This window comes from Bradyrhizobium sp. USDA 4501 (assembly GCF_054062115.1).
In genome coordinates, this window is record NZ_JBSSEX010000001.1 from 7,902,370 (window position 1) to 7,956,449 (window position 54,080).

56 protein-coding genes, 2 tRNA genes and 2 pseudogenes (1 of these 60 running past the window's edge) are annotated in these 54,080 nt (G+C 64.3%); 39 read left to right on the plus strand and 21 right to left on the minus strand.

The genetic code is table 11. The features are described from left to right. Positions 1 to 280: 280 nt before the first annotated feature. Positions 281 to 1,177, minus strand: coding sequence for a DUF2189 domain-containing protein (locus ACVWZM_RS36565; RefSeq protein ID WP_026192934.1), 897 nt, complete (start codon positions 1,175 to 1,177; stop codon positions 281 to 283). A gap of 546 nt (positions 1,178 to 1,723) precedes the next feature. Between ACVWZM_RS36565 and ACVWZM_RS36570 the strand changes: the two genes are divergently transcribed. The 7 genes from ACVWZM_RS36570 to ACVWZM_RS36600 all read left to right on the plus strand — a co-directional run bounded on the left by ACVWZM_RS36570 (position 1,724) and on the right by ACVWZM_RS36600 (position 8,520). Beyond that, the gene (locus ACVWZM_RS36570) at positions 1,724 to 2,557 is read left to right on the plus strand and encodes a cytochrome c oxidase subunit II (protein ID WP_076831602.1); all 834 of its coding nucleotides are present in this window, start codon (positions 1,724 to 1,726) and stop codon (positions 2,555 to 2,557) included. An 83-nt stretch (positions 2,558 to 2,640) separates the two neighbouring features. Next, positions 2,641 to 4,416, plus strand: coding sequence for a cytochrome c oxidase subunit I (gene ctaD, locus ACVWZM_RS36575; protein ID WP_456855805.1), 1,776 nt, complete (start codon positions 2,641 to 2,643; stop codon positions 4,414 to 4,416). Then, positions 4,413 to 5,117, plus strand: coding sequence for a cytochrome c oxidase subunit 3 (locus ACVWZM_RS36580; protein ID WP_229189347.1), 705 nt, complete (start codon positions 4,413 to 4,415; stop codon positions 5,115 to 5,117). The genes ctaD and ACVWZM_RS36580 overlap by 4 nt, the downstream gene beginning before the upstream one ends. A 14-nt stretch (positions 5,118 to 5,131) precedes the next feature. After that, on the plus strand, positions 5,132 to 5,854 hold the full coding sequence (locus tag ACVWZM_RS36585) for a heme-copper oxidase subunit III family protein (RefSeq protein WP_057019651.1): 723 nt from the start codon (positions 5,132 to 5,134) through the stop codon (positions 5,852 to 5,854). Positions 5,855 to 5,862: 8 nt separating this feature from the next. Next, the gene (locus tag ACVWZM_RS36590; protein WP_050384760.1) at positions 5,863 to 6,270 is read left to right on the plus strand and encodes a cytochrome C oxidase subunit IV family protein; all 408 of its coding nucleotides are present in this window, start codon (positions 5,863 to 5,865) and stop codon (positions 6,268 to 6,270) included. A 140-nt stretch (positions 6,271 to 6,410) separates the two neighbouring features. Further along, the gene (locus ACVWZM_RS36595) at positions 6,411 to 7,319 is read left to right on the plus strand and encodes a heme o synthase (RefSeq protein ID WP_456855806.1); all 909 of its coding nucleotides are present in this window, start codon (positions 6,411 to 6,413) and stop codon (positions 7,317 to 7,319) included. Positions 7,320 to 8,082: 763 nt separating this feature from the next. Next, on the plus strand, positions 8,083 to 8,520 hold the full coding sequence (locus ACVWZM_RS36600) for a DUF5658 family protein (RefSeq protein WP_057019648.1): 438 nt from the start codon (positions 8,083 to 8,085) through the stop codon (positions 8,518 to 8,520). Between the two features lie 78 nt (positions 8,521 to 8,598). Here ACVWZM_RS36600 and ACVWZM_RS36605 read toward each other — a convergent pair whose 3' ends face one another. After that, a complete protein-coding gene (locus ACVWZM_RS36605) occupies positions 8,599 to 9,105 on the minus strand; it encodes a hypothetical protein (protein WP_456855807.1) in 507 nt (168 codons plus the stop codon). Between the two features lie 367 nt (positions 9,106 to 9,472). Next, positions 9,473 to 10,354 carry a LysR substrate-binding domain-containing protein gene (locus ACVWZM_RS36610; protein WP_057019646.1) on the minus strand — a complete coding sequence of 294 codons (882 nt, stop codon included), beginning with the start codon at positions 10,352 to 10,354 and terminating at the stop codon, positions 9,473 to 9,475. 181 nt (positions 10,355 to 10,535) lie between these two features. On the opposite strand from ACVWZM_RS36610, the gene ACVWZM_RS36615 reads away from it, so the two are divergent. From ACVWZM_RS36615 to ACVWZM_RS36680, 14 genes and pseudogenes are all read left to right on the plus strand, one after another. Beyond that, on the plus strand, positions 10,536 to 10,997 hold the full coding sequence (locus tag ACVWZM_RS36615) for a (2Fe-2S)-binding protein (protein WP_456855808.1): 462 nt from the start codon (positions 10,536 to 10,538) through the stop codon (positions 10,995 to 10,997). 3 nt (positions 10,998 to 11,000) lie between these two features. Then, positions 11,001 to 13,178 carry a molybdopterin cofactor-binding domain-containing protein gene (locus ACVWZM_RS36620; protein WP_456855809.1) on the plus strand — a complete coding sequence of 726 codons (2,178 nt, stop codon included), beginning with the start codon at positions 11,001 to 11,003 and terminating at the stop codon, positions 13,176 to 13,178. Between the two features lie 87 nt (positions 13,179 to 13,265). Continuing rightward, the gene (locus ACVWZM_RS36625; RefSeq protein WP_456855810.1) at positions 13,266 to 13,667 is read left to right on the plus strand and encodes a hypothetical protein; all 402 of its coding nucleotides are present in this window, start codon (positions 13,266 to 13,268) and stop codon (positions 13,665 to 13,667) included. 99 nt (positions 13,668 to 13,766) lie between these two features. Further along, positions 13,767 to 14,168, plus strand: a complete 402-nt coding sequence (locus tag ACVWZM_RS36630; protein ID WP_168856722.1) for a FixH family protein — start codon at positions 13,767 to 13,769, stop codon at positions 14,166 to 14,168. Between the two features lie 11 nt (positions 14,169 to 14,179). Next, a complete protein-coding gene (locus ACVWZM_RS36635; protein WP_456855811.1) occupies positions 14,180 to 15,622 on the plus strand; it encodes an efflux RND transporter periplasmic adaptor subunit in 1,443 nt (480 codons plus the stop codon). Then, a complete protein-coding gene (locus ACVWZM_RS36640) occupies positions 15,619 to 18,786 on the plus strand; it encodes an efflux RND transporter permease subunit (RefSeq protein WP_456855812.1) in 3,168 nt (1,055 codons plus the stop codon). The genes ACVWZM_RS36635 and ACVWZM_RS36640 overlap by 4 nt, the downstream gene beginning before the upstream one ends. 127 nt (positions 18,787 to 18,913) lie before the next feature. Then, entirely contained in the window at positions 18,914 to 19,366 is a 453-nt protein-coding gene (locus ACVWZM_RS36645) for a hypothetical protein (RefSeq protein ID WP_076831574.1), read from the plus strand. A 77-nt stretch (positions 19,367 to 19,443) separates the two neighbouring features. Beyond that, the gene (locus ACVWZM_RS36650) at positions 19,444 to 19,743 is read left to right on the plus strand and encodes a hypothetical protein (protein ID WP_456855813.1); all 300 of its coding nucleotides are present in this window, start codon (positions 19,444 to 19,446) and stop codon (positions 19,741 to 19,743) included. A 9-nt stretch (positions 19,744 to 19,752) separates the two neighbouring features. Further along, positions 19,753 to 21,180, plus strand: a complete 1,428-nt coding sequence (locus tag ACVWZM_RS36655) for a TolC family protein (RefSeq protein WP_456785235.1) — start codon at positions 19,753 to 19,755, stop codon at positions 21,178 to 21,180. Between the two features lie 12 nt (positions 21,181 to 21,192). Continuing rightward, on the plus strand, positions 21,193 to 22,548 hold the full coding sequence (locus ACVWZM_RS36660; protein WP_057019686.1) for a multicopper oxidase family protein: 1,356 nt from the start codon (positions 21,193 to 21,195) through the stop codon (positions 22,546 to 22,548). A 41-nt stretch (positions 22,549 to 22,589) separates the two neighbouring features. Then, positions 22,590 to 23,063: a cupredoxin domain-containing protein gene (locus tag ACVWZM_RS36665; protein WP_057019639.1), complete on the plus strand. Its 474-nt coding sequence runs from the start codon at positions 22,590 to 22,592 to the stop codon at positions 23,061 to 23,063. A gap of 29 nt (positions 23,064 to 23,092) precedes the next feature. Further along, entirely contained in the window at positions 23,093 to 23,395 is a 303-nt protein-coding gene (locus ACVWZM_RS36670; RefSeq protein ID WP_456856831.1) for a copper-binding protein, read from the plus strand. Positions 23,396 to 23,593: 198 nt separating this feature from the next. Then, positions 23,594 to 24,292, plus strand: a pseudogene (locus ACVWZM_RS36675) (cation transporter). A 146-nt stretch (positions 24,293 to 24,438) separates the two neighbouring features. Continuing rightward, the gene (locus tag ACVWZM_RS36680; RefSeq protein ID WP_038381721.1) at positions 24,439 to 24,717 is read left to right on the plus strand and encodes a hypothetical protein; all 279 of its coding nucleotides are present in this window, start codon (positions 24,439 to 24,441) and stop codon (positions 24,715 to 24,717) included. A 178-nt stretch (positions 24,718 to 24,895) separates the two neighbouring features. Here the strand turns inward: ACVWZM_RS36680 and ACVWZM_RS36685 are convergent, their stop codons facing one another. Continuing rightward, complete coding sequence (locus ACVWZM_RS36685; protein WP_028335359.1) at positions 24,896 to 25,444, minus strand: tetratricopeptide repeat protein; 549 nt, start codon at positions 25,442 to 25,444, stop codon at positions 24,896 to 24,898. A 285-nt stretch (positions 25,445 to 25,729) separates the two neighbouring features. On the opposite strand from ACVWZM_RS36685, the gene ACVWZM_RS36690 reads away from it, so the two are divergent. The 4 genes from ACVWZM_RS36690 to ACVWZM_RS36705 all read left to right on the plus strand — a co-directional run bounded on the left by ACVWZM_RS36690 (position 25,730) and on the right by ACVWZM_RS36705 (position 28,973). After that, complete coding sequence (locus tag ACVWZM_RS36690) at positions 25,730 to 26,050, plus strand: His-rich protein BRANT (protein WP_456855814.1); 321 nt, start codon at positions 25,730 to 25,732, stop codon at positions 26,048 to 26,050. Positions 26,051 to 26,280: 230 nt separating this feature from the next. After that, positions 26,281 to 26,706, plus strand: a complete 426-nt coding sequence (locus tag ACVWZM_RS36695; protein ID WP_057019634.1) for a hypothetical protein — start codon at positions 26,281 to 26,283, stop codon at positions 26,704 to 26,706. 361 nt (positions 26,707 to 27,067) lie between these two features. Then, the gene (locus tag ACVWZM_RS36700; protein ID WP_057019633.1) at positions 27,068 to 27,784 is read left to right on the plus strand and encodes an outer membrane protein; all 717 of its coding nucleotides are present in this window, start codon (positions 27,068 to 27,070) and stop codon (positions 27,782 to 27,784) included. Positions 27,785 to 28,733: 949 nt separating this feature from the next. Continuing rightward, complete coding sequence (locus ACVWZM_RS36705) at positions 28,734 to 28,973, plus strand: DUF6719 family protein (RefSeq protein WP_026192929.1); 240 nt, start codon at positions 28,734 to 28,736, stop codon at positions 28,971 to 28,973. 65 nt (positions 28,974 to 29,038) lie between these two features. Here the strand turns inward: ACVWZM_RS36705 and ACVWZM_RS36710 are convergent, their stop codons facing one another. After that, positions 29,039 to 29,290, minus strand: a complete 252-nt coding sequence (locus tag ACVWZM_RS36710; RefSeq protein ID WP_028335364.1) for a hypothetical protein — start codon at positions 29,288 to 29,290, stop codon at positions 29,039 to 29,041. A 509-nt stretch (positions 29,291 to 29,799) separates the two neighbouring features. Here ACVWZM_RS36710 and ACVWZM_RS36715 point away from each other — a divergent pair. From ACVWZM_RS36715 to ACVWZM_RS36725, 3 genes are all read left to right on the plus strand, one after another. Then, complete coding sequence (locus ACVWZM_RS36715) at positions 29,800 to 30,168, plus strand: hypothetical protein (protein ID WP_229191918.1); 369 nt, start codon at positions 29,800 to 29,802, stop codon at positions 30,166 to 30,168. Continuing rightward, a complete protein-coding gene (locus ACVWZM_RS36720; RefSeq protein WP_456855815.1) occupies positions 30,165 to 31,013 on the plus strand; it encodes an alpha/beta fold hydrolase in 849 nt (282 codons plus the stop codon). The genes ACVWZM_RS36715 and ACVWZM_RS36720 overlap by 4 nt, the downstream gene beginning before the upstream one ends. Positions 31,014 to 31,114: 101 nt before the next feature. Then, the gene (locus ACVWZM_RS36725) at positions 31,115 to 32,275 is read left to right on the plus strand and encodes a DUF2652 domain-containing protein (RefSeq protein WP_456855816.1); all 1,161 of its coding nucleotides are present in this window, start codon (positions 31,115 to 31,117) and stop codon (positions 32,273 to 32,275) included. A 36-nt stretch (positions 32,276 to 32,311) separates the two neighbouring features. On the opposite strand, the gene ACVWZM_RS36730 is transcribed toward ACVWZM_RS36725, so the two are convergent. From ACVWZM_RS36730 to ACVWZM_RS36760, 7 genes are all read right to left on the minus strand, one after another. Next, positions 32,312 to 32,848 (minus strand): hypothetical protein, encoded by a 537-nt coding sequence (locus ACVWZM_RS36730; RefSeq protein ID WP_456855817.1) that lies wholly within the window; start codon positions 32,846 to 32,848, stop codon positions 32,312 to 32,314. Between the two features lie 504 nt (positions 32,849 to 33,352). Next, positions 33,353 to 33,532, minus strand: a complete 180-nt coding sequence (locus ACVWZM_RS36735) for a hypothetical protein (RefSeq protein WP_229193508.1) — start codon at positions 33,530 to 33,532, stop codon at positions 33,353 to 33,355. Between the two features lie 55 nt (positions 33,533 to 33,587). Next, complete coding sequence (locus ACVWZM_RS36740) at positions 33,588 to 33,776, minus strand: hypothetical protein (RefSeq protein WP_057019624.1); 189 nt, start codon at positions 33,774 to 33,776, stop codon at positions 33,588 to 33,590. A 175-nt stretch (positions 33,777 to 33,951) separates the two neighbouring features. Beyond that, positions 33,952 to 34,185 carry a hypothetical protein gene (locus ACVWZM_RS36745; protein ID WP_456855818.1) on the minus strand — a complete coding sequence of 78 codons (234 nt, stop codon included), beginning with the start codon at positions 34,183 to 34,185 and terminating at the stop codon, positions 33,952 to 33,954. A 14-nt stretch (positions 34,186 to 34,199) separates the two neighbouring features. After that, positions 34,200 to 34,457 (minus strand): hypothetical protein, encoded by a 258-nt coding sequence (locus tag ACVWZM_RS36750; protein WP_057019622.1) that lies wholly within the window; start codon positions 34,455 to 34,457, stop codon positions 34,200 to 34,202. Between the two features lie 588 nt (positions 34,458 to 35,045). Next, positions 35,046 to 35,120, minus strand: a tRNA-Thr gene (locus ACVWZM_RS36755). 162 nt (positions 35,121 to 35,282) lie between these two features. After that, positions 35,283 to 35,723, minus strand: a complete 441-nt coding sequence (locus ACVWZM_RS36760; protein WP_168856707.1) for a hypothetical protein — start codon at positions 35,721 to 35,723, stop codon at positions 35,283 to 35,285. A 194-nt stretch (positions 35,724 to 35,917) separates the two neighbouring features. Here ACVWZM_RS36760 and ACVWZM_RS36765 point away from each other — a divergent pair, with 194 nt between their 5' ends. The 3 genes from ACVWZM_RS36765 (at position 35,918) to ACVWZM_RS36775 (ending at position 38,025) form a co-directional block, all read left to right on the plus strand. Beyond that, the gene (locus tag ACVWZM_RS36765; RefSeq protein WP_456855819.1) at positions 35,918 to 36,658 is read left to right on the plus strand and encodes an urease accessory protein; all 741 of its coding nucleotides are present in this window, start codon (positions 35,918 to 35,920) and stop codon (positions 36,656 to 36,658) included. 375 nt (positions 36,659 to 37,033) lie between these two features. Further along, the gene (locus ACVWZM_RS36770) at positions 37,034 to 37,507 is read left to right on the plus strand and encodes a hypothetical protein (protein ID WP_057019618.1); all 474 of its coding nucleotides are present in this window, start codon (positions 37,034 to 37,036) and stop codon (positions 37,505 to 37,507) included. 95 nt (positions 37,508 to 37,602) lie between these two features. Beyond that, positions 37,603 to 38,025 (plus strand): hypothetical protein, encoded by a 423-nt coding sequence (locus tag ACVWZM_RS36775; RefSeq protein WP_194295396.1) that lies wholly within the window; start codon positions 37,603 to 37,605, stop codon positions 38,023 to 38,025. A 698-nt stretch (positions 38,026 to 38,723) separates the two neighbouring features. On the opposite strand, the pseudogene rlmB reads toward ACVWZM_RS36775, so the two are convergent. Beyond that, positions 38,724 to 39,549 (minus strand): annotated as a pseudogene (gene rlmB / locus ACVWZM_RS36780) (23S rRNA (guanosine(2251)-2'-O)-methyltransferase RlmB). A 309-nt stretch (positions 39,550 to 39,858) separates the two neighbouring features. On the opposite strand from rlmB, the gene ACVWZM_RS36785 reads away from it, so the two are divergent. Then, positions 39,859 to 39,944: transfer RNA gene (locus tag ACVWZM_RS36785), tRNA-Tyr, on the plus strand. Positions 39,945 to 40,669: 725 nt separating this feature from the next. Beyond that, positions 40,670 to 41,740 carry a glycosyltransferase family 87 protein gene (locus ACVWZM_RS36790; protein ID WP_229189346.1) on the plus strand — a complete coding sequence of 357 codons (1,071 nt, stop codon included), beginning with the start codon at positions 40,670 to 40,672 and terminating at the stop codon, positions 41,738 to 41,740. A 40-nt stretch (positions 41,741 to 41,780) separates the two neighbouring features. Here the strand turns inward: ACVWZM_RS36790 and ACVWZM_RS36795 are convergent, their stop codons facing one another. Next, a complete protein-coding gene (locus tag ACVWZM_RS36795; RefSeq protein ID WP_456855820.1) occupies positions 41,781 to 42,641 on the minus strand; it encodes a sterol desaturase family protein in 861 nt (286 codons plus the stop codon). Positions 42,642 to 42,806: 165 nt separating this feature from the next. Then, a complete protein-coding gene (locus tag ACVWZM_RS36800; protein ID WP_057019614.1) occupies positions 42,807 to 43,733 on the minus strand; it encodes a LysR family transcriptional regulator in 927 nt (308 codons plus the stop codon). Between the two features lie 117 nt (positions 43,734 to 43,850). On the opposite strand from ACVWZM_RS36800, the gene ACVWZM_RS36805 reads away from it, so the two are divergent. From ACVWZM_RS36805 to ACVWZM_RS36815, 3 genes are all read left to right on the plus strand, one after another. Further along, on the plus strand, positions 43,851 to 45,206 hold the full coding sequence (locus ACVWZM_RS36805) for an MFS transporter (protein ID WP_253639555.1): 1,356 nt from the start codon (positions 43,851 to 43,853) through the stop codon (positions 45,204 to 45,206). A gap of 22 nt (positions 45,207 to 45,228) precedes the next feature. Further along, entirely contained in the window at positions 45,229 to 46,473 is a 1,245-nt protein-coding gene (locus ACVWZM_RS36810; RefSeq protein ID WP_253639556.1) for a metal-dependent hydrolase family protein, read from the plus strand. A gap of 209 nt (positions 46,474 to 46,682) precedes the next feature. Then, positions 46,683 to 47,999 carry an ISNCY family transposase gene (locus tag ACVWZM_RS36815; RefSeq protein WP_310885236.1) on the plus strand — a complete coding sequence of 439 codons (1,317 nt, stop codon included), beginning with the start codon at positions 46,683 to 46,685 and terminating at the stop codon, positions 47,997 to 47,999. A 188-nt stretch (positions 48,000 to 48,187) separates the two neighbouring features. Here ACVWZM_RS36815 and ACVWZM_RS36820 read toward each other — a convergent pair whose 3' ends face one another. Beyond that, complete coding sequence (locus ACVWZM_RS36820; RefSeq protein WP_253639557.1) at positions 48,188 to 48,334, minus strand: hypothetical protein; 147 nt, start codon at positions 48,332 to 48,334, stop codon at positions 48,188 to 48,190. On the opposite strand from ACVWZM_RS36820, the gene ACVWZM_RS36825 reads away from it, so the two are divergent. After that, positions 48,333 to 49,523, plus strand: a complete 1,191-nt coding sequence (locus tag ACVWZM_RS36825; protein ID WP_253639558.1) for an adenylate/guanylate cyclase domain-containing protein — start codon at positions 48,333 to 48,335, stop codon at positions 49,521 to 49,523. The genes ACVWZM_RS36820 and ACVWZM_RS36825 overlap by 2 nt on opposite strands. Positions 49,524 to 49,596: 73 nt before the next feature. Here the strand turns inward: ACVWZM_RS36825 and ACVWZM_RS36830 are convergent, their stop codons facing one another. The 4 genes from ACVWZM_RS36830 to ACVWZM_RS36845 form a co-directional block, all read right to left on the minus strand. Beyond that, complete coding sequence (locus ACVWZM_RS36830; protein WP_456855821.1) at positions 49,597 to 49,797, minus strand: hypothetical protein; 201 nt, start codon at positions 49,795 to 49,797, stop codon at positions 49,597 to 49,599. Between the two features lie 340 nt (positions 49,798 to 50,137). Further along, positions 50,138 to 51,451, minus strand: coding sequence for a chloride channel protein (locus ACVWZM_RS36835; protein WP_456855822.1), 1,314 nt, complete (start codon positions 51,449 to 51,451; stop codon positions 50,138 to 50,140). Between the two features lie 861 nt (positions 51,452 to 52,312). Further along, a complete protein-coding gene (locus ACVWZM_RS36840; RefSeq protein WP_158074226.1) occupies positions 52,313 to 52,462 on the minus strand; it encodes a hypothetical protein in 150 nt (49 codons plus the stop codon). 141 nt (positions 52,463 to 52,603) lie between these two features. Continuing rightward, positions 52,604 to 52,999, minus strand: a complete 396-nt coding sequence (locus ACVWZM_RS36845; RefSeq protein WP_026192922.1) for an NUDIX hydrolase — start codon at positions 52,997 to 52,999, stop codon at positions 52,604 to 52,606. 340 nt (positions 53,000 to 53,339) lie between these two features. Between ACVWZM_RS36845 and ACVWZM_RS36850 the strand changes: the two genes are divergently transcribed. Both ACVWZM_RS36850 and ACVWZM_RS36855 read left to right on the plus strand, forming a co-directional pair. Further along, entirely contained in the window at positions 53,340 to 53,636 is a 297-nt protein-coding gene (locus ACVWZM_RS36850) for a hypothetical protein (protein ID WP_456855823.1), read from the plus strand. A 63-nt stretch (positions 53,637 to 53,699) separates the two neighbouring features. Next, the gene (locus ACVWZM_RS36855) at positions 53,700 to 53,927 is read left to right on the plus strand and encodes a hypothetical protein (protein WP_016843397.1); all 228 of its coding nucleotides are present in this window, start codon (positions 53,700 to 53,702) and stop codon (positions 53,925 to 53,927) included. Positions 53,928 to 54,016: 89 nt separating this feature from the next. On the opposite strand, the gene ACVWZM_RS36860 is transcribed toward ACVWZM_RS36855, so the two are convergent. Then, positions 54,017 to 54,080: the 3' end of a hypothetical protein gene (locus ACVWZM_RS36860; protein ID WP_253639562.1), read on the minus strand. The gene runs 167 nt beyond the window's last position; 64 of the gene's 231 nt are visible here — the last part of the coding sequence; the start codon falls outside the window, past its right edge — the gene reads right to left on this strand; its stop codon occupies positions 54,017 to 54,019.

The following is a 54,080-nucleotide window of genomic DNA, read 5'->3' on the forward strand; positions in this document are numbered from 1 at the left end:
GCTCGTCGCTTCGCTACGGCAAGCGATCATTCCACAGCCCGCAATCGCTCTACTCTGCAGAGCCAGTCACGCTCTCCGGCGACATCTACGCGAGCCACCCAGACATAAGCGCCACTATCAGACTATGATCAAACTATCTTAGCGCCTATGGGCTTTCGCCAGGACGACATCGATAGTGTGACACGGCCGACATCCACCTTCGTCGTCCCGGCCCCCGTGCGCAATTGCGCACTAGGCCGGGACGACACTGAATTGCGCGACATGCTTCGCGCGAAAACGCTTAGCGCTCACGGCTCCACGGGAAGAGGGAGGCCGGGAAATCGGCCGCGTAGCGGTGACCGATCGGCGGGCGGGGCTCTTCTTGCGGAGGATTCCGGTCAGGCTCGACCACCTTCCTGTAAAGATGCCAGGTCGCATGACCAAGCACCGGCAGAACGACGCAGAGACCGACGAAGAATGGCAGTGAGCCCACCGCCAGCAATACCGCAACGATCAATCCCCACGCGGCCATCTCAATTGGATTCATCATCACGGCCCGTATCGAGGTGCGGATCGCATCGATCGCGGTCGCATGACGGTCGAGCATCAGTGGAAAGGAGACGACGCTGACGCATAGGGCAACCAAGGCGAAAAGGAAGCCGACGCCGCATCCGACGATGATGAGCGACCAGCCTTCGGGCGTCGTCAACACGCGCTTTGCGAAATCAGGGATGCTCGCAGCCGGCGCATAGCCGAACGTCATGATGTAGATCGCGTCCGCGGTGGCGATCCAGACCCCGAACAGAACGAACAGAAGAACGCCAAGTTCGAACATGGCGCCGAACGACGGCGCGCGCAGCACCTGCATTGCATCCCAGGCTCCTGGCTCCTCTCCGCGTTCGCGCCGTCGGCTCAGTTCGTAGAGGCCGAGGCCGGCGAAAGGACCGATCAGGGCGAAGCCGGCGGCGAGCGGAAACAGCAGCGGCAGCACCGAATAGCCAAGCACAAGTCTGAACAGGACAAGTCCGAGCACGGGATACATCACGCACAGGACGATTGCGTGGGTCGGGATGGCCTTGAAGTCTTCCCAGCCGAGGCGCAACGCGTCACCCAGGTCGGAAAGGCTGATCTTGCGAACGACGAAGGCGGTAGAGACGCCAAACAATTGCAGCTTGGGTCGTGCGAACACCGTGGTCATGGTTCCGGTCTCCTTGCTTGTGGTCGCAGGGGAACGGAGCGCCATCAACACACGCACATCCGCCTCATGCGCGAAAATCGCGACTGAGTCCGGCAAATCAGATTCAACCAGAAGGAGCTTGCCGGACGACGTCTGTCGCAACCGGTCAAGTAAAACTAGTCCGATGCGCGGCAGAAGCAAGGTGGCGAATGCGGTCGGGAGAATTGTGCAGATGCACAAACGAGGTCTTGCGATGCACCATGCGATTGGGGAGGGCCGATCAGTGTTCGCGGCATCCAATGCATTCCCGCCAACACGCGCCGGACAGCGGCGGGCATTACTCCTCTATTGACGTCTGGCTCGATGGGTACCATGTTGATGCTTGACGCCCCCAGCTCCGATGAGGTTGCGGCCGTGACGTTGAGTTTTTGTCATGTCCCAGCATCGCGACCGGCAGAATGGGCGAGGCAAAAGCCACGGTGATGGTGAACGTGAGACCATCCCTCTGACGTGAGCTCCGCCCTTTCGTTCGTCTCCGCAGCCTTCAATGGCAAGGAGGAATGAGGGATGGCTGTAGCGATTTTACTGCTCCTGGTTGCCGTCGCCTCGGTGCTGTTCCACCTCTACAGCCCCTGGTGGTGGACCCCGATTGCCTCGAACTGGAGCTATATCGACCACACGATCAACCTGACATTCTGGATCACCGGAGCGGTGTTCTGCGCGGTGATCGTGTTCATGGCCTATTGCGTCCTGCGCTTTCACCACACCGAGGGACGGCGCGCCCACTACAATCCCGAGAACAAGAAGCTCGAATGGTGGCTCAGCATCGGCACCGCGATCGGCGTCGTCGCCATGCTGGCGCCGGGCCTCATCGTCTGGCACCAGTTCGTCACCGTTCCCGCCGACGCGACCGACGTCGAGGTCGTCGGACAACAGTGGATGTGGAGTTATCGGCTTCCGGGAAAGGACGGCCGGCTCGGCACGTCAGATGCGCGCCTGATCAGCTCCGACAATCCACTCGGGTTGAATCCCAATGATCCGAACGGGCAGGACGACATCGTCGTGCAAAACGAGGATCTGCATCTGCCGGTCGGGAAGCCGGTGAAGGTGCTGCTCCGCTCGATCGACGTCCTGCATGATTTCTACGTGCCCGAGTTCCGGGCGAAGATGGATATGATCCCTGGCTCGGTGACCTACTACTGGCTCACGCCGACCCGGACCGGAACCTTCGACGTCCTCTGCGCGGAGCTTTGCGGTGCCGCGCACGCACAGATGCGCAGCAAGGTCGTCGTGGAAGAAGAGAAGGAATATCACGCGTGGCTGGACAAGCAGCACACGTTCGCCGCCTTGTCCGGCCAGCGGAACGTCGCGAAGGCCGCGTACAAGACTGGCAGCGAATGAACATGCCGACGAGGATCGGCCGGATGTTCGGCCGGATATGAAGTGAAGTCGTCGCTGAGCGGAAGACCAAGGAGGGTATTCCGATGGTCGATATCCCGTTTGATGAGGTCGCAGGCATCCCGCCCGCCGAAGTAGGTGAGGTCGAGCTCTATCATCCGCACAGCTGGTGGACGAGGTACGTCTTTTCGCAAGACGCCAAGGTGATCGCCGTCCAGTACTCGATCACGGCGATGTCGATCGGAATGGTTGCGCTGGTGCTGTCGTGGATGATGCGGCTGCAACTGGGGTTTCCCGGCACGTTCTCCTTTATCGATGCCAACCAGTACCTTCAGTTCATCACCATGCACGGCATGATCATGGTGATCTACCTGCTCACGGCGTTGTTCCTTGGCGGCTTCGGCAACTACCTCATCCCGCTGATGGTTGGCGCGCGGGACATGGTCTTCCCCTACGTGAACATGCTGAGCTATTGGGTCTACCTGCTCGCGGTGCTGGTGCTGGCCGCGACGTTCTTCGTGCCGGGCGGGCCGACCGGCGCCGGTTGGACGCTTTATCCACCCCAGGCGATTCTCTCCGGTACCCCCGGGCAGGACTGGGGCATCGTTCTCATGCTGGCCTCGCTGATCCTGTTCATCATCGGCTTCACGATGGGCGGGCTCAATTACGTGGTAACAGTATTGCAGGCCCGCACACGCGGCATGACCTTGATGCGCATGCCCTTGACGGTGTGGGGCATCTTCACCGCGACCGTGATGGCGCTGCTGGCGTTCCCGGCGCTGTTCGTGGCCTCGGTGATGCTGCTGCTGGACCGCCTCCTTGGAACCAGCTTCTTCATGCCGACACTGGTCGAGATGGGCCAGCTGACCAAGTATGGCGGCGGCAGCCCGATCCTGTTCCAGCATTTGTTCTGGTTCTTCGGCCATCCCGAGGTCTACATCGTCGCGCTGCCGGCGTTCGGCATCATCTCGGATCTGATCAGTACTCACGCACGCAAGAACATCTTCGGCTATCGCATGATGGTCTGGGCGATCGTGGCGATCGGAGCGCTGAGCTTCGTCGTGTGGGCGCACCACATGTATGTCAGCGGCATGCACCCGTATTTCGGGTTCTTCTTCGCCACCACGACGCTCATCATCGCGATCCCGACCGCGATCAAGGTCTACAACTGGGTGCTGACGCTTTGGCGCGGCGACATCCATCTAACTGTGCCGATGCTGTTTGCGCTCGGCTTCATCGTCACCTTCGTCAATGGCGGCCTGACCGGGCTGTTCCTCGGCAACGTTGTCGTCGACGTTCCACTGTCGGATACGATGTTCGTCGTCGCGCACTTCCACATGGTAATGGGGATTGCGCCGATCATGGCCGTGTTCGGCGGGATCTATCATTGGTATCCAAAGGTCACCGGGCGGATGCTCAATGACGCGCTCGGACGCTTCCACTTCTGGGTGACGTTCATCGGGGCCTATGCGGTGTTCTTCCCGATGCACTATCTCGGCCTGCTCGGGATGCCGCGCCGCTATCACGACATCGGCGAGACCTCGTTCGTCCCGGCATCCGCCCATGACCTCAACGCGTTCATGAGCGTGGCGGCGCTGATTGTCGGCTTCGCTCAGCTCGTCTTCCTGTTCAATCTGGTCTGGAGCCTGTTCAAGGGAAAAGAGGCGGGCGGCAATCCCTGGGGTGCCACCTCGCTGGAATGGCAGACGCCGGAGACCCCGCCGGGGCACGGCAACTGGGGCAAGGAGCTCCCCGTCGTCTATCGCTGGGCCTACGATTACAGCGTGCCCGGTTCCGCGAGGGACTTCATCCCGCAGAATGAACCGCCGGCCAAGGTGCTGGCCCAGGGAGCCCATCCGTGAGTGCCATCGTCCTGTTCATTGCTACGATTGCAGCGATCGCGGGATGGTGGCTCTCGCAGCAACGGCTGGCCGCCAAGCCGTGGCTGGAGCAGGGCATTGCGGTGGATCTTCGCGGCGATCTCGGCTCTTCGGTGCCGGCGGCGAAAATCGGCCTCGGTGTTTTTCTCGCGGTGGTCGGTTCGCTGTTCGCGCTCCTGATCAGCGCCTACTCGATGCGCACCACCATGGTGGACTGGCGCGAGTTGCCGCTGCCGAGGCTGGTGTGGTTCAACACCGGCGTCCTCGTCATCAGCAGCATGGCGCTGCAATGGGCGCTGATGGCCGCGCGCCGCGACGACCATGAGGGCCTGATCGCGGGCCTGTTGGTCGGCGGTGCATCGGCCGTGATGTTCCTGATCGGGCAGCTCGTGGTGTGGCAGCAGCTCAACATCGCCGGCTATGCCATGGCGTCGAATCCGGCCAATTCCTTCTTCTATCTGATCACCGCGCTCCACGGGCTGCACCTGACCGGCGGCCTGGTGGCGCTCGGCAGGGCGACCGTAAAACTGTGGCGTGGCGCGCCGATGACGCAGATGCGCCTGAGCGTCGAGCTTTGTACCATCTACTGGCATTTCCTGTTGTTGGTCTGGCTGGTCCTGCTCGGTCTGCTGACGGGCTGGACAGACAATTTCGTCGACATCTGTCGCCAGTTGCTCACCTAGCGAGGCAGGAAGCGATGACCGAAACCACACTCGCAACCCCCAAGGCGCTGCCCGGAACGATACCCGGATTGCGCGGCATCGCCGCCGACTGGGCCTCGGACCAGCGCGCGTTCAAGAACGTGTCCTGGGGGAAGGCCATGATGTGGATCTTCCTTCTGAGCGACACCTTCATCTTCAGCTGCTTCCTGCTGTCGTACATGACGGCGCGAATGTCGACGACCGTGCCGTGGCCCAACCCCAGCGAAGTATTCGCGCTCAATATCGGCGGTCAGCACATCCCGCTCATCCTGATCGCGATCATGACCTTCATCCTGATCAGCAGCAGCGGGACGATGGCGATGGCCGTCAACTTCGGTTACCGCCGGGATCGCGTCAAAACGGCAGCCTTGATGCTGGCCACCGCGGCATTTGGCGCGACGTTCGTCGGAATGCAGGCTTTCGAATGGACCAAGCTGATCATGGAGGGCGTGCGGCCCTGGGGCAACCCGTGGGGCGCACCGCAATTTGGCGCTTCCTTCTTCATGATCACCGGCTTCCACGGCACCCACGTGACCATCGGCGTGATCTTCCTGATCGCCATCGCGCGAAAGGTTTGGCGGGGAGACTTCGACGTCGAGCGGCGCGGCTTTTTCACGAGCCGCAAGGGCTATTACGAGATCGTCGAAATCATGGGCCTGTACTGGCATTTCGTCGATCTGGTCTGGGTGTTCATCTTTGCCTTCTTTTATCTCTGGTGAGGTCGCGCATGACAGAAGCAGCGGTACATGTGGAAGGGCAGGCAGCACAGCATGCGCTACACAGCTATGTGCATGGTGCGGTGGCATCGGGCGCCGCGCATGCAGAGGGCCAGCAGCACCCGATCAAGCTCTATCTCGTGGTCTGGGGATGGCTGTTCGTGCTCAGCACCTGCTCCTATCTCGTCGACTATTTTGGTATCCACGGCCACCTGCGATGGTCGCTGATCCTGCTGTTCATGGTGCTGAAGGCCGGCCTGATCGTCGCTGTGTTCATGCACATGGCCTGGGAGCGGTTGGCGTTGGCCTACGCCATCCTGTTGCCGCCGGTGCTGGTGCTGGTTTTTGTCGGGATCATGATGTTCGAATCCGACTATACGCATCTGCTTCGGGTGATGTTCTTCGCGTCAGCAAGCTAAGAAATGAACGGCCACGACCGCGAGGGTCATGCTGGACAAGGCAAAGCGTCCTGAAGGCGGAGGACTCGCCACATCGTCCGGAACCCTGCGAAGCAGGCCTTTGGCCGATGGCTTTTTCGAACCGACGAGGAATTAGTCTCGTGCAAATCAATCGTTCAATTCTTCGCCGGAGCTATGCCAACATCGGAGATTACGTCGCACTGACGAAACCGCGCGTGATGTCGCTGGTCGTCTTTACCGCACTGGTCGGTCTCATGGTCGCACCAGGCGGCATCGATCCCTTCACCGGTTTCGCTGCTCTTCTCTGCATAGCCGCGGGAGCTGGCGCCGCAGCTGCGCTCAATATGTGGTACGACGCCGACATCGATGCGGTGATGGCGCGTACCGCCATCCGTCCAATTCCCAGCGGCCGCGTATCGCGCCCGGAAGCATTGGCCTTCGGATTGATGCTCGGCACGTGCGCCGTCCTGGCTCTCGGCACCTTGCTGAACATGGCCGCTGCTGCGCTGCTTGCTTTCACGATCTTCTTCTACGTCGTCGTTTACACGATGTGGCTCAAACGCCGAACGCCGCAGAATATCGTTATTGGCGGTGCCGCCGGCGCGCTCCCTCCGGTGATTGGCTGGGCTGCGGTCACGGGACATGTTGGGCTCGAGCCGCTCATCCTGTTTCTGATCATCTTCCTCTGGACGCCACCCCACTTCTGGGCACTGTCGCTCAATCTTGCTGGAGAATATGCCCGTGCCGGTGTGCCGATGTTGCCGGTCGTGGCTGGCAAGACCGAAACAAAGCGCCAGATTCTTCTCTATTGCATGCTCTTGGTTCCGATCTCACTGCTGCCTTGTGCGCTGGGGTTCGCGGGCGCCGGCTACGGCGCCGCCGCGGCGACTCTGGGAGCGATCATGATTTTTCTCGCATGGCAGTTGCGCCGGAGCGACGACAAGGAAAGGCGGCCTGCTCGTCGCTTGTTCGTGTTTTCGATGCTCTATCTGGTCCTGCTTTTTGGGGGGCTGCTGATGAATGCTGCACCCTACGCTCAGTCCCACTGACTGGACGCATTCGAATCGACAGCCGCTGGACGTTATTCGGAAAAATCGAATATTGTTGCCGAGCGGGCTTGCGCCGCCGGGCAGCTCAGTGATTGAAGTTCGCAGGCACCCGCCAGGGACGCCCTAGCGCTCGTCCCGCATATATGGACTTCGCTGGGAGACGAGTCTCAAGTCTTGGTCTGCCGACATCGTCTGGAGCCCGTGCATATGTGGCCCGCTCGCCGGGTTGCCCAACAGGATCCAGGCGATGGCGCCCGTGGCCAGCATTCCGCCGCAAATAACCAAAAGGTCCCGCCTCATCGCGCGTCCTCCGTATGCGGCCATTTCCAAGCATAAATCAGGCCAATCCATTTGGGCCCGGGCAGGTGCGGCGCACGGGATAGCGTTGGACAAGTAGGACAGGCTCGCCCTAAGCTTCGGCCGTTGCAGCAACCAGGCGCGGTTCAAGAATGGACTGGTCCTACTATCTCGGGGCACTGCCATTGTCCTGTTCCTTCTTGCCTATCGGCTGCATGGCGGGCTGTTTAGGAAGAATTCACGGCGGGACGAGAAACTAAATCGACTGATTGATGAACGCATCGGACGCTTGGACCTGAAGCGCCGCAACGATTGAACCGCCCTGAAGCGGCACCTCGAGGCCAACGCAACGCCACTCTCCGGAATTATCCTCACGGCGACGGCAGAGCTACCTTGGTCTCCCGAGATGACCATCTCGGCAGATGATGCTTTTTTGTGATTTGAAAAGAGATATTTGAGCAATCGAATGAAAGTCTGGGTCTATACCGACACAAGCAAGCCCGTTGGCGAGCCGGAGCATCTGAAGATTTTCGCGACCAATGATGCCGCGCAGTCGTGGTTCAAGCGAAACGTCCCGGGGGGCGCCGCATTTGCTTACGAGATTATTCTGGGGCCACGTTACCTCGCCAAGACGCTCCTCGTGCTGTCCGTCCTGCTTCTTGGCATCGCCGATCTCTACACCACCAACACGATCCTGAATCTCGGCCTCGGCGAGTTGAACCCGTTCATGCATGTCGCTCAGACATGGCTCGGCCCCTGGTGGCTTATTCCGAAGCTCGGTCTGACCTATTTCATGATGTGGCTGCTTTGGCGCAGCAACAACCCCTACAATATCGCGATCGTGGCGGCGTTTTGCTCCACGCCCGTACTCAATAATCTTCTGATCATCGCAAGCACGAAGTAGCGAGGAACACCAGTGGTGCCTCCGCCAGGGCAGGCGCGAGACATCGCTGGCTTCATATCGGTTCGCTCGCTACGGCGATTACTGGCAGTAGTCCCAGAATCCTTGCGTGCGGGACGGATCGGTATAGTACCAGCACATGCCGGGCGCCGGCGCGGCACCGGCCCATGCCGCGGCCGTTGCCGCCGTCACGACCCCGATGGCAGCGCCGGCTGCGATTGCGCCGCCCCTTGGCCAGTAATACCGGCCCGGACGCGCCCATCCGCCGCCTCCCACCACCGTCCGGCCGCGAACCGCGACGTTGCCGCGGGGCCCGACGACGGCGGTGCGGCCGCGATAGGCGCCACCGCGCGGCCCAACGGCTGCGCCACCACGGTGAACGACGGCGCCGCCGCGGGGACCGACCGCTGCGCCGCCACGGCGGCCGGCCGCGCGGACTGCAACGACGTCGGATGATTGCGCGACGTGATTATCGATCGGCATCGCGCCGAGCAGCGCTGCGGACGCCGATTCAAGCGGTATTGCCGCAATGATCGAGGCGGTGAGGATGGACGCTGCAAGCATCGTAGTACGCTTCAAGTCAAGCATCAGTGTATCTCCTGCTAAATTCGGCTACGTCCACCGGTCGATCCGGTGGGCGCGGCGCTGTCCTCCGTCGATCAGCCCGCTGTACTCGATGCCGTCCGAGTTCGAAAAGACGAGACTGCCTGAGAGATGACCGCTGGACATCTGGGGCGAGTCAAGGCCCGCGCTGCGAACGGCGTCGCTCAGATATTCAATTCTCGAGATGGGAAGGCGCGTCCAAACTCGGCAGGCAGCATGTCGCGCCTCACTTGAACGGAAGCCGCCCGGCATCAGCACGACGGCCTCATTGCACGTTCTCATCCTACGCGCTCCGTCGCGACGTTACAACCTTGGCCAGTCGCGTTGAGCGGTTTGGCCGCGGCGATCTGTCTCAGCCATACGTCTCCACGATGAAGTCGATCAGCGCGCGCAGCTTCGGCGTCATCTTGCGATGCTTCGGCCACAGGATCTGGCGCGCGCGGCTCTGCGTCGTGTAGTTCGGCAGCAGGACCTGCAGCCGTCCCGCGGCGATATCGTCGGCCAGCAGCTCGTCGCGCATCAGCACGATGCCGGCGCCCGCCAGCGCCGCATAGCGGATGCCGAACGCGCTGTTGATGAAGAGGCGGCTCGCGACATCGACATGCACTTCGCCCTCCGGCCCCGAGAATGTCCATCGCTGCCCGTCCGACCAGCCGGGGTAGCGCAGGCATTCATGGCGGGCGAGATCGGCCGGATGGGTTGGCGTGCCGCGTTCGGCGAGATAGCTCGGCGCGGCGCACACCACGCCTGTATAGGGCGACAGCGAGCGCGACATCATGGTGGAGTCGGTCAGCGTGCCGACCCGGATCGCCGCATCCAGCCCTTCCTCGAGCAGATCGACCATCCTGTCGCTGAGGATGAGGTCGACCGAGACTTCCGGATATTTCTTCATGAAGCGCACCAGCGCGGGCGCCAGGCTGTACGACCCGAAGGCGACCGAGGTCGCCACGCGGAGCTTGCCGCGCGGCGCGCTGAGCGCCTCCTCGACCAGCGCATCGCCGGCCTCGGCCTGTTCAAGCAATTGCTTGCAGTGATCGAGATAGCTGCGGCCGAGCTCGGTGAGGCCCTGCCGCCGGGTCGACCGGTTGATCAATTGCGATCCGAGCCGGTCCTCGAGAAATCGGATATGCTTGCCGATCATGGTCGGCGACATCCGCAACTCCTTGGCCGCCGCGGTGAAGGAGCCGAGATCGGCGACGCGGGCGAACACGGACATGCTGGTCAGTCGATCCATGATTATAAACCAATGGTTATTTCACTGCGCATCAAGGCGCTACTTATTGGGTGCTGGAACTATATTTATTACCATAAGTGAGCAATCGGCGCGATGATGCGTCCGATTGCTTCGAAATGCTGCCGATTTCGCCCGGAGGGACGCAATCCCGCCGGAGCCTGAACCAGACAGGAGTGTCACGATGCCCTTCCAGATCACGATCAATGAGACCAGTCATTCGGTCGATGCCGATGGCGACACGCCGCTGCTCTGGGTGCTGCGCGACGTGCTCGGCATGACCGGCACCAAGTTCGGCTGCGGCATGGCGCTGTGCGGCGCCTGCACGGTGCATCTCGACGACACGGCGGTGCGCTCCTGCATCACGACCATCGACAGCATCGGCGACTCCAGGATCACGACCATCGAGGCGGTCGGCATGACGCCGGCGGGCAAGAAGATCCAGGACGCCTGGCTCGCGCATGAGGTGCCGCAATGCGGTTACTGCCAGTCGGGGCAGATCATGTCGGCCTCCGCGCTGCTCGCGGGCAAGCCGAAGCCGACCGATGCCGATATCGATGAAGCGATGTCGGGCAATATCTGCCGCTGCGGCACCTATGTGCGCATTCGCGAAGCCATCAAGCAAGCCGCGCAGTCGGGAGGTTGAGCCATGACGCTGATCGACAATCTGTCTGAGCGCGCTGCCGACCTGTCGCGGCGCAATTTCCTCCGCGCCGGCGCGATCGCGGGCGGCGGTCTGCTGCTCAGCGTGAGCCTGCCGTTCGCGGGCCGCGAGAGCGAGGCGGCGGCCTCCGACGGCTTCGCGCCGAACGCCTTCGTCCGGATTGGCGGCGACGGCAAGGTCGTGTTGACCATGCCCTATGTCGAGATGGGGCAGGGCACCTACACCTCGATCCCGATGTTGATCGCCGAGGAGCTCGAGACCGGCCTGACGCAGGTCCGGCTCGAACACGCGCCGCCGAGCGACAAGCTCTACGCCAACCCGCTGCTCGGCGTGCAGGCCACCGGCAATTCGAACGCAATGCGCGGCGCCTGGCAGCCGATGCGGAAAGCCGGCGCCACCGCGAAGGCGATGCTGGTCGCGGCCGCGGCGAAACGCTGGAACGTCGAGCCGGGGACATGCCGCGCCGAGAACGGCGAGGTGCATCACGCGGCCTCCGGACGCAAGCTGGGTTACGGTGAACTCGCGACTGACGCGGCGCAGATGCCGGTGCCGGAGAATGTCACGCTGAAGAGCCCGTCCGAGTTCAAGCTGATCGGCACGCCGGCCAAGCGGCTCGATACACCCTCCAAGATCAACGGCACGGCGGTCTACGGCATCGACGCACGGCCGCCCGGGGTGAAGGTCGCGACGCTCGCGCAGTCGCCGGTGTTCGGCGGGCGGGTGAAGCGCGTCGATGATGCGGCGGCAAAAGCCGTCAAGGGCGTGCGCCAGATCGTGACGCTCGACGACGCCGTCGCGGTGGTGGCCGACCACATGGGGGCGGCGAAGAAGGGTCTGGCGGCGCTCACGATCGAGTGGGACGAGGGCCCTCACGCCAAGCTCGCCACATCGGACATCGCGCGCGAGCTCGAAGCAGCCACCACCAAGCCGGGCACGGTCGCGCAAAATATCGGCGACGCCGACAAGGCGATGGCGGGCGCGGCGACGAAAGTCGAGGCGACCTATCAACTGCCGTTCCTCGCCCATGCCACGATGGAGCCGATGAACTGCACCGTGCATGTGCGTTCCGACGGTTGCGAGATCTGGGTCGGCAGCCAGGCGCTCTCGCGTGCGCAGGCGGTGGCCGCGAAGGTGCTGAACATGCCACCGGAGAAGGTGGTGGTGCACAATCATCTGCTCGGCGGCGGCTTCGGCCGCAGGCTCGAGGTCGACGGTGTCATTCGCGCCGTGCAGATCGCCAAGCAGGTCGATACGCCGGTCAAGGTGGTGTGGACCCGCGAGGAGGACATCCAGCACGACATGTACCGGCCCTACTGGTGCGACCGGATTGCGGTCGGCCTCGATGCATCTGGCAAGCCGGTTGCCTGGAACAACCGCTTCGCCGGCTCGTCGGTGCTGGCGCGATGGGCGCCGCCGGCGTTCCGCAACGGGCTCGATCCCGACACGACCGAGGGCGCGATCGATCTCGTCTACGACATTCCGAACTTCCATGTCGAATATGTCCGGGTCGAACCACCGGGCATTCCGACCGCGTTCTGGCGCAGCGTCGGGCCCTCGCACAACGTGTTCGTCACCGAAAGCGTGATCGACGAGCTGGCGGCGGCGGCGAAGCAGGATCCGGTCGATTATCGCCGCGCGCTGCTCGGCAAATCGCCGCGCGCCAAGGCGGCGCTCGAGCTCGCGGCGGCCAAGGCCGGCTGGGGCGGCAAGCTGCCGGCCGGGCGCGGACGCGGCGTGTCGCTGCAATTCGTGTTCGGCAGCTACCTCGCGCAGGTCGCCGAGGTCGAGGTCGCCAAGGACGGCTCGGTCCGTGTCCACCGCGTCGTCTGTGCGATGGATTGCGGCACCGTGGTCAATCCCGACACGGTGCAGGCGCAGCTCCAGAGTGGCATCAATTTCGGCGTCACGGCGGCGCTCTACGGCGAGATCACGCTCAAGGACGGTCGCGTCGAGCAGAGCAATTTCGACAGCTACCAGATGCTGCGCATCGATCAGGCGCCGGCGATCGAGGTCCATATCGTGCCGAGCACTGAGCCGCCGGGTGGCATGGGCGAGACCGGAACCTCGGGCATCGTGCCGGCGATCAGCAACGCGATCTTCGCGGCGACCGGCAAGCGGCTGCGCAAGATGCCGGTCGATCCGGCGGTATTGAAGCAGACCTAGGGGCGAGTGAGAGCCTCCCCCGGGTGCTGGCGCGATCGTGAAGCCGGAGGGATTTGCGCCGTGCACTGATCCGTGCGAGAAGCGGGCATGCATCTGAGGCGGCTCGCCAATCTCTGGATTCTGCTGCTCGTCGCGGCCGGGCTGTTGCTCGCGCCCGTGGCGCCGGCATTTGCCCGGATGATGCCGGATGCCTCGGCCGCTGCGATGCAGGTGATGCCGGACGATCACGCCATGTCTGGACAGGCGATGTCCGAGCAGGCGCTGGCCGACGACATGCCGTGCTGTCCGGACCAGGGCAAGAGCAAGGGCTGCGACGACTGTCCGTTCCTCGCGCTCTGCATGTTGAGCGTTTCGCTGCCGGTCCCCGCCGGCGCCATGTCGCTGATCGAGCGCGATCCGCTGCGCAGCCGGATCGCCGCCCATGACGACCGTCTGCTCGACGGCCTTGGCGCCAAACCTCCCGACCATCCGCCTCGAACCACCGTCTGACGGGCGCGCCAGCGCCTGATCGCTGACGCGTGCGCCAATGGCGCGCGTGCCTTTGCATGCCGCTCACGCGGCTCATCAGACGTATCGAGGATCATCACCATGAAGTCTTTCCACCTGGCGCGCGCGACCGCCGCCGCGCTGATCGGCGTTGCCGTGACGGGCATGTCTGCCCACGCCGAGATCAAGAACTACGAATTCCAGCTGGTGCAGCCGACGGTCAAGGCGGGTGCCGATCGCATCGTCACGGTGCGGCTGGTCGACAAGACGAGCGGGAAAGCCGTGCCCGACGCGGTCATCTTCTCGACCCGGCTCGACATGGCACCCGACGGCATGCAGGAGATGGCCACCAAGGTGACGCCGATGCCGGGCACCGAGCCCGGCACCTACCGGTTCAAGGCGACCTTCGGCATGGCCGGGCGCTGGCAATTGTCGCTCGGCGCCAAAGTGCAGGGCGAGACCGGCGCGGTCGAGAACAAGCTCGTCGTCACGGCCGAGCAATGAGCCGCCGAGCAATGGGCGCCTTAACATGGGCCGGCGCTGCCGCTGCGATCGCGGCAGCGGCAGGCGCCGCATGGATCGGCCGCAACCTGCCGCCGCGGCCGGTGACCGCTGCGATCGTCGCCGTCGCGCGGGCGGCGGAGACTGCTGCGCCGATCTACTACCGCGATCCCGACGGCAAGTCGCTCTATTCGGCGACACCGAAGAAGACGCCTGACGGGCGCGACTATCTGCCGGTGTTTGCCGATGACGAGGGCGGTGCCGGCGGGCCCGGGCAATCGGCACACGTGAGCGCGCCTGCCGCGAAAGGCGAGAGCAAGGTCAAATATTATCGCAATCCCATGGGACTTCCCGACACCTCGCCGGTGCCGAAGAAGGATTCCATGGGAATGGATTACATCGCCGTCTATGACGGCGATGACAGCGACGACGTTTCGATCACGCTGTCGCCCGGCAGGATCCAGCGCAGCGGCGTCAAGTCCGAGCCCGCGCAGATGCGCCGCATCCGTACGCTGGTCCGCGCACCCGGCACGATCCAGCTCGACGAACGTCGCGTCTCCGTCATCGCGATGCGCGCCGAGAGCTATGTGCAGAAAGTCGCCGACGTCACGACCGGCAGCCGCGTGACGAAGGGCCAGCCGTTGATGGAGATCTACAGCCCTGCAATATCGTCCGCTGCGGCCGAATATGTCGCGACCATCACGTCGAAGGCGACGGCGAACATCGAGCCCTACGGGCGCGGCTCCAAGCAGCGGCTGACCAATCTCGACGTTCCCGAACCGGTTATCGTCGAGATGGAGAAGAGCCGGACGGTTCCGATCGCGATCCAGTGGCTGTCGCCGCGCGACGGCATCGTGCTGCAGCGCGCCGCCATCGAGGGCATGCGCGCGCAGCAAGGCGACGTGCTGTTTCGGATTGCCGACGTCTCTGTCGTGTGGGCATTGGTCGACGTTGCCGAGCGCGATCTCGGCAATATCGTGGTCGGGCAGAACGTGACCGTACGCGCGCGCAGCTATCCCGGCCGCAGTTTCGTCGGCCGGATCAGCGTGGTCTATCCGCAGGTCAACAAGGAGACGCGCACCGCGCGGGTGCGGATCGAATTGCAGAATGCCGACCTCGCGCTGCTGCCGGACATGTATGTCGACGCGGAGATCGACACCGGCAGCCCGGCGCCGGTACTTGCGGTAGCCGATAATTCCATCCTCGACACTGGCAGCCGCCAGAGCGTGCTGATCGACCGCGGCAACGGGCGGTTCGAGCCGCGCGAGGTCAAGCTCGGGCGGCGCGGCGAGGGCTATGTCGAAATCCGCGACGGCATCGCCGAAGGCGATGCGGTCGTGACATCAGCGACGTTTCTGATCGATGCCGAAAGCAACCTGAAGGCGGCGATCAAGGGCTTTGCCGAGGCCGGTGCTGCCCAGGCGGGCGAGGGCGACAAGACGGGAGACCGGCGATGATTGCCCGTGTCATCGCCTGGTCGGCGCGCAACCTGCTGCTGGTGCTGTTCGGCACCGGCTTCGCGGCAGCCGCGGGCCTCTACGCGCTGCTGCATCTGCCGCTCGATGCGATCCCCGATCTCTCCGACACCCAGGTCATCGTCTACACCGAATATCCCGGCCAGGCGCCGCAGGTGATCGAGGACCAGGTCACCTATCCCCTGACCACGGCGATGCTGACGGTGCCGAAGTCGAAGGTCGTGCGCGGCTTCTCGTTCTTCGGCGTCTCCTTCGTCTATGTCATCTTCGAGGACGGCACGGATATCTACTGGGCGCGCTCGCGCGTGCTCGAATTCCTCAACGGCGCGGCGTCGCGGCTGCCGGCCGGCGTCTCACCGACCATCGGGCCCGATGCGACCGGGGTCGGCTGGGTCTACCAGTATGCCGTGATGTCGAAAGAGCTGAACCTTGCCGACACCCGCACGATCCAGGACTGGAACCTGAAATTCGCGCTTGCCAGGGCGGAAGGCGTGGCCGAGGTCGCCAGCGTCGGCGGCTTCGTCAAGCAGTACAACGTGATCCTCGATCCGCAGCGGATGCGCGACCGCGGCATCACCATGCAGCGGATGCGCGACGCGATCCGCGCCAGCAACGCCGATGTCGGCGGCCGCACCGTCGAGCTCTCCGAGTTCGAATATGTCATCCGCGGCAAGGGCTATCTGAAGGACATCAACGATCTCGGCAACATCGTGCTGAAGACCGATAGCGGCACGCCGGTGCTGCTGCGCGACGTCGCCCGCGTCGAGCTCGGCCCCGACGAGCGGCGCGGCATCACTGAACTGAACGGCGAGGGCGAGGTCGCGAGCGGCATCGTGCTGCAGCGCTTCGGCGTCAACGCGCTCGATGTGATCGAGAACGTCAAGAAACGTTTCAGGGAGATCGCGACCAGCCTGCCGAAGTCGGTCGAGATCGTGCCGGTCTACGACCGCTCCAATCTGATCTATGCGGCGATCGACACGCTGAAGCGCACATTGCTGGAGGAGAGCGTGGTGGTCGCGCTGGTCTGCATCGTGTTTCTGCTGCATGTCCGCAGCGCGCTGGTCGCGATCCTGATGCTGCCGGTCGGCGTCTTGATGGCGTTCGGCGCGATGAAGCTGCTCGGCATCGGCTCCAACATCATGAGCCTCGGCGGCATCGCGATCGCGATCGGCGCCATGATCGATGCGGCGATCGTGATGATCGAGAACGCGCACAAGCACCTGGAGCGAGCCGAGCCCGGCAGGTCGCGGGTCGCGATCCTGATCGAGGCCGCGGCGGAGGTGGGGCCGGCGCTGTTCTTCAGCCTGCTGATCATCACCGTGTCCTTCATGCCGATCTTCACGCTGGAATCGCAGGAGGGGCGGCTGTTCTCGCCGCTTGCGTTCACCAAGACGTTCGCGATGGCGGCGGCGGCGCTGTTGTCGGTGACGCTGGTGCCGGCGCTGATGGTGATCTTCGTCCGCGGCAGGATCGTCCCCGAGCACAGAAATCCGATCAACCGTTTCCTGATCTGGATCTACCGTCCGGTCATCCACGCCGTGTTGCGGGCGAAGACGCTGGTGATCCTGCTGGCGCTCGGCGCCGTCGCCGTCTCGATCTGGCCGGCGCGGCAGCTCGGCACCGAGTTCATGCCCGACCTCAATGAGGGCACGCTGCTCTATATGCCGACCACGCTGCCGGGGATTTCGGTGACCAAGGCGGCCGAGCTGCTGCAGATGCAGGACCGCATCATCCGCAGCTTTCCGGAGGTCGGTTCGGTCTACGGCAAGGCCGGCCGCGCCGCGACCGCGACCGATCCGGCGCCGTCGGAGATGTTCGAGACCATCATCAATCTGAAGCCGAAAGTGCAATGGCGCGCCGGCCTCACGCTCGACCGCCTGATCGCGGAGATGGACAAGGCGCTGCAATTCCCCGGTGTCTCCAACGCCTGGACCATGCCGATCAAGGCGCGCATCGACATGCTCTCGACCGGGATTCGGACGCCGGTCGGCGTCAAGGTGATCGGTCCCGATCTTGCCGTGATCGACAAGCTCGCCCGCCAGGTCGAGCAGGTCGTGCGGGGCGTGCCCGGCACCTCGTCGGCCTATGCCGAGCGCAGCCTCGGCGGCTACTATCTCGAGGTCACGCCGAATCGTGAGGCCTTGTCGCGCTACGGCATCGCGGTGCAGGACGTGCAGGACACCATCGCGACCGCGCTCGGCGGCCAGAGCGTGACCACAACGGTCGAGGGACGCCAGCGCTTCACCGTCAACATGCGCTATCCGCGCGATTTGCGCGACAATCCGGGCGCGATCGCCAGCGACGTCCTGGTGCCGATGCCGGCGGGCGGCGCGGTGCCGCTCGGCGAGGTCGCCGACATCGCGCCCGCGCACGGGCCGACCACGATCCGGACCGAGAACGGGCAACTCGCGACCTACATCTATGTCGACATCCGCGATCGCGATCTCGGCGGCTATGTCGCGGACGCGGAGCGCGCGGTGCAGGCCGGCGTGCAGTTTCCGCCCGGAACCTACGTGGTCTGGAGCGGGCAGTACGAATATCTCGAACGCGCCGCGGCGCGGCTCAGGATCGTGGTGCCGGTGACGCTGTCGATCATCTTCCTGCTGCTCTACCTCAATTTCCGCTCGGTGGCGGAGACGATGATCGTGATGCTGTCGCTGCCGTTCGCGCTGGTCGGCGGCTTCTGGCTGATGTGGGCGCTCGGCTTCAACCTGTCGGTTGCGGTCGCGGTCGGCTTCATCGCGCTCGCCGGCGTTGCCGCCGAGACCGGCGTCGTGATGCTGATGTATCTCAACCAGGCGCTGGGCGAGGTCACGGCGCGCCGCGCTGCCGAGGGACGCACGATCGATCGTGACGACCTCAATCGCGCGATCATCGCGGGCGCGGTCGAGCGCGTCCGGCCGAAGATGATGACGGTGGTCGCCATCATGGCCGGGCTGTTGCCGATCATGTGGAGCACCGGCACCGGCTCGGAGATCATGCAGCGCATCGCGGTGCCCATGATCGGCGGTATGATCTCGTCGACGCTGCTGACGCTGATCGTGATTCCCGCGATCTTCGCCGTCGTGAAGGGCATCAAGATCGAAGCGAGAGTGTCGGCACCCGAAGTTGCTTCCTGTGCCGCGCGCCAGCAGGCAAGGATGTGATGGAAACATGACGCCTGTTGGTAGTTTCAAATCGGATTGAATGATACCCCAAGGGGGTATATAGCTGATGGCGGTTTGCAGCGAGCTGATTTGCGGTTAGCTTGCGGCGGTCGGAGATGCGAAGCGGGTGCTGGTGCGATTGACGAGATCAGGGCGGTTGCGGGCGGGATGTTCCATCATCCTGGCCTATCTGTTTTGCGTGCTCGCGCCGTCCTTCGCGCTTGCATTCGGGGCGCCGTTTCCGTGCCTGACCGATGAGGTGCAGCCCGCCGCCGCGGCGCATGTTCACGCGGCGTCGATGGCGCATGCCGAAGCCGTCACGCACGATCATGCCGCCCACGATCATGGCGGCATGCACATGCAACACGCAGCCGATGATGCTGCGCCGGCTGTGAAGCACAGCCACGACGGCAAGAATGCGCCGGGGCCGTGCTGCGCGCTGATGTGCGTATCGGTGCTGCCGGCCGATCTTCCATTCGTCGCTGCTCCCTTGCACCCGATCGCCACGCGTCTTTCCGAGGCTTATCAGAGCCTGCGGAGCGAGGCGCCTCCGCGCCTCTATCGTCCCCCCATCGCCTGATCGTTCGCTGACATCGTGGCGGTGCCGCACGCTTGCGTGCGCACGCCTGTTATTCATCGGATGATCGGGACAGATCCATGTATTCGCATCTCGGGGCGCGGCTCGCCGCCGTGGCCACCAGGCTCGGCTGGCGCGCGCCACCCACATTGCTGCCGCGGATGGCCGCCGCCATCCTCGCATCTGCACCGCTCGCCGGCTGCATGGCCGACGGCCGGCCGGTCGCCGTCGGAGGCGATCCGGCAAATCCGGCGGCGGGGACGGCCGCCGTCGGCTACCGCTCGACGATCGCGCCCTACAGCAGCCTGCGACCGTCGACGCCGCAGCCCTGGCGCGAGCGCAATGACGGCGTGACGCCGCCGGCCAAGCCGGAAGAGTAGGAGGGCGCCATGCGACATCTGGCCATCGTGCCGATCCTGCTGCTTGCGTCATCCGCGCTCGCGGGATGCGCGTCGTTCTCGCCCGACAGCGGTATGGGCGTCGTCTCCGAGGTGACCGAGCAGGCGATCGGCAAGGACGTCGCCTTCGTGCGGTCGGTGGATGAGGCCGCGACCGTCGACGCCGCAGTGAAGCGGCTGCTCGCGCGCAATTTGACGGCGGATGCCGCCGTGCAGGTTGCGCTCTTGAACAACAAGGGGCTGCAGGCCGCCTATAACGAACTGGCGCTGGCGGAGACCGACTACGTCGCCGACAGCCTGCCGCCGAACCCGACCTTCTCGGTCTCCCGCATCAGCGGCAACGGCGCCAGCGAGGTCGAGCGGCAGGTGGTCGGCGACATCCTTGCGCTCGCGACCCTTCCGGCCCGCTCCGAGATCGCGCGCGAGCGCTTCCGCCAGGCGCAGCTCAAGGCCGCGCTCGCCACCTTGCGGCTTGCCGCCGAGGTGCGGCGCAGCCATGTCGCGGCGGTGGCCGCGAACGAGACGGTCGCGCTGCTGACGGATGCGAAGGCGACCGCGGAGTCGACCGCGCAGCTCGCGAAAAAGCTCGGCGAGACCGGCGGCATGAACAAGCTCGACCAGGCCCGCGAGCAGGTGTTCTACGCCGAGATCACCGCCGACCTCGCCAGCGCGCGGCAGAATGCGGCGAGTTCGCGCGAGCGGCTGGCGCGCCTGCTCGGATTGTGGGACGGCGATCTCGGCTTCCGAATCCCCGGCAAGTTGCCATTGCTGCCGAAGCGGCCATTGGAACAGCCGTCGATCGAGATCGCCGCGGTCGGCCATCGCGTCGACCTGCAGATCGCACGGATGGAAATCGTCGCGCTCGCCAAGGCGCTCGATCTCACCGAGGCGACGCGTTTCGTCACGCTGCTCGATGTCGCCGGCATCGACAAGCGTACGCACGATCCCGAAGCCCCGCCGTTCAGGGAGCGCGGCTTCGACGTCCAGTTCCAGATTCCGATCTTCGACGGCGGCGAGGTGCGAGTACGGCAGGCGGCGGAGACCTACCGCCAGGCGATGAACCGCCTGACCGAGAAGGCGGTCAACGTCCGCTCCGAGGCGCGCGACGCCTACCGCGTTTATCGCTCGACCTACGACATCGCGCGCCATTACCAGCGCGAGGTGCTGCCGTTGCGGCAGATCATCACCGAGGAGATGCAGCTGCGCTTCTCCAGCATGCAGGTCGACGTGTTCGCGCTGCTGACCGAAGCGCGGCAGCGGCTCGCCTCGCTGCGCGCGGCAATCGACGCCAGGCGCGACTTCCTTCTGGCGCAATCCGAGCTGCAGACCGCGATCAACGGCGGCGGCTCGGCCGGCGCAGCATCGACACCGTCTTCCATCGCCTCGGCCGCGCAGCCCGCGGCCGGCGGCGGTCATTGAGTGGAGCAGCACATGTTTTCTCGACGAGGATTTCTGGGCGGCGCGGCGCTGGTCACGGCGAGCGCGGTCAGCGGCCGCGTCCAGGCCGCCGCCATTCCCGAAGCGCCGACCATGGACAAGGTGGTGATGCAGCCGCCGCTGCATCCCGCCAGCGGGCCGGACTACCGGCCGGTGGTCACGCTCAACGGCTGGTCGCTGCCGTGGCGGATGAACGGCGACTGGAAGGAATTCCATCTCGTCGCCGAGCCCGTGGTGCGCGAGTTCGCCGACGGCATGAAGGCCAATCTCTGGGGCTATAATGGCCAGGCGCCGGGGCCAACCATCGAGGCGGTCGAGGGCGACAAGGTCCGCATCTTCGTCACCAACAAACTGCCGGAGCACACCACGGTGCACTGGCATGGCATGATCGTGCCGTCAGGCATGGACGGCGTGGGCGGGCTCAACCAGCCGCACATCAAGCCGGGCAAGACCTTCGTCTACGAGTTCGAGATGAAGCACAGCGGGACCTTCATGTACCACCCGCATTCCGACGAGATGGTGCAGATGGCGATGGGCATGATGGGCATGTTCATCGTGCACCCGCGCGATCCTGCGTTCCGTCCCGTCGATCGCGATTTCGTCTTCATCATGAGCAGCTACCTCATCGACCCCGGCACCTATCTGCCGAAGGTCAATGAGATGACCGACTTCAACATGTGGACCTGGAACAGCCGCGTCTATCCCGGCATCGATCCGATGCCGATCCGTCTCGGCGACAGGATCCGCGTGCGGATCGGCAACCTGACCATGACCAACCATCCGATCCATGTGCATGGGCATAATTTCGCGGTGACCTGCACCGACGGTGGCTGGGTGCCGGTGTCAGCGCAGTATCCGGAGACCACGACCGACGTGCCGGTCGGCGCGGTCAGGGCGTTCGACATGCTCGCCGACAATCCGGGCGACTGGGCGTTCCACTGCCACAAGTCGCACCACACCATGAACGCGATGGGCCACGACGTCAGAAACTTCATCGGCGTGTCGCGCCAGGATCTGGCCAAGGCGGTCGGCAAGCTCGCGCCCGACGCCATGGTGATGGGATCGACCGGCATGGCGATGGGCAACATGGAGATGCCCGCGCCCGACAACACGCTGCCGATGATGACCGGCACCGGACAATTCGGGCCGATCGAGATGGGCGGCATGTTCACGGTGATGAAGATCCGCGAGGGGCTCGGCCGCGACGATTACGCCGACCCCGGACCGTACAAATATCCGCCGGGCACGGTTGCCTATGAGGTCGAGGCGCCCGCCGCCGAGCCCGCGCGCCAGCCGCCGGCGGCGCCCGGGCGAAAAGGCAAGCCATCGATGAAGGGAATGAAGATGTAGCGGATCCAGCTCACTCACCAACGACAAGCATCAAACACAGAATGGAGAATCCAGTGAAGCAACTCACCAGCATCGGCATCGCGCTGATTGCGCTGTCGGTCACCGCAGTGCCATCGCGTGGTCACGAGAAGCACGGCCACGAATCCTATTCGGCCGGCGAGCCCGGCGATCCGAGCAAGCCCTCGCGCACGGTCGAGGTCGAGATGAAGGAGATGGAGTTCACGCCGTTCCGCATCGAGGTCAAGCGCGGCGAGCAGATCCGCTTCGTGATCCGCAATGCCGGCACCGAGGATCACGAATTCCTGCTCGCGACCACCGAAGAGAATCTGAAGCATGCCGAAGTGATGAAGAAGCATCCGCACATGGAGCATGACGATCCGAACGGCGTTCGCCTCGCACCGAAGAAGAGCGCGGAGATCGTCTGGAAATTCACCAAGGCCGGAACGTTTGAATATTCCTGCCTGATCCCGGATCACCGCGACTACGGGATGAGCGGCCGCGTCATCGTGAAATGAAACCAGCAGCGAAAGAAAGCACAACAATGATGAACAGGATGATCCAACTTGCCGGCGCCGGCGCATTCGCGCTGGCTCTGACCCTGGGCGCGGCGCTCGCGCAGGCCGCCGCGATCAATGGCGAGGTCAAGAAGATCGACGAGGGCGCGGGCAAGATCACGCTCAAGCACGGTCCGGCCGAGAGCCTTGGCATGGACGAGCCGATGACGATGGTTTACCGGGTCAAGGATCCGGCGCTGCTGAAGCAGGTCAAGGTCGGCGACAAGGTGCGGTTCGAGGCCCAGGAGGGCGACGGCGGCTACACGGTCACCGCGATCCAGAAGGCGAAGTGAGGCGACGGCCCGCATCAACAGGTTGGGCTGTCGGCTAAACGCAGCCGGCAGCCCTTGAACCCGCGACGCATGATCGCCGGAGCTGTTCCGGATGGATCGGCTTGAACGCGTTGCGTGGCCGGCCTTATCCTGTCGTCTGCAAGGACGAGCCATGAACGATTGCTGCGGGCAGAATGCCGCGCACCACCGCCGCTGACGCTGCCGGTCAAGGCCGGCGTGCGGCAGGGGACCGCGACCGCGCGGCCGATTCGTGCGGCTGCTCAGGCGGCGTTCCGATCTTTGACGGCCTCGATCCGCGCTACAGGCGCGTGCTCTGGACGGTCATCGGCATCAATGGCGCGATGTTCCTGACCGAGATGATCGCGGGTCAGCTTGCCGGATCGCAGGCGCTCAAGGCCGATGCGCTCGACTTCCTTGCCGATACGGTCACCTATGGACTGAGCCTTGCGGTGATCGGCGCCGGCCTGCGCGTGCGCGCCTCCGCCGCGCTGTTGAAGGGGCGCGTCGCTGAGCTTGATGGCGCTGTGGGTGTTCGGCTCGACCGTCTACCAGACGTTCGTGCTCGGCGTGCCGAAGGCCGAGGTGATGGGCGCCATCGGCGCGTTGGCACTCGCGGCCAATCTAGGCTCGGTTCTGCTTCTGCTGCCGTACAAGGACGGCGATGCCAATGTCCGCTCGGTCTGGCTCTGCTCGCGCAACGACGCGATCGGAAACCTCATCGTGATGGCGGCGGCTCTCGGCGTGTGGGGATCGGTCTCGGCCTGGCCTGACCTTGCCGTCGCCAAAGTGATGGCGACGATATTCCTCACCTCGTCGGTGCCGGTGCAAATCCTGCGGCAGGCATGGGCCGAATATCGCGAGGCGGCGCTACGCAGCCCGTCAGCAGCGCATGGCTGAGGAAGCCGCAAACGCCCGGTGCTTCCTGCGACAGGCCGCGCCAAGGCGGAAATTTGCCGCGCATTTACCTTAAATCATGGCTCCGTGGGAACGTCCGTGGCAGCGGCGCGTTGCTGTGCATCATTCGAGCGCAGAAGGCCCCCTCCATGACAATCAACGCGGCAATACTGATGGCGGCATTGGTGCTATCGGGAACCGTGTTGGCGCAAAGCTCCGGCCCTTCGGCCGGCTCGGCGGGGGCCGGGCAGGCCGCCAACGTGACCACCACCGGCGAGGCGCTGAACAGCGCCAAGAAGACCGGCGACAGCGGGCCGCCGGTGGAGAAGGCCGCGCGTCCGGCCAAGCCGGATGCCGGCGCCGCGGGCAACACGGTGGGGGCGAGCCGCCCGCAAAAGCCCGATCGTCGCCTCGAGCATTATCCGTAATCTCCATCCGTAACGATTATGCTGATCCGTGGGATCGGTGGAGCGAAGCGATACCTATCACCTCTGATGCGCGCGGAAGCAGGATGGGTTTCGCTGCGCTCCACCCATCCTACGGCACAGCAAAAAGCCGGCGCCGTCGTCGTGACGGCGCCGGCTCGATTGGTGGAATTTGCCTCGCTCAGTAAACCAGGCCGGTGCCCGGGGGCTTCTCCAGCGCTGCGGCGAGCGAGCGATATTCGTCGCTGTTGGTGCCGGCGAGTTGGGCGATGCGGTTCAGGTGATATTGCGCCTGATCGCGGTTGCCCTGTTCGACCTGCCAGAGGCCGTAATACTGCCAGGTGCGCACATGGGCCGGGTCGGCCTTCAGCGCGCGCTCGTACCAGATCTGCGAGACCTTGTAGTCGCCGAGCTTGCGATAGGAGTAGCCGATCAGGTTGGCGACGTCGGCGCGATCATCCTGGCCGAGCGCCTTCAGCTGCTCGATCGCGGCGGTATAGTCGTGCTTGTCGTAGATCGTGGTGTAGGCGGCGCGATAGCCGGCCAGGAACTTCTGATCGTCGATCGCGGAGCTCTTGTCCTTCTTCGCCTTCTTGCCCTTGCTGCTGCCGCTGTCGGAAGCCGGCGGCGAGGGATTGTCGCTGCCCGCGGCGTAGGCCGAGATGACCGGCCCGGAGGCGAGCGTCATCGAGAGCACTGCGAGGCCCAAAAACTTCGTCTTCCTGCTCATTCCTGGTTGCTCCTGATCGTTCCTGATCGTGCTCGGTAATCCTACACCCAAGCCTGATGACTTGAACACCCAGGGGTGCAGAACATTCCCGGCCGATCCCACGATTGCGTGATCCTGCTTTTTTCGGCGGTAGAGGAGAACATGACAGAGATGTCATGCACATGAATGAAGTCCGTCAGGGTCCTTCAGAACGGGTTCAGTGCGCGGCTCATAAGGTCACGTGCATTGATCGGTGAGGCCGACCATCCGGCCGGAGACCTCTCGATCCCGACGAGGAGGACCACCATGTTGAAGACGATTTCCGCCGCGCTGCTCGCCATGTCCGTGATCGCAGCGCCCGCGCTCGCCGCCGAAACCGGCAAGGCCGCAACGCCCGCGCCGGCGACCACGACTGCCCCGGGGACCAAGGCCGCTCCCGTGATCAAGAGCGAGCAGCTGCCGTCGAAGGTGCGCAACGCCAACGCCAAGATGCACCACAAGCACTATCGCCATCACCGCCACCACAAGCACATGAGCATGCTGAAGGTGAAGTCGCCGAAGCATGCGACCAAGCACGTCCACGCGAAGGTCGCGACCAAGCACGTTGCGCCGGCCAAGCGCGGCTGACCCAAGCGCGGTTGAATCTGATCCGAGGGGCGTAGTTTCGATCCACATTGCCCCGCTGCGCCTTTTGGATGCAGAACCGGCCCGTCCGTCCATTGCTTCCCCAATGGCGACGGGCCGGAGTGCGTCTGGCTCCGGTTGTGAACCCGGGCGAGGAATAACCGAGTTGCGAATTCCCTTCGGCCGCCCGGCGGTTTATGAGACGCCTCCGGGGACTCAGGGAACAGCGTCGTTTGCGGATTTCATCACAACTGGCAGCCATCCTGCTGCTCTCGCTTCCGCTCGCCGGCTGCCTCACCAGCGACGACGGCGGCGGGCCGACCACCTTCACCGATGACCGGGGCGTCGCCAACCAGCCGTTCCCGGACCGCTACCGCGACCAGATCCTAGCCTTCATGCGGACCTACCTGAACAATCCGGTCGGGGTCCGCGAGGCTGCTATCGCCGAGCCGGCGCAGCGTACGGTCGGCGGCCGGCTGCGCTACGTCGTGTGCCTGCGCTACAGCGCGAAGGATACCGACGGCAATTACCGCGCCGCCCGGGAGCGCGGTGTCCTGTTTGTCGACGGCCGGCTCGACCGCATCCTCGACAACCCTGCCGAGCCCTGCGCCGGCGCGTCCTACGCGGCATTTCCGGAACTGGAAAAGATGCCGCGCTAAGGCATAATCCGGAAAAGTGTGAAGCGGTTTTTCCGAAAAGATCATGCCCGAACAAGAGGCAGAAGCGCGATCTGATCGCGCTTCTGCGCGGCGGCTTGTCGCAAGCCTGACCGAAACGTCAGCGAACTCCGATCACTTTTCGGGGAGCGTTGAACTTCACTTTAGCCGTCTGCGACTTACATGCAGCCGAGATGCGGCTGCTCAACCGGTGAAAAAAACCTTCTGTGCCAGGGAACAAACGGGCGTTGTTGCGACCCTGTCACAGCTCGGAAACATCACGGGTGCGGCATTGCCCCAAAGCAACCTAATTGAGGTCACGTTGTTTCGCTTTACAGCGCAGCGTTAGTAACGGGGATCAGAAATGAAGAAGTTTTTGCTCGGCACAGTCGCGCTGGCCGCCCTTGCGGGCCCGGCGTTCGCGGCTGACATGCCGGCCCGCACCTATACCAAGGCACCGCCGCCCTATACTGCCCCCGCTGTCGTCTACAACTGGACCGGTTTCTATATCGGCGGCCATGTCGGCGGCGCGTTCACCGACGGCAACAACCTGATGGGCAGCGACGCGCGCTTCATGGGTGGCGTGCAGGGCGGCTTCGACTATCAGTTCGCCCCGAACTGGGTGATGGGCGCCGAGGCGCAGTATTCCTGGCTGCCCAGCTCCTCGAACAATGGCGTGCTGCTCCCGGGCGGAACGCTGGTGACCGGCAACACCGACCAGATCGGTTCGGTGACCGGCCGCCTCGGCTACACCTGGGGTCCGGCGCTGCTCTACGCCAAGGGCGGTTATGCCTGGCGCGACAACAACAACATCACCGCGTCGGTCGGCGGCGTGCCGGCGTCCTTCACCACCGATGGCGGCCACAAGGACGGCTACACGGTCGGCGCGGGCCTCGAATACATGTTCGCCCCGAACTGGTCGGCGAAGGCCGAGTACCAGTACTACAATTTCGGCAAGACCAACTTCACCAGCGGCCCGGCCGACCTCGTCGGGACGAGCTTCCGGAACGACGAACATACCGTCAAGCTCGGGGTCAACTACCGCTTCGGCTGGGGTGGCCCGGTCGGCTCCCGCTACTGATCGCGGCTTGATCGCATCAATGAAAGGCCGGCCTTCGGGTCGGCCTTTTTTGTGTGTGCCGAGCATGACCGGCAGCTTGGAGGTGGAAGTCCTCTATCCAGCCTGATGACGGTGAAGGATTAGCGAAGCGCAAGGGCGTCATCGCGAGGTGGGGTCTGAAGGAAGCGTGGAGCAAAGCCGCGGCCCGATGGACAAAAACTGGATAACGAGGCCTACCCGGCCGGACGAGCGAGCACGCGATCGCGAAGTCCACGGTCATCGGGGCCGGGGTGGTAAATCCGGCGGGCGTGCGGCGAAGGCGGTCGATCTTACCTCGGGAGATCTGCGCTGCGTCTCGGCAACGAGACTGAGGTCGTCGTAAGGCGATCTGACCGCAGTGCAGAAGTCAGCAGAGGGCATAGTAGGCGGAACGAGTTTCGCCGAAGGCCTGAACGCTGGAAGTGACGAGTAGATGCAGCGATATCGCATCGGCCATGCGACTGAATTCCGGGCAACTGGCCTCGGAACGGCGGGAAGGGGTGAAACCCTGACTGACGCTGATCAGAGGAGTCGAAGCTGGCGCGACGATTGCTGACACCCAAACTACGGCGGCAACAGAACAACTCTTGCCGCTTAATCCAGCGAACCGCCGTATACGGACCCGTATGTACGGTGGTGTGGGAGGGGAGGGGCTGCGAGGCTCCCCCCTATCCCGATTGGCCAGCCGCTCGCCCCGGAATGACGACGGATGCGGTGAACCGTAGCTCGGATGGATGGAGCGCAGCGTAATCCGGGGCAGCCGATCCGACGAACGAAGTCCCGGATTTCGCTCCGCGCCATCCGGGCTACGACGCTACATTCACCTGATGTTCAGGCCTGATCGTGCAATGCAAAAAATAATTCCTGCATTGCACGGAACTTTCATCGTGCTGCGCTATTATGCGATCGCCGGGCTGGTGGACAAACGAACATGCGTAGTTTTGCGTTAGGGCTGATCCTCTCTGCGGTCTCCGTGCCGTGCCTTGCCCAGACTATCCTCAAATCCGAACCCCTGGCGCTCGCGCCCTATGAGGTCGTGTTCGTGCAGGATGCGTCCTGCTCGGCTGGCAAGGTGCTCAAGGTGACCGGCGCGATCCGGGGTCTGCATCGGCGGAAGATTTGCGTTTCGCTCGCCGCCGAACAGGCCTCGCTGGCGACGGCCACGCCATAGGCGCGGGCGACCGCACCGATTGCATCCTCAGCCCTCCGCTGCGCGCCGGCCAGCCTGCCGTCTGATCAGTTCAACCGCGGCTCCAGGCGTGCTTCGCGATCGGCATCGGCCTTGTTCTTGGCCGGATCCTCGTTCGGCTCGAGCTGACAGGGCCGGATTTCGTAGTCGTTATCCAGCACCGGGCGCGGCGCGGACTTCTCCTCTCCGGAGATGGCATCCACCACCAGGCCGGATTTCCTGGCCAGTGTCCAGACATCCGCCTCGGTCGGGTAGGCCTTGCTCAGCTTGGCGTCCTGATAAAACAGCGCGTACGGCATTCGTCGTTCCCCAAACAACCGACAACGCCAGCCCCCGTTTTGGGTTTCAGGCAATATCGCCGTTCCGGTCACGGAACCGTGAGCGAGCATCCGCGGCAAGCATCTGAAAATATGAGTCATTTCGGTTCCTTCGCAGAAGGGCCTTGAGTCCTTAACGGGTGGTAAACCCCCGAAAAAAGAATCCCCGGGACTCTCCGGGTAGAATCGCCGGATGCTCCGGCCCATGAGAGCGATCCACCAGCCCCCTTACGAACGCGTGCAGCTCGCGCTGGCGGTTGCGCTGCTCGCGGCCTGCGCCGCCAACGTGGCGCTGGTCTGGTCGTGCCTTTAGATATCCTGGCTTTAGATCTCCCGGCTCTCGCCAAAATCTGTATGTGGCGGCCACGCGAAAACGCCGGAGCCGCGCGGCGCCGCTGGCGATTGACGGCACCGGCATTCCTCCCATCATTGCCGGCAGAACAAGCGCCCGCTGCGCCCTGCGCGGACGGGCCGCGATCGGGGGAGCTGATATGATCGACACGCTGAAGGAACGGGTCAACGGCGACGCCGGCCTGGTGCGGCGCGGCCGCTACCTCACCACGACATTCCTGCTCGAGATCGGCGCGGCCGCCTGGCTGATCGCGATCCATGAGGGCCGGATCGTCGCGGTGACGAAGGGTCCGTTCGTGATGCCCTCGTCGTCGTTTGCGCTGCGCACCTCGCAGGCGGAGTGGGACCGGTTCTGCGAAAAGCGGCCGCCGCCGGGCTCGAACGACCTGATGGCGCTGATCAAGCGCCGCGAGCTGAAGGCCGAGGGCGAGCTGCAGATCTTCATGGCGAACCTGCGCTACTTCAAGGAGGCGCTCGGCAAGCTGCGCCGCGAGGGAGTGGCCGCATGAGCGCCAGGTTCGAACCGATCGTCGGCCGTTACATGCATCTGGAGCTGTTCGGCCGGGCCCACCGCGTCTATGTCGAGGAGGCGGGCGAGGGCACGCCGCTGCTCTGCCTGCACACCGCGGGCGCGGACGGGCGGCAATATCGCGGCCTGATGAACGATGCGCGCGTCACGCGCAACCATCACGTCATCGCCTTCGACATGCCCTGGCACGGCAAGTCGTCGCCGCCGCAGGGCTGGCACGACGAGGAGTACCAGCTCACCTCCGCGCAATACACGACCATGATTCTTGCGGTGATGGACGCGCTCGACCTCGACAAGCCGATCGTGATCGGCTGCTCGATCGGCGGCCGGATCGCGCTGCATCTCGCGCTCGAGCATCCCGAACGTTTCCGCGCCATCATTGGCCTGCAGGCCGGCGCGCATGTCGATCCCTATTACGACCTGAATTTCCTGCACCGGCCGGACGTGCATGGCGGCGAGGTCGCTGCCGCCATCGTCTCGGGCCTCGTCGGCCCCGACGCGCCCGACAAGGAGCGGTGGGAGACGCTGTGGCATTACATGCAGAGCGGGCCCGGCGTGTTCAAGGGCGACCTCTATTTCTACAAGGTCGACGGCGACATCCGCGCCCGCATCGCCGACATCGACACCAGACGTTGCCCGCTGTTTCTGTTGTCGGGCGAGTACGATTATTCCTGCACGCCGGAAGAGACGCTGGCGGTGGCGAACAGCATTGCGGGAGTTGAGGCCACCATCATGAAGGGCCTCGGCCATTTCCCGATGAGCGAGAATCCGGGCGAATTTCTCACGCACCTGCTGCCGGTGCTGGAGAAGATCGGCGGCCGCTAGCGCACGCCCAGGGTTGCTTTGGTCCTCGACCTCGGGCGGCGCGGTATGACAGACTGCGCGTCCGCACGATTGGGCGTGAACCGGTTGCGCAGGAGGTCCCCATGCTTCCGAAGGCTGAAGCGGCCTATTTCGCGATTGCCGACATCTCCGGCTATACCAATTTCCTCGCGGCGGTCGAGCTCGACCATGCGCAGGATATCATCGCCGATTTCATGGATACGGTGGTGAAAGCGCTGCGCCCGCCGTTCCGCCTCGCCAAGTTCGAAGGCGACGCCGCGTTCGTCTACACCACCGCCGAGACGATCGACGGCTCGCTGCTGCAGGACGCGATCGAGGGCGCCTATTTCAAATTCCGCCGGCGCCTGCGCAGCGTGCGCCAGGCCTCGACTTGCGAGTGTCAGGCCTGCGTCGCGATGGGCGATCTCGATTTCAAGTTCGTTATCCATCATGGCGAGATGGTGAAGCAGAAGATGGGCGGCAGGGAGGAGCTCGCCGGGCGCGACGTCATTCTGGTCCACCGGCTGCTCAAGAACACGGTTGCTGAGAAGATCGGCGGGCGCGCCTACGCGCTCTACAGCGACGCGGCCATCCGCGCGATGGGTGTCGATCCGGTCGCGCAGGGTCTCATCGCCCATCGCGAAACCATCGACGTCATCGGCGACGTGACGCTGTGGGCGCGCGATCTGGAAGCGGCGTGGCGGCAGGAAGACGCGCAAACCCGGATGCAGGTGACGCGCGACGATGCCTACGTCATGCTGGAATTCGACATCGCCGCGCCGCGGCAGACGGTTTGGGAGTTTTTCACCGTGCCCGGGCAATGGCAGAAATGGTGGGACGCCGACACCATCGTCGAGGATTCCGGCAAGGGACGACGCGGTCCCGGCACCAGGAACCACTGCATGCACGGCAACCATACCGTCGTTGAGGAGATGCTCGATTGGCGCCCGCCCGATTATTTCACGGTGGGCATCACGCTTCCGATTCCCGGCGCGCCGCGGATCGTGATGACTCGCGCCGTTCTGGACGGTCCAAACGGAATGACGCATCTGGAGCTGCGGGTCGCCAAACCTAAGCCAAAAGATCGAGAGTTCGTCGACGGCGCCGCGGTGAAATACGCCGAACGCATGACCAAGGCGATCGCCGGCTTGCGATCCATGCTGGAAGGAAAGCAGCCTGCCCTCGATGCAGTGGAGGAGCCGGCGTTGACGCGATCGAGCGGACGCTTCCTGACCGAGCCGGTGAAGTCGGGCGCGCGCGGCTGATGCCCAACGCGCGGTCCGGGGTCTAATGCGGCTGCGTTACTTGCCCGAGCGCGGCAGCTCGTTGATCGCGGCGCGGACCTTGGCCATGGTCGTGGTGCAGTATTCCTCGCGCTCCTTCAGGAAGCGCTGCTGCTGTGCGCGGAAATTGGCAACCCGCTCCCGCACCTCGGATCCGAAGTCGCCGCTGATGTCGAGCCGGGCAAAGTGCGGCAGCTGCGCCGGTTGAGGCGGGACTTCGACGACCGTCACCGCCAAAGGCGACGGAGCGGGAGGCAGGCCCTCGATCACGGTCGGCGCCGGAAGCGGAGGCGGCACGACCGCAGCCCGCACCTCAGCCTTGACGCTGAGCGTGGCGACCGCCTCGGCCAAGGCCTGTTCAGCGGCGATCGGCAACGCGGCGGCGGGGGCAGGTGTAGCGGCAGGCGGCGTGGCGGTCGGCTGGGCGGCAGGCGCCGCCGCCGCCGTCCGTGGGGCAGGCGCCGGCGGCTCGGCGTCGGGCAGCTTGCCCTTCACCGACTGTACGAAAGCCATTGTCTGCGCGATCAGGAGATCGCGTTCTTTCATCCACTTCATGGCGCACCCTGAGCGCGCGGATTCCAGCAAAGCAACCGCGCGGAATCAAGCGCTCGCCATCATGATGGTTGACGAAGACGCCTGTTTGGTAGGCGCGGTGACATAATTGTGACACGCCGCGCGGGCGTGGACGGTCAGCGTTGACGGGGATTGGTGTTCGGGACGAACGGGGTACCGACGATCCGGACCGGGGTCTGGGCCAATCCCTGATCCGATGCCGACGCGTGATTCGCGGGCGGCCGGGGCGCGGCACTCGCTGGCGCGGGCGCCGGATCGAGCAGGGCGACGAGGCCAGGCCGCGGCCACGCTGAGCAGCGTGAACGTGCCCAGAAGCAGCAGATTGCGGTCGGATTCGCGGACCCTCATGCGAGGAAAATCGCGTGAGAGGGCATAACGTTCCGAACAAATCCTCAGGGCGTTGTCGAGCGGATTTGGCCTCACCTTGAGGACGAGCATCAGGAGAGGACGAACCGGTAAGCCGTCCGGAACGGGGCGGGGGCCAGCCTAATGGGCCGCTACCGCAGCGGGTACCCGCTCGATGCTGCGGGCCTCGATCAGGTCGGCGTAGCGGCCATATTCCTCGGCCATTTCGAGCAGCTTCTCGCGCACCGCGGCGTCGGTCACCTGCCGGGCCAGCCGTCGCGCCTGATCGGATTGGAAGCGGTAATGTGCTGTGTCGGACATGGTGGCGGCTCCTCACATATCTGTAAGGGCCACCCGGCAAAGGTTCATCAAAGCGTCATTGCAGCGTCGGTGGACGATCCGCCGGGGGAGCCGACGTGACCGGCGCCGTCTTGTCCTCGCGGACCTCGACTTCGAACCAGCCCATCTCCTTCAGCTCGCGAGCCTTCTTCTCGGCCGCGTCTTCGCTGTCGCGCTTCAGCACGATTCGGCTGGTGCCATCTCGGGCAAGGATCAAATAGGTCATTGGCAGAGTTCCACCCCGCATTCTGCATACCCCGTTTGGGGCCGCAAGGACAGAAGCAAGGCGAGGGATGGGTGATCCTACGGGAAGGATCCCACGATTCCTGCCAGGGGAGTGTCGCAGCGGCTTTCCGAACCGGCCCTGCGGGTTTCAGGCCGATCAGGATTGGCGGTGTGCCTTAGCGTTGGGTGCAGACGAAGCGGGTGCCGTTCTTCGTCGTGCCGGTGGCCCGGCTGCCCTTCTTCGCGACAGGATAGTTGTTGCCGTTCGGGAAGCCGGTGAGATGGATGTGGGCACTATCGCCGCCATCGTACGACCCGGAGATCAGACCCGGGGCGGAGCAGGTCCAGCCTGCGGCGCTTGCCGGGATGCAGCCGATGGCAAGGAAAGCGAGGGCGAGTCCGATTCTCATCTCACCCTCGAGCATCATCGATAGCCCGCGCTGAAGTTATGGTCGCGAATGCCGATCGCCTTGGCCTGTGCCGCGGATACCCGATCCCGACACTGAATGTACCTCAGGACCTGCGCGTCGGTGCCCGCGGAGTGAGCGCGCCACATGTCGAGATTGAAGCCGTTCTTGGCCATGCAGGCCTGGGCATGAGGGCTGTCATTGCGCTCCCTGGCGCTCGCCGGAGCGACGGCAAGTATGGACAGGACAATCACGGTGCAGAAAACAATCTTCATTCTGAAATTCCCAAAGGTGAAAGTGCCGGAACAATAGTCAGCGGGAACAAAATCACAAGTAGTCGTTGCGAGATGACTCAACGTTCTCGCTAGCGCTTCCTGCAAAACATTGCGAAGCGCAGGGTCGTTGCATTGGCTAGCGGTGAGCGCGATCGACGACGTGGCACTCCCGGCGACCGGAATACTACGGCTCGCTCTGTACATTGTGGGCAATCAGGCGATGCGCTTTGATTGAATCGCGACGACGTGTTCGAATCGCACCGGGAACGACGCGGCGTAGGCCGCGCATATCTGATGGAGGACGCGATGCCCAGGCACTTCGGTTTGAAGGTAGCATCGGCCGCAGGACGGTCGGCGTTCACGGGGTCATCAAGGGATTTGCAGCAGCGGACTGCTTCGGCGTCGGCATCGAAGAAGCATGCTCTGGACAGCGCTGCAGCGTCGAAGCACGCTTCCCCATGCTCGGAACTGCCTTATTCGCCTGCGAGCTGGCGGGGCTGCTGCGGTCGACGGTCGATCTCGGCAGACTGAAGCTGTGTCGCGGCGGCCAGATGGCGGAAATCCAAGCCAGCGGAAATCCAAGCCAATTGGTGCCGGCTGAGGGGATTGAACCCCCGACCTTCAGTTTACAAAACTGCTGCTCTACCGCTGAGCTAAGCCGGCGAATTGGGAATGATTTGCGCGCTCGAATAGCAGACTTGGCGCGCCAGAGCCAGAACCAAGGCTTGAACCGAGCAGGCGAGAAGCGATCGCGCCCCCGTGTCGGCCCGACAGCAAAAGGCGGCCCGCGGGCCGCCTTTTGCGCCGTCGGCCTAATCAGCTGAGCTACTGGCAGGGATGCTGGCGGCCGTCGCTGCCGCGGAACCAGGTGCCGGGGGTGCAGACAAAGCCGTTTTGCCGGGCATATTCGGCGCCGCCGATCGGGGCGCGGGCATAGTCGGGGCCGCCGAACGGGGCGGTGGCGACCGCAGCCGCCGTGCCGACCGCGCCGCCGACGACGCCACCGGCCACGCGGGCCGCGGCGTCGACAGGCGCGAACGGGCCGGGGTCATAGCGGTTGTAGCTGCCCTGCCAGCCTCGGTCCCGCCGATCGATGCGCTGGTGATAGGCGGTGCGGGTGGTGGCCGGTGCCATCGCCTGGCATCGGGCGTCCGGCCAGGCGTTCGAGCAGCGCGCGGGGGTGCCGATCGTCTGTTGCGCCATCGCCGGGCTCGCCAGCGCCGAGGCGAGCAGGGCTGCTGCGCCGAGGATTTTGAATTGTGTCATGCGAAATCTCCTCTCGTCGTCGAGAGCTAATCTCGCGGTGCCGTGCCTGTTCCAGCGCGGCCTTGCCCTGTGTTCAAAGCAGTGTGAAGTTCACCAGGTTCGTGCGCATGATGCGTTCCGGAGCATGCTGCCTTTGACGAGAATTGCGTGTACAGCGGTGAACGGACTGATGTCGGTGCCGACGCGGGGGATTGATGTTCGGAATTTTGAGTCTTGGCTTTCTGCTCGGCATGCAGCATGCGCTGGAGCCGGATCATATCGCGGCGGTATCGAGCATCGCGGCCCGCCGCAGCCATGTCGGTGACATCGTCAAGCACGGGCTGACCTGGGGACTTGGCCACACGCTCACTTTGTTCATCTTTGCCGGCGCCGCGATCCTGCTCGGGCGCGCGATCCCGGAAACGGTCGCACAGCCGATCGAGAGCGCGGTCGGTATCATGCTGGTCGGCCTCGGCGCGCATGTGTGGTGGCGGCTGTGGCGCGACCGCGTGCACTTCCACACCCATTCGCACGGCGACGGCACGACGCACTTCCACGCCCACAGCCATGCCGGTGAAGCCGCATCCACCGTGGCGCTTGCGTCCACCGTGGCGCGTGCGTCCACCGTGCCGCACGTCCGCGCCGCGCACAGCCATGCGCACGGCTTCCGCTGGCGCACGCTCCTGGTCGGCCTGATGCACGGCATGGCCGGCTCGGCGGCGCTCCTGGTGCTGACGGTGTCGCAGGCCCCAAGTCCGGTGATCGGGCTCGGCTATGTCGCGCTGTTCGGCATCGGCTCCATGATCGGCATGGGCGTGCTGTCCAGCGTGATCGCGGTGCCGCTCGCAGCCTCGGCGCGCTGGCTGACCTGGGCCAATCGCGGCCTGCAAATGGCGGTCGGCGCGGTCACGATCGCGATCGGCGTCCACGCGATCGTCGAGAACGCCTTCACCTGACGGGTCGGCGGCTTCCCGAAGCAAGATGACGTTGCGTCGATTTGAGCGACAGAGTCTGCGTCACCTCGCCCCGCGTGCGGGCGCGTGCGGGGAGAGGTCGGAACGCATCGTCAGATGCGTTCCGGGTGAGGGGGACTCTCCGTAAACGTAGCTATCACCGTATCCGCGGAGCCCCTCACCCCAACCCTCTCCCCGTAAGAACGGGGAGAGGGGGCACTTCGGCGCCCGTTAACGATTTCTGATTCCGCACGGCCGCATTGACCGGATGCCGATGCTTACGCGTTAGGCTTACCGGCAGTTTGGCCGGCGTCCTTAACCCTTCCGCCAAGCCGTTGGATTAGGTTGTGGTGGAACAATTCGGGACGCTGGGTGAACATGCGCGCAAGTCTTGCGCTGGCGATATTGGCTGCGATGAGCTCGACGGCGCTGGCCGGCGGCGGCTTCGACATTGTCGTGCCGGTGCGGCCCGGCGTGCCGATCATCATTAACGGCGTCGACGCCTCCTACGCCGTGGTCGAAAGCGCGATGGGGCTCGCTCGCAACGAGTCGATGGTGCCGACCGTCTATGGCGGCCGCCCGATCGATCCCCAGCCGAATGTCGGCCACTATTATCCGAGCCTCGGCCGCATGCCGGGTTACGGCCGCCTCGAGATCGAGCCGCCGGCCAACCGCCGCCTGCCCAAGCCGGCCGAGAGCTACCATCAATCGTGGGGGGCGGAATCGGCTCCGCTGCCGGCACAGTCCAACGTGCCGGTCGATCCGCCGCCGGTGATCTACGCGCCGGAGTTCAACGGGCCGCGGCCGCTGCCGCGCCCGTTCCCGCGGCCACCGCGACCCCGAGGATTCTGACATCGACTGCCCGAAATCAAGAGCCCCGCGAAACGGGGGTCCTGAATAGCCATCAAGAGCTACGCGACGAACAGAGAGACCTACAGGAGAGAGTAATGCGTCAAATGATCAAAGGACTGATTGCGGCGGTGGCCGTCATGCTGAGCGCGCCCGCAATGGCGTGCGGTTTCAACCCTTGCGGCTATTCCGCGCCCGTCGTGAATTACGGCTGCGGTGGTTGCGGCGGTGGCTACTATGGCGGCTACGGCTACGGCGCCGTCGAACGTCTGCCCGACCCGGATGCCGCTTATCCCAGCGCGGCGCAGCAGTACTATTACGTCAATCAGGGACCGACCTACACCGGTCCGGGCAACTGGGCACCGCGCCCGTACTACCGCGAAGGTTACGGCCGCCCGTATTACGGCTATCGCCGCTATGGCTACCGTCACTACGGCTACCGCCATCACTACGGCTATCGTTCGCACTACGGCTATCGCTACGGCCGCTACGGCCATCCGGTGCTGCGCCGCTACTACTGATCCGATCGTCAGTTCGAGACATCAGCGCCCGTTCGCGTCACGCGAGCGGGCGTTTGTCGTGTGTGCCGAGCATGACCGGCAGCTTGGAGGTGGAAGTCCTCTATCCAACCTGATGACGGTGAAGGATTAGCGAAGCGCAAGGTATCGCGAGGTGGGGTCTGAAGGAAGCGTGGAGCAAAGCCGCGGCCCGATGGACAAAAACCGGATAACGAGGCCTACCCGGCCGGACGAGCGAGCACGTGATCGCGAAGTCCACGGTCATCAAGGGCCGGGGTGGTAAATCCGGCGGGCGTGCGGCGAAGGCGGTCGATCTTACCTCGGGAGATCTGCGCTGCGTCTCGGCAACGAGACTGAGGTCGTCGTAAGGCGATCTGACCGCAGTGCAGAAGTCAGCAGAGGGCATAGTAGGCGGAACGAGTTTCGCCGAAGGCCTGAACGCTGGAAGTGACGAGTAGATGCAGCGATATCGCATCGGCCATGCGACTGAATTCCGGGCAACTGGCCTCGGAACGGCGGGAAGGGGTGAAACCCTGACTGACGCTGATCAGAGGAGTCGAAGCTGGCGCGACGATTGTGACACCCAAACTACGGCGGCAACAGAACAACTCTTGCCGCTTAATCCAGCGAACCGCCGTATACGGACCCGTATGTACGGTGGTGTGGGAGGGGAGGGCTGCGAGGCTCCCCCCTATCCCGATTCACATCAGCCCGAGCCGGCTGGCGCCGATATAGAGCGCGAGCACACACGCGTTCGAGACGTTGAGGCTCTTGATCTCGCCGGGCATGTCGAGGCGGGCGACGACGCGGCAGGTCTCGCGCGTCAATTGCCGCAAGCCCTTGCCTTCGGCGCCGAGCACCAGCGCGAGCGGCGCTTGCAGCGCGGCCTTGCCGAGATCCTCTGTGCCCTCGCTGTCGAGGCCGACGGTCTGGAAGCCGCGCTCGTTCAACTCGTTCAGCGCGCGCGCCAGGTTCTGCACGGTGACAACAGGCACCAGCTCGAGCGCGCCGGAGGCGGACTTCGCCAGCACGCCGGTCGCCTCCGGGCTGTGACGGGCGGTGGGTGACGATCGCCTTCACCGCGAACGCCGCGGCCGAGCGCAGGATGGCGCCGACATTGTGCGGATCGGTGATCTGGTCGAGCACCAGCACGATGCCCTCCAGCGCCAGCGTGTCGATGCCGGGCGAGGGCAGGGGATCGGCCTCCGCCAGGAGGCCCTGATGCACCGCATCGGGGGTGAGGCGCCGGTCGATCTCGCTGGGTCGGACGATCTCGGGGGTGACGCGGGTCGCGATGTTTTCGTCGGCGAGGCGCTTGGCCGTGTTCTCGGTGAGGTAAAGCTTGCGGATATGGCGGTCGGGGTTGGCAAGCGCCGCCGACACGGTGTGCCAGCCGTACAGAATCACCGGCCCGTCGGAACCGGATTCGCGTTCCCGCCGGGCCGGCGGGCGGCCGAATTTCGGCCCTTTTTGGAAGGGTTTACCGCCCTTGCCTCGGAAATTGGGTTTGCGGTCGCGATCGCTCATGTGAGGCTTGTGTCACGGCTCCTGAATATTGGCAATTTTACACAGCGTTTTCGAGCGAAGTGGGGGTCCGGTTCGCGTGAAGAAAGCGCGACAAAACAAGAATCTAGCCGCAAGACTCGCTACTTTGGAACAGAGATCGCCCGAGCCTGCAAAAGTATCCCAATTAGATGGCTGGCTTGGTTGACTTTGGGGACCGCCTTCCCCCATAAACGCGCCCGACCGCGCACCCGCTTCGGGTCGGCCGGTTATCAGCGTCATTTCGATGACCGGTCCGCCGCCACTCGCGCGGCCGGTCTGATGCTGTTGGACGGGGGAGTGTCCCGAGTGGCAAAGGGAGCTGACTGTAAATCAGCCGCCTCATGGCTTCGCAGGTTCGAGTCCTGCCTCCCCCACCAGCCTTCGCTCGCTTCGCGAGCTACGGCTCGGCAGGCCGGGAAAACTCCATCGTAGCGAAGTGAGTGAAGGCTGCCACGCCATAGCCCGAAGGGCGACGGCGGGCTGTATCGGCGAGGCATGAGGCGCTTCGCGACACACGGCTCAGCAGGCCGGGAAAACTCCATCGTAGCGAAGTGAGCGAAGGCTGCCACGCCATAGCCCGAAGGGCGACGGCGGGCTGTATCGGCGAGGCATGAGTCGCTTCGCGAGCTACGGCTCGGCAGGCCGGGAAAACTCCATCGTAGCGAAGTGAGTGAAGGCTGCCACGCCATAGCCCGAAGGGCGACGGCGGGCTGTATCGGCGAGGCATGAGGCGCTTCGCGACCCACGGCTCGGCAAGCCCGGAAAACTCCATCGTAGCGACGTGAGCGAAGCTAGGCCACAGCCCGCTCATCCATTCGACACCCGCTTCTTCACCCTATCCGCGCAAACAGCTCCAGCCGCCGCCAGCGTTCCGTTGCTCGGCCCGAGAGTGCAATGGTAGATTGCGCCATTTCATGATTGAGCCGTTTCAAACGATATGAAGAAAATTTTGCACTGGGACGCTTCTGCAGGAGATGACCCGGCGCTGATGGTTGCCTGCGCTGTCTTGCTCGGGGTCTCGATCCTGGTTTCGATACCGGCATTTGTCGGTGGTGGCGGCCAGGCCGGAATCGATTTTTCATGTTTCTGGGGCGCGGGCGCGATGGCGCTCGAAGGCCATGCGGCGGCGGCCTACGATTGGGAGCAGCTGCATCAGCAACTCGTTCTCCGGCTGCAATCCCTCAATCACGCTCCGTATCCTTACGATCAGGTACCGGTTCCGTTCTTTTATCCTCCGGTGTTTTTCCTGGTTGTGGCGCCGCTGGCGCTGCTGCCGTTTCCGATCGCGTTCTGGGTCTGGAGCGCAGCGAAGCTGTCTTGCTGGCTGCTCGTCGTTCATGCCATCCGGCCGCGCTCCGCCGCGCTGCTGCTGGCACTCGCTGCTCCGCCAGTATTCTACGACTTCATTTCCGGCCAAAGCGCACTGCTCGCCGCATCGCTGCTCGGCGGCATCCTGCTGACATTGGACAGGCGTCCGCTTCTCAGTGGAATCCTGATCGCGCTGCTCATCTTCAAACCTCAGTATGGCGTGCTGCTTCCCTTCGTGCTGATCGCCACCGGACGTTGGCGCGTCGTCATCACCGCCGCTCTGGTGATTCCGGTCCTCCTGCTGCTCGCCGGGCTGATCTTCGGTTGGGATACCTTCGATGGATTCCGCGCCGCCGCCACCTTCGCCACGACGCAATTCCACCTCAGTGGCGCGCTGCCATGGTACAAACTGCAGAGTGTGTACGGGCTCTTGAGAGACGCCGGCCTTGGCTACGGTTTGGCGATGGCGGTCCACGTCGCCATCGCATCGGTAGTTGCGATCGGGGTGCTGATCATTTGGCGCAGCCATGTCAGCTTCGCCGTAAAGGCCGCGAGCCTCCTGGCGGCAACGCCGCTGATTTCTCCTTACTTCGCGATCTACGATATGCCGATCCTGGTGGTCGCGTTGCTCTTTCTCATGAACGCCAGCGCGGGCCGCCTCGCGTCGCGTTCGGGTCGAAGCGCCTTCCGGATCGCTGTCAGCGTCGTCTTCGTATTGGGATACGCTTTCCCGTTCGTGCGCACGCCTCTCGGCCCCATGATGTGCGCAACCGTGATCGCGCTGATCTGGACGAGATACCGGCAAGAGGCCGGCGAGACAGCTACAGGCGAGGGATTGCGAAAATCTGCAACCGTTGGAGGCTAGTGTCCTGATCGCGAACAGTCCGCGGCGAAGATCATCACGATCAGCCGTCCTGGTGCGCCGGCGGCGTTGCCGTGCCGGGCACAGCCTCCGCGCCAACCGGGCGCCTGGTGCCCGACGGATCGTCGCGCTTGAGCATCGAGGCCCAGGCGAAAAATGGATAGGCCAAAAGCGCCAGGTATCTCGTGGGCATCGGATGATCGACGCCGAATGCCGTCGGCTTCTGCCCTTCCGGAAGATAGAGGCTGCCGAACAGCACATCGTAGAACGAGAACAGCCCGGCGTAGTTCTTGTCCCTGGCTTCCTGCTCGCTGCTGTGGTGCCAGTGATGAAACTCCGGCGATACCAGGACGTGGCGTAGCGGGCCGTAGCCCAGGCGCAGGTTGGCGTGCGCGAGCCAGGACTGCCAGTAGTAGATCGCAAGATAGGTCCCGATCGCCTCCGCGGAGAAACCGAGCGCGAACAGCGGAAACAGCGAACCAACCTTCATGAAGGTCACGTCAAGCGGGTGCTGGTGGATCGCGGCGAGCCAGTCCAGCTCTTCGACGGCGTGATGAACGGCATGGATGCGCCACATGGCGGGCACGACATGCAGGATGCGGTGGGTCCAGTAGACGCCGAGATCCCCGATCACGATCGCGATGGGCGCCTGAGCCCAATACGGGAGATCGCTGACCGCCTGCTTGACGGCCGAGGGCAGGATCGATTGATTGACCAGCGTCGCCAGTGCGATGATCGCGGTCACGCCGACGAACACCAGCCAGCCGTTGAGAAACAGGAAGGCCATATCGGTCGAAAGACCACGCCTGAAGATCTTCTGCTGCCTCGCTGCAAAGAGTTGCTCGAACGGCACGAAGATCAGGGGCGCCAGCAAAAGCTGATATTGTTCCAATAACTCGCGCATTCAAATGGCCACATGAAATGGCGACAGCCTACCACCCCGGTCCCCGATGGCGTCAATCGGAAACCAAACCCGGGTTGTGGGAGCGTTAATCAGCATCCCCGTGCCGCTACGGGGATCACCGGTGTCCGGGAGCCGGGTTCGTCCGCATGCCCCAAGCCCACCGCGTCACTCCATCCTTGCGAACATCTCCACCAGCGTCTCGCGCAGCCAGCGTTGCGCGGGGACGGTGTCGTTGCGCTGGTGCCAGAACAGGCTGACGATGCGCGGCGGCGCCGGCAGCGGCACCGGCATGGCGTGCAGATGGGGCGCGTGGCGGGACTGGGCGCTGAGATCGCGCGGCAGCACGGCGATCAGGTCGGACTGGCGCACGATCTCGTAGGCGGCATTGTAGTGGTTGACGGTCGCGACCAGATTGCGCGACAGCCCGCGCGAGGCGAGAAACTGGTCGTAGGTCGGCAGCGTCTTGCCGGCGAGGCTGACATCGACATGCTTGGCGGCAAGGAAGCTCCGGGTGTTGAGCCGCTTCTGCCTGGCCAGCGGATGGTCCCGCCGCATCATGCAGGCATATTCGACGGTCCACAGCGAGCGGGAGCGGATCACGGCCGGCGGCTGCTGCGCCTCGTTGACATAGACGCTCAGCACGCAATCGACCCGGTTGTCCTCGAGCCGATCGCCGATCTCCAGGATGGTGTTGGGCACGGTGTGGATGCGCGCGGACGGCGCCACTTCGCTGAAGCGGTTGAGCAGCCGCGGCATCACCAGCGACGCAACGTAGTCGGACATCGACAGGATGAATTCGGCCTGGGTCTGTCGCGGATCGAAGGCGTCCTCATCGAGGGCGTGGCGGACATGTTCAAGGGCATCGCCGATCGGCTGCCACAGCGCCACGGCGCGCTGCGTCGGGCGGATCCCGCTCGAGCTGCGCACGAACAGGGGATCGCCCAGCGCGTCGCGCAGCCGCGCGAGCGCGTTGCTGACCGCGGGCTGCGTCATGGTCAGCGCGCTGGCGGCGCGCGTGACGCTGCCCTCGGTCATCAGCGCCTCGAAGACTTTCAGCAGGTTGAGGTCGAGCGTGCGGAAGGACACGAGCAATATTCACAAGAGTGATGTGCTAGATAACGATTATAAATTATTCGGATAATATTGGTTTGTCTATCATTCCCCGGCTGCCCCTGTGGCGCGTGCCGCTGCGGGGCGAGGGGAACTTTCATGTCGATGATCTCGGCGCGCATCGAGCGCCTGCCGTTCGCGCGGTTCCACGTGCACCTGCTGCTGATGGGCGGCCTCGGCTATCTCTTTGACGCGATGGATGCCGCGGTGCTGGCGTTCATCCTGCCGGTGCTGCGCACCGCCTGGGGGCTGACCAATGTCGAGACCGGCGTGCTCGGCAGCAGCACCTTCGTCGGTTATCTGTTCGGCGCGCTGCTCGCGGGGACGCTGGGCGACCTGATCGGCCGCCGCGCGGTGATGATGTCGGCGCTCGCGCTCTACAGCGCGGCCTCGCTGGTCAGCGCGGCGGTGGATAGCTGGCCGGCGTTCTTTGCCGCCCGCGTCGTCGCCGGCATGGGCACCGGCGCGGAGAGCGCGATCATCGCGCCGTACCTCGCCGAGTTCGTGGCGCGGCGTTACCGCGGCGCCTTCACCGGCACGCTGGCGGGCTTCTTCTCGTTCGGCTTCGTCGCCGCCGCCTTGCTCGGCTATTTCATCGTGCCCGCCTATGAGAACGGCTGGCGCATCGTGCTCGTCATCACGGCTATACCGGTCGTGATGCTGCTGTGGTGGCGGAGATCGCTGCCGGAATCGCCGCGCTGGCTGGAAAGCCGGGGCAGGGCGAAGGAGGCCGAAGCGGTGCTCGACAGGATCGAGGCCGGCTTCGCGCGCGAGGGCCGCGCGCTGCCGCCGGCGGTAGCCGAGCCAGCCGCGCCAGTCGCCTCGTCGGGAACGCTGGTGAGCAATTTTGCCGCGCTGCTCGCCGGCCGGCAGGCGCGCATCACCACCATGACCTGGATCATGTGGCTGTCGATCACCTTCAGCTACTATTCCTTCTTCGTCTGGATTCCCGGCCTCTTGGTGCAGAACGGCATGAGCATCACCAAGAGTTTTGGCTATTCGCTCGCGATGTATTGTGCGCAGGTGCCGGGCTATTTCACCGCCGCCATTTTCAATGAGCGGATCGGACGGCAGGCGACGATTGCGACCTATATGCTGCTCGGCGGCGTCAGCGCGCTCGGGCTCGCCTTTGCCAAGAGCGATGCGGAGATCATGGCGGCCGGCCTGCTGCTGTCGTTCTTCATGAACGGCACCTATGCGGGCGTCTATGCCTACACGGCCGAAGTGTTTCCGACATCGATCCGGACCACGGGTGCCGGGCTTGCCTCCGCGATCGGCCGCATCGGCGCGATCGTGGCGCCGATCCTGGTCGGCTACCTCTACCCGAATTTCGGCTTTGCCGGCGTGTTCGGCGTCACCACGTCCGTCCTCCTGATTGGCGCGCTGACCGTGGTGCTGATGGGCGTGCCGACGCGCGGCCGGTCGCTGGAAGACATCGCAAGCGAAGCCGCGTGATCGCGGCGCCTGGGAGATCATCATGGCTACGACCCTCTTCAAGAATGCCGCGCTGCTCGATCCGCTGCGGTCCGATCTGCTTGAAGGCCACCACGTGTTGGTGGAGGACCGCCTGATCAAGGAGGTGTCGGACCGGCCGATCGAGGCTTCCGCCGATCGGGTCATCGACCTCAAGGGCAAGACGCTGATGCCCGGCCTGATCGACCTGCATGTGCATGCGGTCGCGGTCGAGCTCGATTTGTCGCAGCAGGCGCGGATGGCCAACGTGCTGGTGACGCTGCGCTCGACCATGCTGTTGCGCGGCATGCTGAAGCGCGGCTTCACCACCGTGCGCGATGCCGGCGGCGCCGGCTATGCGCTGAAGCAGGCGATCGACACCGGTCTCACTGATGGCCCGCGGCTGTTCGTCTCCGGCCGCGCGCTCAGCCAGACCGGCGGCCACGGCGACGGGCGCGCCCGCTCGGACTATCTTGCCGACCCGACCTGCTCCTGCTGCGTGCGGGTCGGCGCCATCGCGCGCGTCGTCGACGGCGTCGATGCGGTGCGCAAGGCGGTGCGCGAGGAGCTGCAGATGGGCGCCGACCAGATCAAGATCATGGCGTCCGGCGGCGTTGCGTCGCCGACCGATCCGATCGGCGCCTACGGCTATTCCGAGGACGAGATCCGCGCCATCGTCGCGGAGGCGAGAGCGCGGCACACCTATGTGCTGGCGCATGCCTACACGGCGGAGGCGATCGAGCGGGCAATACGCTGCGGCGTGCGCACCATCGAGCACGGCAATCTGATCGACCTTCCGACCGCGCGGTTGATGGCCGAGCAGGGCGCCTATGTGGTGCCGACCCTGGTCACCTATGAGGCGCTGGCCAATGAGGGCGCGAAGTACGGCCTGCCGGCGGCGAGCGTCGCCAAGATCGCCGACGTTCGCGACGCCGGGCTGCGCTCGCTCGCGATCTACCGCGAGGCCGGGGTCAAGATGGGATTTGGCACCGATCTGCTCGGACCGTCGCAGCGGCTGCAGAGCGACGAGTTCCGGATCCGCGCCGAGCTGATCGGCCCGCAGGCAGTGATCGCCAGCGCGACCATCATCGGCGCCGAGGTGCTCGGCATGGAAGGCAAGCTCGGCCGCATCGCGCCGGAGGCGTTCGCCGACCTGCTGGTAGTCGAGGGCAACCCGCTGCGCGACGTGGGTTGCCTGCTCGGCCAAGGCGAGCACATCCCGCTGGTGATGAAGGCCGGCAAGGCCGAGGTCGACCGGCTGGACGGGTAGGGCGGGAAGGGGGTAGGCTGAATCGATACGATTTCTGAATAATGGAATCGTACCGCTGATTTGCCCGACGAGTCAAGTTGCGGTGTCGCCGGATGTCAGTAGCTCGTGATCTGTCGCCTGTTTGTAGCTCGTGAAGTGTCGTGTTTTCGGTGCTCCGGAACAAGGGGGGCACGATGGGCACGGCATCCATTCACGAGGGTGTACGACGGATGCGGTTTTCAGATTTGCTGGATCGGACGGAGGCGAAGGAACTGACGCAGGAGGCAGCATCGGAGGTTCTTGGGATCAGTGTTCGGACGTTTCAACGCTGGGCGGAGCGCTATGAGGCGGAGGGCGACGACGGGCTTGTCGACCGCCGGCTGGGGCGTCGTTCGCCACGGCGGGCGCCGGAGGAGGAGCTGGAACGGATGCTTGCGCTGTACCGGGACAAGTACGCGGACTTCACGGTGAAGCACTTCCACGAGCAGATGCAAAAGCGGCACGACTATGTGCTGGGCTATACGGTGACGAAGCTGGCGCTGCACGCGGCGGGGCTGGTGCGGAAGGCTCCGAAGCGTTCGGCGCACCGCAAGAAGCGGCCGCGGCGGCCGCTTCGGGGCATGCTGCTGCACCAGGACGGATCGCGCCACGTTTGGATCGAAGGCCTGCCCGCGAGGGACCTGATCGTCACGATGGACGATGCGACCAGCGAGATCTACTCGATGGTGCTGGTCGAGGAAGAAGGAACGGCCTCGACCTTCCAGGCCTTGCGCGAAGTGATTGGCGAGCATGGCCTGTTCTGCGCGCTCTACACCGACCGCGGCAGCCATTATTTCCTGACCCCAAAAGCTGGCGAGAAGGTCTCGAAGACGCAACAAACCCAGGTGGGACGGGCTTTGTCGCATCTTGGGATCGAGCATATCGCAGCCTATTCGCCGCAGGCGCGCGGGCGTTCCGAGCGGGTGTTCGGCACCTTGCAGGATCGGCTGCCGAAGGAGCTGCGGCTTGCCGGGATCACGACGGTTGAGGCTGCCAACGCGTGGCTGAAGGCGCATTACATCCCCGGGCACAACGCCGCGTTTGCGATCAAGCCCGAACAGGAAGGCACGGCATTCGTGGCCGATCGGCATGAGGCCTGGCGCGAGGCGCTGTGCGTGATCGAGGAGCGAACCGTCGCCAACGATAATACCGTTGCATGGAACGGTCGGCGGCTGCAGCTGCCGCAGAGCCGGCTCAGGCCTCACTTCGTCAAGGCTGTGGTGCGGCTCCATGAGTATCCCGATGGCACCGTCAGCGTGTTCCTTGGACCGCATCGGTTGGCGATGTTTAGCGCCAACGGACAGCAGATCAGCCCCGACGCGCTTCAGCCTGGCGGCGTGCTCGGAGCCGTCAAGGACAAGCCCTGGCGGGCGCGCAAGCGCGCGTCCTTGACCGCTCCTGCGCGCGCCGCCGTCGAGAAAGCGCGGGTCGGGACGGAGAAACGGGCTTCAAGTCGAACAAAGAAACTCACCCACAGGGCTAAAACCGCCACAACAGCCGTGGCATGATCAATCAGGGAAAGCCGTCCCCGCCTTCCGGCTCCCCTGCAAATCAGAAACGAAGGCGACAGATCACGAGCTACAAAAACACGACATCTTCACCCGCTACGGACAGTTGCGGTGTCGCCGGACAGTTGCCGTGTCCGCCGGCACCTTTGCATGGGGTTGTTCTCGATATTTTGGCAGTGCGTCCGTCCTCACCACACCACGCGCAGTGCAGGACAGGGCGGGCATTCCTGACCACCGGTACGCCCGATCACGTTACCGCTGGTGGCGTTGACGTTGCCGGGCAGAAGCACGACATATCGCGTGCCGATCCCACCTGCCGCTCCGGAGCAAGCCATGAACGCCCCCACCATCGAGTCCGTCACGCCGCAGTCTGGCGGCGACGTGGTGGCCTGGCTGACCAACGAGACCCGCGACGAGCGCTTCATCGACAATATCTTCGCCGAGCTTTGCATCCGGTTGCAGGGCAGGGGCATCCCGCTCAAGCGGGCGACGATGAATCTGCTGATCCAGCATCCGCAATGGCTCGGCGCCCGGATCATCTGGGGCGACGGCAAGCGCGAGGCCGAGATCACGCGGGTCGACTACGAGGTCAGGGAGCGCTCGGAATATATCGGCAGCCCGGTCTACGAAATCCACCAGGGCGCTGGCGAAGTGCGCGAGCGGCTCGAACGGGCGCCTGGCCGCACGCATGCGCTCTTTGACGAGATGCGCGCGCAAGGCCTGACCGACTATGTGGCGTGGCCGCTGCTGCATACGCTCGGCAAGCGGCATGTCGTGACCTTCGCGACCGACCGGTCCGGCGGTTTCGATGACGCTGACATCGCCGAGCTGCGCAAGGTGCTGCCGGTGCTGGCGCTGGTCAGCGAAATCCGGATGAAGAACCGCCTGGCGCGGACGCTGCTCGAGACCTATGTCGGCACCCATGCTGGCGAGATGATCCTGGCGGGTGCGACGCGGCGGGGCAGCGGCACCACGGTCCGCGCCGCGATCATGATCTGCGACCTCAGGGACTTCACCCGGATCTCGGACTCCTGGCCGCGCGACGATGTCATCGATCTCCTCAACGACTATTTCGACGCGATGTCGGAGCCGATTGCGCGGCACGGCGGGGAAATCCTGAAATTCATCGGCGACGGTCTGCTTGCGATTTTCCCGCTCAGCGATCCCAGGGCCTGCGCCAACCTGCTGCACGCGGTGTCCGAGGCGCGGCAGGCGATGGCGGCGCTGAGCGAAAAGAACAGCATGATGGGCCGGGCGCCGATGAATTACGGCATCGGCGTCCATGTCGGCGACGTCATGTACGGCAATATCGGATCGCGCAGCCGGCTCGACTTCACGGTGATCGGCCCCGCGGTGAACATGGCCTCGCGGCTCGAGGCTCTGACCAAGCAGTTGGGACGAAACGTGCTGCTGTCGCGCGCCTTCGCCGATCTGGTCTCGCACGATATCGCGCTCGAGCATGTCGGCGAGCATTTGGTGCGCGGTTTCAGCGAGCCGATCGAGCTGTTTGCCTATCGGGGCTGAGGCTCGATTGGCCAGCGTGACGTGCGGCGCACGCACCCGGCTAAGACGGCCCAATATCCAAAGGCTCCTGCCGTTAAGGAGATCGGCCGGACAGGTTTACTGTCGGCGCGCGCAACAATTGCTGCTCGGCATAGTTGGCCAGACGGTCGTACTCTTCGGCGATCTTCAGAAGATTCGCGCGTGAGTTTTGGTATCTGAACAACTCCGCCTTGGCACGTGTCTTGGCGGCTCGATCCCGCCAATAGCCGGCGTTGGTCATGACGTTCTCGACCATGGTGCTTCCCCCTTTCTCAGGGATTGCCCATAGACCAACGTCGCCGCGACAAGTCCGCTCCCCGAGGAACCCGGAACTGGCGTTCACGCATGAAGAGTCACTGAAACATTCCGTTTGTTCCAGACGAAATTTATTCAAGCTGGATTCACACGTGTTGTTTTCCGGAACGCCGGATAGCGTGAATCTTCGAATGCTGGGCAGGCTTTTTCATTAAGGAAATTTTTCAAGGCCCAGAGGGTCCGCCCTGATTATCGACACCGGCGGTTCGCCGTGAGCATGGGAATAGGGACGGCCCCGGCAACGCGAGATGCCGGGGCCGTTTTCCCTTGGTGCCGGGAATTCAGATCGAGGTGATCTTCTGCGCCGGCGCAGCGCGCTCGACGAAGCCCTTGGCGAGGGCGTGATAGACGCCTTCCTTGCAGATCAGGCGCGAGCTCGCGTGCGCAATCAGGGCCGCGGTCATCAAGGGCACGACCATCGCGTGATTGTCGGTCATCTCGGTGACGATCACGAAGGCGGTGATCGGTGCCTGAACTACGCCGGCGAAATAGGAGACCATGCCGAGCAGCATGATGGCCGACAGCGGCGCGCCGTGAAACAGCGGCGCGATGTTGGAGCCGAGCCCGGCACCGACCGCGAGCGAGGGCGCGAAGATGCCGCCCGGCATGCCGCTGATCGAGGCGAACGTGGTCGCGAGGAATTTCCAGACGCTGAAGCTCGCCGGCAATTGTGCGCCGGCTTCGAGCGCGGATTTGACCTGCTGATATCCCGTGCCATAGATCGCACCGTCGGACGCAATCCCGCAAATCGCAGCCGCTAATCCGCAGATTGCGGCAAAACCGACTGGATAACGCTTGATCGCGCTTCCGACCGGAGTGGCAAACCCGCGTGCCATTGTGATCAGGATGCGACTGAACAGGCCGCCCGCAAGACCTCCGGCAATGCCGCAGAGCGGGACCGCGAGCCAGTCGGTGCCGTTGCGCAGGGCCGTCGCGCTGGTGCCGAAATACGTATAGTTGCCCATCAGCGCGAGCGAGGTCAGGCCGGCGGCGATCACCGCGCCGATGATCAGGCTGCTGGTTCTCGTCTCGAAGGCACGGCTCATTTCCTCGATGCCGAACACGATCCCGGCCAGCGGGGTGTTGAAGGCGGCCGCGACACCTGCGGCCGCGCCGGCAAGGATCAGGCCGGGTTGGCGCCGCGGCGAGAAGCGGCCGAGCGCAAACATGATCGAGGCGCCGATCTGCACCGTCGGTCCCTCGCGCCCGACCGACGCGCCACACAACAGGCCAAACAGCGTCAGCAGGATCTTGCCGGCCGCAACGCGCAGCGAGACCAGGCTTTCGCGCGCGGTCTGATCGGTCAGATGGCGTGCGGCGATCGCCTGCGGGATTCCGCTGCCTTGCGCGTTCTGAAAGAAGCGGTTGGTCAGAAACACCGACAGCGCGAACCCGGCCGGCGTCAGCACCAGCGAGGCATAACGGAAACGGGATACCACCGCGCCGAACGCGATCTGCGCCAGATCGGCGAGCTGTGCCAGCGCGACGGCCGCCGCGCCGACCGCAATGCCGCCCAGCAAAAACAGGGCGCGGCGCTGCCAACGCGCGGAGACCAGTCTGAACAGCCGCCTCTGGCGGTTGGAGGGGAAGGTCATTCTGACGAGTTCTGGCTCATGTCGTGGTCCGATATGCAGCGGATCACGTCATTCCTAGCACGCGTCGGCGGTATGCGAAGCTGAAGAAATCAGCACGGTGTGCCGGCGCAGCCGCCAAACTCCAGGGCCGAAATCCGCGATACCGCCTGAGGCCTCACTTTTCGGCGATCTCCAGGAGGCTCGCGCGTGAGTTTTGCTGTCTCAACGACTCCGCCTTGGCGCGTACTTTCCCCCCGTGACGCATGATTGAGGGACGCGGAAAATCTGGCACAAACTGCACTTTGCGCGGCTTCCGCTGCGGCGTATTTTGATCGCCCCATTGAAGGGCGCATGTCATGTCCGAAGTGATTGTTCGAGCGGGCATCGTCGTATTGGGACTTTGCCCAATCGCAATGGTTGCCGTTGCTCTGTTCATTTGATGGAAGCTCACCTGGCCCGACTGCGCCAACCGGGCCGGTAGACGGCCCCAGCGCCTGCCCTCCCAGGCCCCCATAGGTTGCTGGGGCCACTCAACAAGGAGGCCGCCGGTTGGCGGCCTCGTTCTTTGCCTGGTACCGATTTGGGTGCGTCACCGGGATCATTGCCGCGCGAAGACATGGGCACTGAATCGAAAAGGGCCGTCGCATCGGCGGCCCTTTTCTGCCGGTCATAATAGGTCTGTAAAAACTCAGCCGTGAAAAAATGCTCTGCAAAGAACGGTAACGCCGGCAGGGTTGGTATTACGACCGTCCTATCTGTCCAGAAATCCGGATCAGTACGGTGTTCCTGCGGTGGAACTCTTGGTCTGCGGATGCGTATCCGACGATCATGATGGGGCACCAGAGAGGGGGCCGCACCCATCAGGACATTCGCCTTGGGGAATCAGGACATCCCATGTCGCCGCGCTTCGCCAAGCATCATGTTGAGCATCGAGATGTGCTCGGCCGTGAGCTGCCGCTGCATGAGGCTCACGGCCCATCCTTCCGGGATCGCGTCCAGGCGCGCCGTCCAGGAACCGACGCGGCGGAGCATGATTGTCACAGGTTCGGTGCTGTCCCTGCCGGCAGTGTCTGGACGATCAAGGTAAACTCGCGGCCCCAGCTTGTACCCCCTCGCTGGGGCCGTTTCTTTGGGGTGGAAGCGCGGCGCTTTCAAGCAGCGATGACCCCGCCGCTATCTCCGGCGGCGCTGCTTTCTCGGAAACAGCCGGTCGCGGATGTAGCGCGAGGTCGGTGTCAGGCGAAGGCCCCGCGGCTTCTGCCAGGCGGCGCGGTCGATCTCCTTCTTGTCGCCGATCGCCAGTCGGCCCTTGGCGTTCTTGGCGATGAAGATCGCGTCGCTCATCCTGCGGCCAGAACGCTTGTTCCTGGCCGTCACTTCCTTCCACAGGCTAAGCCTGCCGAGCTTGAGCTTCGGCAGCTCCTCCTTGATCTCGCGCTTGAGGCAATCCTTCCCGGTTTCTCGCGCGCGCCTGCGCCCGCCGGGAAACATCCACAGCCCGTCAGATCGGCGTCTAACCAGTAGAACCTTGCCGCGCTTCGCGGCTACCAGCTTGGAGGACTTGGGCATTGGAGTACTTGGGCATTTGCTGCGCAATGATCGAAATAGAATCAACCCATTTTAACTTGTCTATTTGTGTAGACAAGTTCGATGCCACATTGTTCCACAGTCGTATGTCGGCTGTTTGTCTTTGACGGCTGCGATCTTCGCTGCGCGCGGTCGGCCGCGGCTTCTTGATCTCGCTTGATGTCCGGTACCTCACGTTGAATTCGTGAAAGCTGTTACGGCCGGTGACTGCAACTCACCCGGGTGCGTCGTGATAACGATGCCCATGGCGGGCAGCTTTCACTGCTTGACTTGATGTTCTTGTTTTGTTCTAATTGCCCTCCACCGGGAATTGGAGGACGCCATGGACAACCGCATCAGCGAAATTCGCAGGCAGATCAGGGCGCTGCGCGTCAGCATGCTCGAGGCCGAAGCCATCATGCGCCAGCAGATCAACCGCGATGAGGACTGCGCCTTCGTCGCCGGGGACCTCTTGAGGATGCGGCTGGTCATGAGCCGCCTGGTCGAGGAGCGGGAGGTCCTGGGCGACCGCGATCCGATCATCGTGCATGCGAGCGTTGCACCGCGCCGTCGCGCCGCGACGTCAGCCTTCATTCGCCCGGCGAAGCGGGAGCTGGCCGCCGGCGAAGCGCGTGCATGACCGAGTGCTCGGGACGCGGCGGCTGCGCGCCGAGCTGCAAGACGTGATGTGCCGGAGGAAAAGATGAGAGAGCCGCTTCGGTATTTCCACGACAGCGATGACCACGCGCCCTGGATCAAGGCGCTGGCCGAGGTCCGGCACATGGCGACGCGGGAAGGCTGGTGCTTTCACCACGTGCAGGCGATCATCGTGGCGATCGACCAGTATGCGGAGGCCGCGCTCGGCAATCGCGAGTTCTTCCTCAACCGGCCGCAGACCGTCGGTCCAGTGAGAAGAGGCGACGTGCCTTAACATGCTGACCGGCAGGCACGCGTGTTCGACGTCGCGGCAGCTCGACGCGCTGTCCGCGGCGGCGAAAAGCCTCGCTCAGGAAGTGCCGACTATTTCGCGTAGCCTTGACTGCTGCAGTACCACCAGGATTCGGCGGGCGATGCGCCATGCTCG

What these genes read in the sequence shown, in the direction of transcription:
- ACVWZM_RS36600 (WP_057019648.1), top strand. Translation starts at nt 8,083, where the DNA reads ATGAAAGTCTGGGTCTATACCGACACAAGCAAGCCCGTTGGCGAGCCG.
- ACVWZM_RS36700 (WP_057019633.1), top strand. Translation starts at nt 27,068, where the DNA reads ATGAAGAAGTTTTTGCTCGGCACAGTCGCGCTGGCCGCCCTTGCGGGC.
- ACVWZM_RS36620 (WP_456855809.1), top strand. Translation starts at nt 11,001, where the DNA reads ATGACGCTGATCGACAATCTGTCTGAGCGCGCTGCCGACCTGTCGCGG.
- ACVWZM_RS36760 (WP_168856707.1), bottom strand. Translation starts at nt 35,723, where the DNA reads ATGACACAATTCAAAATCCTCGGCGCAGCAGCCCTGCTCGCCTCGGCG.
- ACVWZM_RS36835 (WP_456855822.1), bottom strand. Translation starts at nt 51,451, where the DNA reads ATGACCTTCCCCTCCAACCGCCAGAGGCGGCTGTTCAGACTGGTCTCC.
- ACVWZM_RS36640 (WP_456855812.1), top strand. Translation starts at nt 15,619, where the DNA reads ATGATTGCCCGTGTCATCGCCTGGTCGGCGCGCAACCTGCTGCTGGTG.
- ACVWZM_RS36585 (WP_057019651.1), top strand. Translation starts at nt 5,132, where the DNA reads ATGACCGAAACCACACTCGCAACCCCCAAGGCGCTGCCCGGAACGATA.
- ACVWZM_RS36810 (WP_253639556.1), top strand. Translation starts at nt 45,229, where the DNA reads ATGGCTACGACCCTCTTCAAGAATGCCGCGCTGCTCGATCCGCTGCGG.
- ACVWZM_RS36615 (WP_456855808.1), top strand. Translation starts at nt 10,536, where the DNA reads ATGCCCTTCCAGATCACGATCAATGAGACCAGTCATTCGGTCGATGCC.
- ACVWZM_RS36740 (WP_057019624.1), bottom strand. Translation starts at nt 33,776, where the DNA reads ATGACCTATTTGATCCTTGCCCGAGATGGCACCAGCCGAATCGTGCTG.
- ACVWZM_RS36720 (WP_456855815.1), top strand. Translation starts at nt 30,165, where the DNA reads ATGAGCGCCAGGTTCGAACCGATCGTCGGCCGTTACATGCATCTGGAG.
- ACVWZM_RS36670 (WP_456856831.1), top strand. Translation starts at nt 23,093, where the DNA reads ATGAACAGGATGATCCAACTTGCCGGCGCCGGCGCATTCGCGCTGGCT.
- ACVWZM_RS36655 (WP_456785235.1), top strand. Translation starts at nt 19,753, where the DNA reads ATGCGACATCTGGCCATCGTGCCGATCCTGCTGCTTGCGTCATCCGCG.
- ACVWZM_RS36850 (WP_456855823.1), top strand. Translation starts at nt 53,340, where the DNA reads ATGGACAACCGCATCAGCGAAATTCGCAGGCAGATCAGGGCGCTGCGC.
- ACVWZM_RS36705 (WP_026192929.1), top strand. Translation starts at nt 28,734, where the DNA reads ATGCGTAGTTTTGCGTTAGGGCTGATCCTCTCTGCGGTCTCCGTGCCG.
- ctaD (WP_456855805.1), top strand. Translation starts at nt 2,641, where the DNA reads ATGGTCGATATCCCGTTTGATGAGGTCGCAGGCATCCCGCCCGCCGAA.
- ACVWZM_RS36605 (WP_456855807.1), bottom strand. Translation starts at nt 9,105, where the DNA reads ATGCTTGACTTGAAGCGTACTACGATGCTTGCAGCGTCCATCCTCACC.
- ACVWZM_RS36805 (WP_253639555.1), top strand. Translation starts at nt 43,851, where the DNA reads ATGTCGATGATCTCGGCGCGCATCGAGCGCCTGCCGTTCGCGCGGTTC.
- ACVWZM_RS36830 (WP_456855821.1), bottom strand. Translation starts at nt 49,797, where the DNA reads ATGGTCGAGAACGTCATGACCAACGCCGGCTATTGGCGGGATCGAGCC.
- ACVWZM_RS36735 (WP_229193508.1), bottom strand. Translation starts at nt 33,532, where the DNA reads ATGTCCGACACAGCACATTACCGCTTCCAATCCGATCAGGCGCGACGG.
- ACVWZM_RS36795 (WP_456855820.1), bottom strand. Translation starts at nt 42,641, where the DNA reads ATGCGCGAGTTATTGGAACAATATCAGCTTTTGCTGGCGCCCCTGATC.
- ACVWZM_RS36845 (WP_026192922.1), bottom strand. Translation starts at nt 52,999, where the DNA reads ATGCCCAAGTCCTCCAAGCTGGTAGCCGCGAAGCGCGGCAAGGTTCTA.
- ACVWZM_RS36570 (WP_076831602.1), top strand. Translation starts at nt 1,724, where the DNA reads ATGGCTGTAGCGATTTTACTGCTCCTGGTTGCCGTCGCCTCGGTGCTG.
- ACVWZM_RS36565 (WP_026192934.1), bottom strand. Translation starts at nt 1,177, where the DNA reads ATGACCACGGTGTTCGCACGACCCAAGCTGCAATTGTTTGGCGTCTCT.
- ACVWZM_RS36825 (WP_253639558.1), top strand. Translation starts at nt 48,333, where the DNA reads ATGAACGCCCCCACCATCGAGTCCGTCACGCCGCAGTCTGGCGGCGAC.
- ACVWZM_RS36750 (WP_057019622.1), bottom strand. Translation starts at nt 34,457, where the DNA reads ATGAAGATTGTTTTCTGCACCGTGATTGTCCTGTCCATACTTGCCGTC.
- ACVWZM_RS36770 (WP_057019618.1), top strand. Translation starts at nt 37,034, where the DNA reads ATGCGCGCAAGTCTTGCGCTGGCGATATTGGCTGCGATGAGCTCGACG.
- ACVWZM_RS36690 (WP_456855814.1), top strand. Translation starts at nt 25,730, where the DNA reads ATGTTGAAGACGATTTCCGCCGCGCTGCTCGCCATGTCCGTGATCGCA.
- ACVWZM_RS36715 (WP_229191918.1), top strand. Translation starts at nt 29,800, where the DNA reads ATGATCGACACGCTGAAGGAACGGGTCAACGGCGACGCCGGCCTGGTG.
- ACVWZM_RS36590 (WP_050384760.1), top strand. Translation starts at nt 5,863, where the DNA reads ATGACAGAAGCAGCGGTACATGTGGAAGGGCAGGCAGCACAGCATGCG.
- ACVWZM_RS36790 (WP_229189346.1), top strand. Translation starts at nt 40,670, where the DNA reads ATGGCGCTCGAAGGCCATGCGGCGGCGGCCTACGATTGGGAGCAGCTG.
- ACVWZM_RS36710 (WP_028335364.1), bottom strand. Translation starts at nt 29,290, where the DNA reads ATGCCGTACGCGCTGTTTTATCAGGACGCCAAGCTGAGCAAGGCCTAC.
- ACVWZM_RS36815 (WP_310885236.1), top strand. Translation starts at nt 46,683, where the DNA reads ATGCGGTTTTCAGATTTGCTGGATCGGACGGAGGCGAAGGAACTGACG.
- ACVWZM_RS36650 (WP_456855813.1), top strand. Translation starts at nt 19,444, where the DNA reads ATGTATTCGCATCTCGGGGCGCGGCTCGCCGCCGTGGCCACCAGGCTC.
- ACVWZM_RS36685 (WP_028335359.1), bottom strand. Translation starts at nt 25,444, where the DNA reads ATGAGCAGGAAGACGAAGTTTTTGGGCCTCGCAGTGCTCTCGATGACG.
- ACVWZM_RS36665 (WP_057019639.1), top strand. Translation starts at nt 22,590, where the DNA reads ATGGAGAATCCAGTGAAGCAACTCACCAGCATCGGCATCGCGCTGATT.
- ACVWZM_RS36630 (WP_168856722.1), top strand. Translation starts at nt 13,767, where the DNA reads ATGAAGTCTTTCCACCTGGCGCGCGCGACCGCCGCCGCGCTGATCGGC.
- ACVWZM_RS36610 (WP_057019646.1), bottom strand. Translation starts at nt 10,354, where the DNA reads ATGGATCGACTGACCAGCATGTCCGTGTTCGCCCGCGTCGCCGATCTC.
- ACVWZM_RS36840 (WP_158074226.1), bottom strand. Translation starts at nt 52,462, where the DNA reads ATGCTCCGCCGCGTCGGTTCCTGGACGGCGCGCCTGGACGCGATCCCG.
- ACVWZM_RS36765 (WP_456855819.1), top strand. Translation starts at nt 35,918, where the DNA reads ATGTTCGGAATTTTGAGTCTTGGCTTTCTGCTCGGCATGCAGCATGCG.
- ACVWZM_RS36745 (WP_456855818.1), bottom strand. Translation starts at nt 34,185, where the DNA reads ATGAGAATCGGACTCGCCCTCGCTTTCCTTGCCATCGGCTGCATCCCG.
- ACVWZM_RS36820 (WP_253639557.1), bottom strand. Translation starts at nt 48,334, where the DNA reads ATGGCTTGCTCCGGAGCGGCAGGTGGGATCGGCACGCGATATGTCGTG.
- ACVWZM_RS36855 (WP_016843397.1), top strand. Translation starts at nt 53,700, where the DNA reads ATGAGAGAGCCGCTTCGGTATTTCCACGACAGCGATGACCACGCGCCC.
- ACVWZM_RS36730 (WP_456855817.1), bottom strand. Translation starts at nt 32,848, where the DNA reads ATGAAGTGGATGAAAGAACGCGATCTCCTGATCGCGCAGACAATGGCT.
- ACVWZM_RS36725 (WP_456855816.1), top strand. Translation starts at nt 31,115, where the DNA reads ATGCTTCCGAAGGCTGAAGCGGCCTATTTCGCGATTGCCGACATCTCC.
- ACVWZM_RS36660 (WP_057019686.1), top strand. Translation starts at nt 21,193, where the DNA reads ATGTTTTCTCGACGAGGATTTCTGGGCGGCGCGGCGCTGGTCACGGCG.
- ACVWZM_RS36680 (WP_038381721.1), top strand. Translation starts at nt 24,439, where the DNA reads ATGACAATCAACGCGGCAATACTGATGGCGGCATTGGTGCTATCGGGA.
- ACVWZM_RS36775 (WP_194295396.1), top strand. Translation starts at nt 37,603, where the DNA reads ATGCGTCAAATGATCAAAGGACTGATTGCGGCGGTGGCCGTCATGCTG.
- ACVWZM_RS36625 (WP_456855810.1), top strand. Translation starts at nt 13,266, where the DNA reads ATGCATCTGAGGCGGCTCGCCAATCTCTGGATTCTGCTGCTCGTCGCG.
- ACVWZM_RS36635 (WP_456855811.1), top strand. Translation starts at nt 14,180, where the DNA reads ATGGGCGCCTTAACATGGGCCGGCGCTGCCGCTGCGATCGCGGCAGCG.